39 protein-coding genes, 1 tRNA gene and 1 pseudogene are annotated in these 43,567 nt (G+C 53.1%); 22 read left to right on the forward strand and 19 right to left on the reverse strand.

The genetic code is table 11. The features are described from left to right. The 6 genes and pseudogenes from V9K95_RS23170 to V9K95_RS23195 all read right to left on the reverse strand — a co-directional run. Window positions 1–107: pseudogene (locus V9K95_RS23170) on the reverse strand (electron transfer flavoprotein subunit beta/FixA family protein); the annotation flags it as partial. Between the two features lie 194 nt (window positions 108–301). Then, window positions 302–1,063 (reverse strand): rhomboid family intramembrane serine protease, encoded by a 762-nt coding sequence (locus V9K95_RS23175; protein ID WP_336442348.1) that lies wholly within the window; start codon window positions 1,061–1,063, stop codon window positions 302–304. Between the two features lie 167 nt (window positions 1,064–1,230). Next, window positions 1,231–1,962 carry a rhomboid family intramembrane serine protease gene (locus V9K95_RS23180; RefSeq protein ID WP_307280327.1) on the reverse strand — a complete coding sequence of 244 codons (732 nt, stop codon included), beginning with the start codon at window positions 1,960–1,962 and terminating at the stop codon, window positions 1,231–1,233. A gap of 27 nt (window positions 1,963–1,989) precedes the next feature. Continuing rightward, window positions 1,990–2,571, reverse strand: a complete 582-nt coding sequence (locus V9K95_RS23185; RefSeq protein ID WP_336442349.1) for a cob(I)yrinic acid a,c-diamide adenosyltransferase — start codon at window positions 2,569–2,571, stop codon at window positions 1,990–1,992. A 10-nt stretch (window positions 2,572–2,581) separates the two neighbouring features. Beyond that, entirely contained in the window at window positions 2,582–2,779 is a 198-nt protein-coding gene (locus V9K95_RS23190; protein WP_307280322.1) for a twin transmembrane helix small protein, read from the reverse strand. Between the two features lie 40 nt (window positions 2,780–2,819). Continuing rightward, window positions 2,820–3,650 (reverse strand): SDR family oxidoreductase, encoded by an 831-nt coding sequence (locus V9K95_RS23195; protein ID WP_336442350.1) that lies wholly within the window; start codon window positions 3,648–3,650, stop codon window positions 2,820–2,822. Window positions 3,651–3,745: 95 nt separating this feature from the next. Between V9K95_RS23195 and V9K95_RS23200 the strand changes: the two genes are divergently transcribed. After that, window positions 3,746–4,600, forward strand: a complete 855-nt coding sequence (locus V9K95_RS23200; protein ID WP_115055466.1) for a YihY/virulence factor BrkB family protein — start codon at window positions 3,746–3,748, stop codon at window positions 4,598–4,600. Here the strand turns inward: V9K95_RS23200 and V9K95_RS23205 are convergent. Both V9K95_RS23205 and gluQRS read right to left on the reverse strand, forming a co-directional pair. After that, window positions 4,567–5,454, reverse strand: a complete 888-nt coding sequence (locus tag V9K95_RS23205) for a DMT family transporter (protein ID WP_115055575.1) — start codon at window positions 5,452–5,454, stop codon at window positions 4,567–4,569. The genes V9K95_RS23200 and V9K95_RS23205 overlap by 34 nt on opposite strands. Before the next feature lie 65 nt (window positions 5,455–5,519). Next, window positions 5,520–6,377, reverse strand: a complete 858-nt coding sequence (gene gluQRS / locus V9K95_RS23210; RefSeq protein ID WP_336442351.1) for a tRNA glutamyl-Q(34) synthetase GluQRS — start codon at window positions 6,375–6,377, stop codon at window positions 5,520–5,522. A gap of 74 nt (window positions 6,378–6,451) precedes the next feature. Here gluQRS and V9K95_RS23215 point away from each other — a divergent pair, with 74 nt between their 5' ends. Beyond that, on the forward strand, window positions 6,452–7,096 hold the full coding sequence (locus tag V9K95_RS23215) for a DNA-3-methyladenine glycosylase family protein (RefSeq protein ID WP_336442352.1): 645 nt from the start codon (window positions 6,452–6,454) through the stop codon (window positions 7,094–7,096). Between the two features lie 108 nt (window positions 7,097–7,204). Then, window positions 7,205–7,762: an HNH endonuclease gene (locus V9K95_RS23220; protein ID WP_008127884.1), complete on the forward strand. Its 558-nt coding sequence runs from the start codon at window positions 7,205–7,207 to the stop codon at window positions 7,760–7,762. Window positions 7,763–7,920: 158 nt separating this feature from the next. Here the strand turns inward: V9K95_RS23220 and V9K95_RS23225 are convergent, their stop codons facing one another. Together V9K95_RS23225 and V9K95_RS23230 are read right to left on the reverse strand one after the other, a co-directional pair. Next, window positions 7,921–8,418 carry a disulfide bond formation protein B gene (locus V9K95_RS23225; protein ID WP_336442353.1) on the reverse strand — a complete coding sequence of 166 codons (498 nt, stop codon included), beginning with the start codon at window positions 8,416–8,418 and terminating at the stop codon, window positions 7,921–7,923. Window positions 8,419–8,448: 30 nt separating this feature from the next. Further along, window positions 8,449–9,039, reverse strand: coding sequence for a YqaA family protein (locus tag V9K95_RS23230; RefSeq protein WP_115055459.1), 591 nt, complete (start codon window positions 9,037–9,039; stop codon window positions 8,449–8,451). 252 nt (window positions 9,040–9,291) lie between these two features. On the opposite strand from V9K95_RS23230, the gene V9K95_RS23235 reads away from it, so the two are divergent. Next, window positions 9,292–9,376: transfer RNA gene (locus tag V9K95_RS23235), tRNA-Leu, on the forward strand. Between the two features lie 135 nt (window positions 9,377–9,511). Here V9K95_RS23235 and V9K95_RS23240 read toward each other — a convergent pair. The 3 genes from V9K95_RS23240 to pepT all read right to left on the reverse strand — a co-directional run bounded on the left by V9K95_RS23240 (window position 9,512) and on the right by pepT (window position 13,581). Then, window positions 9,512–11,401 (reverse strand): caspase family protein, encoded by a 1,890-nt coding sequence (locus V9K95_RS23240; protein ID WP_336442354.1) that lies wholly within the window; start codon window positions 11,399–11,401, stop codon window positions 9,512–9,514. Beyond that, on the reverse strand, window positions 11,401–12,033 hold the full coding sequence (locus tag V9K95_RS23245) for a hypothetical protein (protein WP_336442355.1): 633 nt from the start codon (window positions 12,031–12,033) through the stop codon (window positions 11,401–11,403). The genes V9K95_RS23240 and V9K95_RS23245 overlap by 1 nt, the downstream gene beginning before the upstream one ends. Window positions 12,034–12,348: 315 nt before the next feature. Continuing rightward, the gene (gene pepT / locus V9K95_RS23250; RefSeq protein ID WP_336442356.1) at window positions 12,349–13,581 is read right to left on the reverse strand and encodes a peptidase T; all 1,233 of its coding nucleotides are present in this window, start codon (window positions 13,579–13,581) and stop codon (window positions 12,349–12,351) included. A gap of 242 nt (window positions 13,582–13,823) precedes the next feature. Between pepT and V9K95_RS23255 the strand changes: the two genes are divergently transcribed. Further along, window positions 13,824–14,612: a sulfotransferase family protein gene (locus V9K95_RS23255; RefSeq protein WP_336442357.1), complete on the forward strand. Its 789-nt coding sequence runs from the start codon at window positions 13,824–13,826 to the stop codon at window positions 14,610–14,612. On the opposite strand, the gene bspF is transcribed toward V9K95_RS23255, so the two are convergent. The 3 genes from bspF to secA form a co-directional block, all read right to left on the reverse strand. Further along, entirely contained in the window at window positions 14,609–15,895 is a 1,287-nt protein-coding gene (gene bspF / locus V9K95_RS23260; RefSeq protein WP_336442358.1) for a type IV secretion system effector crotonyl transferase BspF, read from the reverse strand. The genes V9K95_RS23255 and bspF overlap by 4 nt on opposite strands. Then, a complete protein-coding gene (locus V9K95_RS23265; RefSeq protein ID WP_115055446.1) occupies window positions 15,895–17,316 on the reverse strand; it encodes a lipopolysaccharide biosynthesis protein in 1,422 nt (473 codons plus the stop codon). The genes bspF and V9K95_RS23265 overlap by 1 nt, the downstream gene beginning before the upstream one ends. A 121-nt stretch (window positions 17,317–17,437) precedes the next feature. Continuing rightward, window positions 17,438–20,164 carry a preprotein translocase subunit SecA gene (gene secA, locus V9K95_RS23270; protein ID WP_336442359.1) on the reverse strand — a complete coding sequence of 909 codons (2,727 nt, stop codon included), beginning with the start codon at window positions 20,162–20,164 and terminating at the stop codon, window positions 17,438–17,440. Between the two features lie 259 nt (window positions 20,165–20,423). Between secA and V9K95_RS23275 the strand changes: the two genes are divergently transcribed. From V9K95_RS23275 to V9K95_RS23295, 5 genes are all read left to right on the forward strand, one after another. Next, window positions 20,424–21,338 carry a peptidylprolyl isomerase gene (locus tag V9K95_RS23275; RefSeq protein WP_307280070.1) on the forward strand — a complete coding sequence of 305 codons (915 nt, stop codon included), beginning with the start codon at window positions 20,424–20,426 and terminating at the stop codon, window positions 21,336–21,338. Between the two features lie 73 nt (window positions 21,339–21,411). Beyond that, entirely contained in the window at window positions 21,412–22,653 is a 1,242-nt protein-coding gene (gene argJ / locus V9K95_RS23280) for a bifunctional glutamate N-acetyltransferase/amino-acid acetyltransferase ArgJ (protein WP_115055440.1), read from the forward strand. Then, on the forward strand, window positions 22,653–23,411 hold the full coding sequence (locus tag V9K95_RS23285; RefSeq protein ID WP_336442360.1) for a GNAT family N-acetyltransferase: 759 nt from the start codon (window positions 22,653–22,655) through the stop codon (window positions 23,409–23,411). The genes argJ and V9K95_RS23285 overlap by 1 nt, the downstream gene beginning before the upstream one ends. Continuing rightward, window positions 23,404–23,817 carry a (deoxy)nucleoside triphosphate pyrophosphohydrolase gene (locus V9K95_RS23290; RefSeq protein WP_336442361.1) on the forward strand — a complete coding sequence of 138 codons (414 nt, stop codon included), beginning with the start codon at window positions 23,404–23,406 and terminating at the stop codon, window positions 23,815–23,817. Before V9K95_RS23285 ends, V9K95_RS23290 begins: the two co-directional genes overlap by 8 nt. A 111-nt stretch (window positions 23,818–23,928) precedes the next feature. Continuing rightward, window positions 23,929–24,252, forward strand: a complete 324-nt coding sequence (locus tag V9K95_RS23295) for a hypothetical protein (protein ID WP_336442362.1) — start codon at window positions 23,929–23,931, stop codon at window positions 24,250–24,252. Here the strand turns inward: V9K95_RS23295 and V9K95_RS23300 are convergent. Then, window positions 24,249–25,130: a methyltransferase domain-containing protein gene (locus tag V9K95_RS23300; RefSeq protein WP_336442363.1), complete on the reverse strand. Its 882-nt coding sequence runs from the start codon at window positions 25,128–25,130 to the stop codon at window positions 24,249–24,251. The genes V9K95_RS23295 and V9K95_RS23300 overlap by 4 nt on opposite strands. A gap of 62 nt (window positions 25,131–25,192) precedes the next feature. On the opposite strand from V9K95_RS23300, the gene V9K95_RS23305 reads away from it, so the two are divergent. From V9K95_RS23305 to V9K95_RS23325, 5 genes are all read left to right on the forward strand, one after another. Further along, window positions 25,193–25,972 (forward strand): ComF family protein, encoded by a 780-nt coding sequence (locus V9K95_RS23305; protein WP_336442364.1) that lies wholly within the window; start codon window positions 25,193–25,195, stop codon window positions 25,970–25,972. 77 nt (window positions 25,973–26,049) lie between these two features. Beyond that, a complete protein-coding gene (gene grxC / locus V9K95_RS23310) occupies window positions 26,050–26,319 on the forward strand; it encodes a glutaredoxin 3 (protein ID WP_115055572.1) in 270 nt (89 codons plus the stop codon). 10 nt (window positions 26,320–26,329) lie between these two features. Continuing rightward, window positions 26,330–27,196: a carbon-nitrogen hydrolase family protein gene (locus V9K95_RS23315; RefSeq protein ID WP_336442365.1), complete on the forward strand. Its 867-nt coding sequence runs from the start codon at window positions 26,330–26,332 to the stop codon at window positions 27,194–27,196. After that, on the forward strand, window positions 27,193–27,606 hold the full coding sequence (locus tag V9K95_RS23320; RefSeq protein ID WP_336442366.1) for a DUF1178 family protein: 414 nt from the start codon (window positions 27,193–27,195) through the stop codon (window positions 27,604–27,606). Before V9K95_RS23315 ends, V9K95_RS23320 begins: the two co-directional genes overlap by 4 nt. A gap of 59 nt (window positions 27,607–27,665) precedes the next feature. Further along, the gene (locus V9K95_RS23325) at window positions 27,666–28,562 is read left to right on the forward strand and encodes a DMT family transporter (protein WP_336442367.1); all 897 of its coding nucleotides are present in this window, start codon (window positions 27,666–27,668) and stop codon (window positions 28,560–28,562) included. Between the two features lie 24 nt (window positions 28,563–28,586). Here V9K95_RS23325 and ubiG read toward each other — a convergent pair whose 3' ends face one another. Then, window positions 28,587–29,330, reverse strand: a complete 744-nt coding sequence (gene ubiG, locus V9K95_RS23330; protein ID WP_336442368.1) for a bifunctional 2-polyprenyl-6-hydroxyphenol methylase/3-demethylubiquinol 3-O-methyltransferase UbiG — start codon at window positions 29,328–29,330, stop codon at window positions 28,587–28,589. Window positions 29,331–29,520: 190 nt separating this feature from the next. Between ubiG and V9K95_RS23335 the strand changes: the two genes are divergently transcribed. The 7 genes from V9K95_RS23335 to V9K95_RS23365 all read left to right on the forward strand — a co-directional run bounded on the left by V9K95_RS23335 (window position 29,521) and on the right by V9K95_RS23365 (window position 41,220). Beyond that, on the forward strand, window positions 29,521–30,774 hold the full coding sequence (locus tag V9K95_RS23335) for an aspartate kinase (protein WP_115055423.1): 1,254 nt from the start codon (window positions 29,521–29,523) through the stop codon (window positions 30,772–30,774). A 100-nt stretch (window positions 30,775–30,874) separates the two neighbouring features. After that, window positions 30,875–33,154 carry a phosphoenolpyruvate--protein phosphotransferase gene (gene ptsP / locus V9K95_RS23340; protein WP_115055421.1) on the forward strand — a complete coding sequence of 760 codons (2,280 nt, stop codon included), beginning with the start codon at window positions 30,875–30,877 and terminating at the stop codon, window positions 33,152–33,154. Between the two features lie 7 nt (window positions 33,155–33,161). Then, window positions 33,162–34,241 (forward strand): peptide chain release factor 1, encoded by a 1,080-nt coding sequence (prfA, locus tag V9K95_RS23345; RefSeq protein WP_115055570.1) that lies wholly within the window; start codon window positions 33,162–33,164, stop codon window positions 34,239–34,241. Continuing rightward, window positions 34,228–35,109 (forward strand): peptide chain release factor N(5)-glutamine methyltransferase, encoded by an 882-nt coding sequence (gene prmC / locus V9K95_RS23350; RefSeq protein WP_336442369.1) that lies wholly within the window; start codon window positions 34,228–34,230, stop codon window positions 35,107–35,109. Before prfA ends, prmC begins: the two co-directional genes overlap by 14 nt. Before the next feature lie 289 nt (window positions 35,110–35,398). Beyond that, complete coding sequence (locus V9K95_RS23355) at window positions 35,399–36,244, forward strand: DUF4167 domain-containing protein (RefSeq protein WP_336442370.1); 846 nt, start codon at window positions 35,399–35,401, stop codon at window positions 36,242–36,244. An 810-nt stretch (window positions 36,245–37,054) separates the two neighbouring features. Next, window positions 37,055–39,667 carry an ATP-dependent chaperone ClpB gene (gene clpB, locus V9K95_RS23360; RefSeq protein ID WP_336442371.1) on the forward strand — a complete coding sequence of 871 codons (2,613 nt, stop codon included), beginning with the start codon at window positions 37,055–37,057 and terminating at the stop codon, window positions 39,665–39,667. A 161-nt stretch (window positions 39,668–39,828) separates the two neighbouring features. After that, window positions 39,829–41,220: a L,D-transpeptidase gene (locus V9K95_RS23365; RefSeq protein WP_370878731.1), complete on the forward strand. Its 1,392-nt coding sequence runs from the start codon at window positions 39,829–39,831 to the stop codon at window positions 41,218–41,220. A gap of 2 nt (window positions 41,221–41,222) precedes the next feature. Here V9K95_RS23365 and V9K95_RS23370 read toward each other — a convergent pair whose 3' ends face one another. Continuing rightward, window positions 41,223–43,199 (reverse strand): M23 family metallopeptidase, encoded by a 1,977-nt coding sequence (locus V9K95_RS23370; protein ID WP_336442372.1) that lies wholly within the window; start codon window positions 43,197–43,199, stop codon window positions 41,223–41,225. Between the last annotated feature and the right edge of the window lie 368 nt (window positions 43,200–43,567).

A 43,567-nucleotide genomic window follows, 5' to 3' on the forward strand; every position in this document is an offset into this window, starting at 1 on the left:
TTCATCGACATTTTCACATTTGCAAGCTCAACGCCTGAACCGTCACCTTTGACGCGGATCTTGACGTTGTAATCGACTACCCGCTTTACCGGTACGAGGACTTTCATGGGGACTCCCTCTTCAACATTCAAATGACAGCTTTAACTGTCCTATCACAGTACCTGCTTGCCGGATGCCGACATTGAGGTGAAAAAAGCGACACGTTTGTGTCTGAACAGCGCGGGACCGTAAATATGAGTGACGTAAAGGTCAATGCGCGCTATGCGACAATCTGTACTTCAACCGATTGAATGATGTGGGTCTATCTGCCCCATTTCGCAGGTTCGGTTTGCGTAGCGGCGATAGCTGGCTCTTTTTCGACCACGACGGCACGCGGAGAGACTATGGCACGGTCAAAAAGCGGAACATTGCGGCGCTTCAAAATGAGAATGAGCAATGCACCTGCTATAATCCCGCCCACATGCGCCGGCCATGATATTTGCTCATCGCCACCCCACAAAAGCATACCGAATTGCAGGGCAACCCAAAGGACGAGTGGATAGATCGCCGGGATGCGCAGCGGAATTCGTCCAAAGGCCAGAACCCAAACTTTCACGCGAGGATGGAGTATAAGATAGGCGGCAACGATACCTGCTATCGCACCAGAAGCGCCTATCAATGGTGCTTCTGAATCCGGCAGAATGACGCCATGGAGAAGAGCTCCCGCCGCCGCGCATAAAAGATAGAAGATCAAAAATTTTACGTGGCCGAGAGCGTCTTCAATATTGTCTCCAAATACCCAGAGAAACAGCATATTGCCGCCGAGGTGGAAAATGTCGGCATGGAGAAATGCGTAGGTGATGTAAGTGGCATTTGGCGGCACAATATCATAGGCTGCAGGCAGAGCTGCAAGGTCATGGACAATGGCGGGTATATAGCCAAGTCCAATAATTGTGGCTTCCGCATGATCTCCGGCAATGCTGGTCAGCGCAAAAATGATGACATTCAGCGCTATCAGCGAAAGTGTCACATATTGCAGCTTGATGTATTTTAAGCTGTTGGCGTCATGCAGTGGAATAAACATTGGTGTCTTTCTACCGGATATCGAGAGACGTGACGTGGACACTGGAAGCGCACCGAAACCAATGTGTGTGGTGAATTTGAGCCAAAGCTTTGGTATTGTCTACAAACAACCTCCAGCAGATTTCCAATTTAGACAGGTAAGTTCTGCGCTACCTTGAAGCCGCGGCTTCAGGCCTCATTGTTTTGCTTGTCTTCGGTCACGACGGCGCGAGGTGTGACAATGGTGCGATCAAACAGCGGAATGCTCCAGCGTTTGAGAATACCGACCAGCAATGCGCCCGAAATAATTCCGCCGACATGGGCTGACCAGGAGATGCGTTCATCGCCATGTACGAAGAGCATCAAGAACTGTTCGGCGATCCAAAGTGCAAGCAGATAGATTGCCGGAAGCGGCAAAGGAATGCGTCCGAAGGCGAAGACCCAAACCCAGACCCGCGGGTGAAGCATGAGATAAGCGGCGACAACCCCGAATATCGCTCCCGATGCGCCAATTAATGGGCCATGAGAGTCGGAAAAAACAAACCCGTGCATTAAGGCACCGGCGGCACCGCAAAGAAAATAAAAGATCAGAAATTTTATATGCCCCATGGCATCTTCGACATTGTCGCCGAAGACCCAGAGAAACAGCATATTTCCGCCGAGATGGTAGATGTCGGCATGCATGAACGTATAGGTGATGTAGGTCCATCCACTAGCTATAAAGTCATATTCCGGCGGACGAACAACCAGACCCTGCGCTACGGCGGGGATGTAGCCAAATATCATTGAGGCTTTTTGGGTGTCCGGATCGAAAAGGGCCACAAGCCCAAAAATCAGAACATTCAAAACAATGAGTGAAAGCGTAACATATTGTAGTTTTATGTATTTGAGGCGATTGGCGTCATATAGTGGAATGAACATTAATTCCGGGTTCCTGCCTCAGGCCTGTCAGCGATTTTTACCCGGCACCCATAACACGTCTTTCGCGCCATTGTCATTGACAACCCGAGCCGCAACAAACAGGAAATCGGAAACGCGGTTGATGTATTTCAATGCGGCGGGCGTGACGATCTCATCGGGCCTTTGAGAAAGCTCGACCATTTGACGTTCTGCACGGCGCGAAATCGTGCGCGCCAGATGCAAAGCGGCTGATGCAGGGGAGCCTCCCGGCAGCACGAAGGAGCGCAAAGGCTCAAGCTTTTCGTTCAGTTGGTCAATATCAGCTTCAACTCTTGAAACCTGGGTATCGATGATACGCAAAGGCTCGTAGGCGAGAGTTTCACCCGTATCCGGGGTGGCAAGATCAGCCCCGAGATCGAAAAGATCATTCTGGATGCGAAAAAGCATGGCATCGAGTTCGGGATAATCCCGTTCCGTATGCAATCGGGCGAGGCCAACAAAGGAATTTGCCTCGTCCACAGTGCCGTAAGCCTCTACGCGCAAGTCATGCTTTAAACGGCGCGCTCCAGTGCTGAGGCCGGTGGTGCCATCATCGCCGGTGCGCGTATAAATCTTGTTGAGCTTGACCATTATATCCGCCCTAGCCTGCAGCGCGATGGAAGTAGATGGCGCCAACAATCAGGATGATGGCAACGAGCTGCAGCAGAATACGCAGTTGCATCATCTTGTTGGAGAAGTTGGCATCGCCGCCCTTCATCATGTTGCGCAGACCGACGAGAAGCACGATAGCGACGGCGGCAATGGCGACAATTGCCAGAAACTTGAAGATGATGTCCATGATGTTATTCCTTATCAGGCTGACTTGCAGTCTGCTCCTGTCATGATTGGCTCGCAAGCATGCGATATAGCGCACGTGCCGATAGCATTCTTTTGGCAAAACTTGCCAGCTTAGCTGGAACCGTCACCACATAATGGGGTCTGGGACGCTCATTTTCCAATGCGTGTTTCAGAACCTTGTAAATGGCATCTGGCCCAAGTGCGAATCGTGGTGGCTTTGCCTGTGAGAATTTGGCGATTTCTCTCTCGTATTGCTCGCGATGCACTGATTTTTCAATATCGATATATTTGCTTATTTGGGCCGCCGCATTGGTCCTGAAATGGGACTCGATCGACCCCGGCTCGAGCAGCGATACATGAATGCCGGAGCCAGCCAGTTCCATCCGCTGTGTTGTCATCAACCCTTCGAGTGCAAATTTCGAAGCGACGTAAGCTCCGCGCAGTTTCATGGGTACCAAGCCGAGAATTGATGAACAGTGGACAATTCGCCCATGACCCTGCCGCCGCATCACCGGAACAATAAGTTGCGTCAACTCATGCCAACCAAAAAATGCTGCTTCAAATTGCTCGCGTAACGCCGTTGTCGGCAAATCCTCCACAGCGCCGGGCACCGCGTAAGCGCCATTATTATAGAGTGCGTCGAGCGTGCCGCCGGTCTGTTCAAGAACAGCCCTGACCGTATCCCTGATGGATTGCGCCTCGCTATAGTCAAGGTAATGAGCCGAAAAGCCTTCCGCTTTAAGATCATCTATGTCAGATAATTTGCGGGCAGTAGCAAAAACGGTCCAGCCATCAGCCTTCAGGGCGCGTGCACAATAAGCGCCCATGCCGCTGGAACATCCTGTAATCAAAATCGTTCTGGAACGGGGCATGGTTTCGATTCAATAGGTTGCGCAAAAAAACACTTCACATATTCGCTTGTGCCTTGCAATCTCGCGTACATGACCATGGGGGCAAACCTGCATTGATGCGTAAACTATATGGTTTTCTTCGGCGTATTCTTGGTGACGCTCTGGGGCATTTCAGCACGGATGATGGATGGGCACTGGCGAGCCATGTTGCGCTGTCAGGAATCATGGCGCTTTTTCCGTTTCTGATTTTTGCCACGGCATTGGCGAGTTTTCTCGGAGCAAGTGCTTTTACCGAGACGGCAGTGCATGTCGTATTCGACACCTGGCCGGAGGTGATCGCCAACCCAATCAAGCAGGAAGTGAGCAATGTTCTCAATGTGCAGCGCGGCGGGTTGTTGACAATCAGCGTGATTGCCGCTGCCTACTTTGCATCCAATGGTATTGAAGCTTTGCGGGTCGCGCTCAACCGGGCTTATCGTGTGGTGGATACGCGCTCGATCATTTATTGCCGTCTGCAAAGTCTTGGCTATGTGATTATCGCGACCATCGGCATCATGGCGATCAGCTTTCTGCTGGTGCTTGCCCCGCTGGCGATGCGGATTGCTTCGAAATGGTATCCTGAAATTTATCTTCTATCGGGAACGATCAGTTTCTGGCGCTATTGCATTGCATCGGCCGTGCTCATCATCGGCCTTCTTGTGGTTCATCTCTGGCTGCCAGCAGGGCACAGGCGTTTTGTTGATATTCTGCCCGGCATTCTGCTTACACTGATTGCCTGGACTATTGGGGCCACGATCTTTGCCAGCTATCTGGAGACATTTGCGTCTTATATCTCGACCTATGCGGGACTTGCTTCGATTATGGCCGCTATTGTTTTCCTTTATATAATCGCAGCCATCTTCATTATCGGAGCTGAAATAAACGCTGCGATTATTATCTATCGCGAGGGAAGGGTGGCGCGGCGGCTTTGACCTGCGGTCGAAAGCGCAACGCCCAACGTGGCAATGGCCATGCCAACCAGCTGAAATAACGTCAATGTCTCCCCGAAAAGGACATAGGCCATCAGGGCCGTGACGCCGGGCACGAGATAAAACAGCGACGCGACTTTCGAGACTGCGCCTTGGTTGATCAGGATCATCAGCAGCAGGACCGCGCCGATGGAAAGAACGACGACCAGCCAGAACATGGCGAATACTAGTGAGCCTGACCAGATGATTTCATGAGTCTCGAACAACAATGTCATGATTGCCATGACCACCATCGCACCCAGATATTGCAAGGTTGTTCCTGCCTTTAAATCAATCTGGCCAACAAAGCGTTTCTGCCAGACGGTGCCGACGCTGATGGCAATAACCGAAAAGATCGAAGCGCCGACAGTTGCCGGGGTAATACCATCGGCAGAAATCGAAAGCTTGGGCCAAAGCACCATGGCAACGCCAATGAAGCCGACACCCAGTCCCGCCCAATGCCGCGGCTGTATTTTTTCGCCAAGCGTTACACCCGCAATCAGCGCAGTGATCAGGGGTTGCAGGCCGACGACCAATGCAGACATGCCAGCGGGCAAGCCCTTGTGAATGGCCCAGAACACAGCTCCGAGATAAGCGCCATGGATCAGGCAGCCGGCGATGATTGCGTGCATCGCTCCGCGCCTATCGGGCCAATTATTGCCCGCCAGAATAACCCATACGCCTAATATTGCGCCTGCAATGGCAAAGCGTGCCATGAGAAACAGAAACGGTTCCATATAGGGCATCGCGTAGCGCGCGCCGATAAAGCCGGTAGCCCACAGAAGAACGAACAGGGCTGGAAGGAAGCGTACGGACATTGGGGGTACAGCCGGATCATTGAAGGAGACAACTGACTTATACCCGCAAAGTGAGATGCGATAGATCATAAACCGATCAAATCACATATCTCCTGACGTGTTATCCCTCGCTCACGCAAAGATCGCAGGGACGTATCCCTGCGGCTTTTCGATAATTTGTTGCCGTCATTATCCAGAACGAGCCTATGATGGTGGTAGAGCGGCGGTTCAATGCCGAAGAGGTGTTGAAGCAGGCGGTGAACGCTGGTGGCGTGATAGAGATCCTTGCCACGAACCACATGCGTAATGCCTTGCAAAGCTTCATCAATAACGACGGAGAGATGATAACTGGTGGGTATATCGCGTCGGGCGATGACGATGTCGCCCCAGTCCTGAGGCCGGGCATTGACCTTGTGTTCACGCGAACCAAATTCATGCCAGATCAGTTGCGTTCCTGCCACCTCAAGAGCGCGGTCCATGTTCAAGCGCCAGGCATAAGGGTCTCCCCTTGCCATGCGTGTTTGCTGTTCGCGCTTTGAAAGCAGGCGTTCAATCGGAGGGTAGAATGGAGCGCCGTCCGGATCGCGCGGCCAATCATCCATGTTGGAACGCTCGATCTCCCGCTTGATACCACTGCGGCTAAGAAATGCCGGATAGACAAGTTCCATTTTGACGAGGCGATCCAGAGCTTCCTGATAGATTGGAAAATGTTCCGACTGGCGGCGAACAGGCTGTTCCCAATTCAGGCCAATCCATTCCAAGTCATCCAGCATTGAATGCTCAAGTTCGGGTGTACAGCGTTCGCGATCTATATCCTCCATGCGGAGCAGCATCCGACCACCCATATTCTGTGCCATCCGTTGATTCAGAAGAGCGGAATAGGCATGGCCGAGATGAAGGGAGCCATTGGGACTGGGTGCGAATCTGAAAACCGGAACTGTCATGCGCGCTGGACATTCTTGGCGTTGTTCACACTCATTGATACGGTGTTTGCCGGATCATGCAAGGATGAAGACATATGCGCAGAATTGATACACTCGACGATATTGCCGAAGGCCTTGCGGACCTGTTGCGCGCTCATCCCGAACTGGCGGTGATTGCAGAGAAGGCTGGACCGTTGCCTTTGCGTCGCTCCGCGCCGGGTTTTGAAAGCCTGGCATCGGTCATCGTTTCCCAGCAGGTGTCCAAGGCGAGCGCCGATTCTATATGGAGACGCCTCATTGGCGTTATCGACCCGCTGACGCCGGAAAACTATCTGGCAGGAGGCGAGGAAGCGTGGCGAATCGCGGGTCTTTCCCGCGCCAAGCAGGCGACGCTCGCCCGGATAAGCCAATCGATCGTCGCCAGCGAACTCGACCTGTTCGACCTTTGTGAGCGGCCCATCGAAGAGGCGATGCAGGTGATGACGAACGTCAAGGGGATTGGCCCATGGACCGCCGAGGTCTATCTGCTTTTTTCAGCCGGTCATGCGGATGTCTTTCCCGCAGGGGATGTCGCGCTTCAACATGCCTATGCGCATGCATATGGCGAATCAGTGCGGCCGGATTCGAAAACATTGAAGATTTTTGCCGAGCGCTGGTCGCCTTGGCGGGGTGTGGCTGCCAGACTTTTCTGGGCTTACTACGCCGCAACCCGTGGCCGTGATGCTACACCCGTCGCATGAAGTTGAAATAACGGTGCTTTTTCTGCTGCCGCGCAGCAATTCGCTTCACATTCCTGTCACGTCAAGCTTACAATATGAAGGCCTGATGGTTGGATTGGAGTTGATTCCTTGACAATAGCCGTCTCGCCGGACGGACTGCCGGCTCTGGTACTTAATGCGGACTATCGTCCGCTCAGTTATTATCCCTTGTCGCTTTGGTCCTGGCAGGACGCGATCAAGGCGGTTTTTCTTGACCGTGTGAATATCGTGGCCGAATACGAGCATGAAGTCTCGTCGCCTTCATTCGCGATGCGTTTGCCAAGTGTCGTTTCGCTGAAAAGCTATATCAAGCCGTCGCGCAACCCGGCTTTTACGCGGTTTAATGTTTTCCTGCGCGATCGCTTCGAATGCCAATATTGCGGTTCGGAAGAAGATCTGACATTCGACCATGTCATCCCCCGTTGCGCCGGTGGCGAAACAGTTTGGGAAAATGTTGTCGCTGCCTGTTCGCCCTGCAATCTACGCAAGGGAGGCCTTATGCCGGATCGCGCCAAGATGTGGCCGAGGCAAAAGCCTTACCCGCCGACAGTTCACGATCTGCATAATAATGGCCGCATGTTCCCGCCAAACCATCTGCATGAAAGCTGGATGGATTATCTTTATTGGGATGTCGAGCTCGAGCCGTAGAAACCTCCTGCCAATCCACCCCGATGGCCATCTGTTGCAATTTTCTGCGCTTCCGTTGCTCACGAACCCGAAAGTTCGCTGCGCTACGGTTCTCAAAAATCACATCACATGCCTCATCGGGATGAATTCTCAGAAGGTTTCTGCATTGTGGATTAGATTTAGGATTTCGCTGCGCCGCGAAATGCTACGATCATCAGAACTAAGCTTGCAATGGCATTCCAGCCAGCAAAGGACAGGCCGAGAACGCGCAGAGCTGCGGTATCGCATGCAGGCGGGCGAACAGAATTCATATCGCTTAGAAGGCTGCCTGCGTCCGTCGTGATCGACATTGCCACCGCCGTGCAATCAGTTGGGCCTGCCCAGAATTTCCACTCCACGCCCGCATGAAATATTGCAAGACCAAGGCCAATGAGCATGAGCAGGCCGCCCAGAGCCAGAAGCAACCGCGTCAGACCCGCAGGCCATTTCAGGGATGATGAAGCGACCGCCAGCACCATCAGGGGGATACCGGCATAATAGGGATAGCGCTGCTCAAGGCATAGCTTGCAGGGGAGATAGCCGCCAATATGTTGAAAACCCAATGCCGAGCCGACTGTGACAATCATGGCCAGCAGCAGAAAAAGTGCGGTCTTCAAATGGGGTTTGGTATTGGTCATGACGGCGCTGGTCCTCTTGAATTGACGCAACTACAGATGAAGATAATGGAACACGGCGTAGAGCAGAATCAGGATGAGCGCCGCTGCACCGGCAATGAGTCCGAGGCGTTTTTCGATAAAATCGCGGATCGGTTCGCCGTAACGGCGCAAAAGCCATGCGAGAAAGAAGAAGCGCGCACCGCGTGCGATAATTGCCGAGACGATGAACAGCCAGATGTTGATACCCGCCGCGCCTGAAAGAATGGTGACTATCTTGATGGGAGGCAGGTGAGCAAGTCCCGATGTTACAAGCAGGAGCAGGATCGCGTCAGCGCTGGTGGAGCCGCGCATGGCCTCAAAGGCATCAAGCTTGCCATACATTTCAAGTATCGGCTTGGCGAGGGTTTCATAAGCATAAAAGCCCAGCATCCAGCCGGCTATTCCGCCAAGCACAGAGGCAATAGTGGCAACCAGCGCATAGCGATAGGCCCGTTCGGGACGGGCAAGGGCCATCGGCAGATAAAGCACGTCTGCGGGAACGAGGAAAACCGAGCTCTCGACAAAGGCAATGACCGCAAGCCATGCTTCAGCCGACTTGCGCGCGGCCAGTGACATTGTCCAATCATACAGTCTGCGCAGCATTATCGGTTCCCGCCTGGAGTAAATATGCAAGGTCTCTTAGAGCAAACATTCGCCAAATGGAATCGGGACGATCAATTTTCGCAACCTCGCTGGCAGGTATCTTGCACCCGCCTCTAGCTTTGACTGCGGGCAGGGGCAACACACGAGTGCGTTATCCGCGAAAAAGCTTTTATTGCTGTTGACCGAAGGTGCCCTCTGCATGTATTTGGCTTTCACGGAGTTGAGTTCGCTCATCTCCGACGCTTTTTGGCGGCCCCTTTGGCGGAATTGGTAGACGCGCCTGACTCAAAATCAGGTTCCGCAAGGAGTGCTGGTTCGATTCCGGCAAGGGGCACCATTTTTCTCTAAAATCAATTGTAATTTCAAGGCAATACGCCTAGCGCCTCATTTTCCATCCACCCCAGCATCCCCCTTTGAATAAATTCTCCAATATTTCTCTAATAGGAGTATTTGGAAGCTTCTGGGCGATATTTCAGGTCAAAAGATACCAAGGTTCGCGATTCGGTCGTAGCAGCGAACTAAATAAAGCACCCGAGCGAACAGATGAGGACGAAAGATTGGGATCCAATAATATCCGTTGCTCAATAGGCCGCCATTGCTCAACAAAGTCAGCTACCGACCAAATGTCGTGGCCAATTGCGAACGAATAGTTCAAGCCACCATCCATACGCTCTTCAGCGAATGTCTTGATGTTGTCAGGAATATAAAGATTCATATTCACATGATCGAATTGTTTCAACGAGCCATCGATCACATCAGGCATTCCCAAAGAATTATAAACGAGTAAGAGTGCAGGCAACAACGTTGTCGGCCTTGCGATTATTTCACCGACTTCAGAGAAATCACCCCGAATCCGAGCCTCCAGAAATGAAAAAGCCTCGCTTCCGGAAAGACCGCTAGCTGCAACAATACCGCGGTTCTCATAAAGAGTTGAGAAAAGATAGCCTGACACAACTTCTACTTCGTCCGTGCAATTGAGTAATTCTCTGGAAGTTGCAAACGCAATAAATGATGACGTTTGTTCGTCCGAAATAGCGACAATTGACTGCGAGTATTTCTCAACAATTTCTTTTAGCAGTAACAAAGCATTTGATTTCGATAGTAGCTCTGGTCGCCCGATCAACTCAGACGCGTGAGCTGATGCGCCAATCCACCCCAATATTGACAGTAGCCTCAGCGGCAGAAAATAAAGATCAGCGAAACCTGCTTTGGCTGACAGCAAAGCATACTCGCTTCCTTGGAGTTCGATTAAGAGAGAGCGAATTGCTTCGTCTACGCAATTTATTACACGGGCGGTAAGATCATTTGTCAGAACCGTGATGGCAGAGTTTTCTTGAGAGTATGCCAACATTGCAGCGAGGCAAGAAGCGTGAAGCTGTGCTTCGTCAAACAGGTCGCAGGAGCCGCGTAACCTTGGACCAAAAGTATTCGCAATACCTTCGAGAAATGACGCAATCAAATCAGGATTATTTGCAAAGTTGTCGCAAAATGGTTCGACCAAATCGATAAATCGCGGAGCATCAAATCCGCGCGACATCGTTAGATAAAATTCCCAAAGTCTGTCCGCGTTATCACGAATATAATTGTTAGCTGCAGTATTGGTTGTAAAGTTGGAGATAACCTCCGTGATGTGTGGCTGGCCGCCCGAATAAAGCGGGTTTTTGGCAAATTGAGCTCTACCATAAAGGTTAATGCCCCAGTAAACGGGCGTTTGAAATTGGCCTCCAAGACTTTCAGAGACCATTTTGCCAATCTCCACAAGGTCCAGTACTGGGCGGCTTGTTTGAACAACGACGTCGCCTTTTAAGCAGCGCATCACCTCATCCGTACAGCGACCTCGTCCGTCGACCTCTTCAGCACTTTCGTTGGAGCCAGAAGCCGCGAGTATGCTAACAGCAGGCGATCCGGTTTTACCAATTACACTGGGGTTGAGCAAAGTTGATACATCACGAGTTATGCCACCGGATTGGCACGCATCGATAATTATGTTTGTTTGGCGAACCTTTGCTTCATTCAGCCAGCCGAATAGTTGGCTCATGGACAAGGCAGTAATTGACAACCTGTCGAGCTGGGAATCTTTCAGACATAAGAAGTATGCATCATCTTTAGTCCCACCGTGTCCTGCAAAGAAAAAAGTGAATTCATCTATTGGACCGCTGTTGAATAATAGCTCCTCGATTATCTCTCTTACTTCGGTGAGTGAGGGGGATAAAACTAGTCGAGAATGAGAACTGTCATATTCGCCCCAGCCATCAACGACTAAGTGATCATAAATGGCTTTTGCGTCGTTAAAGGCGCCAGAAAGCTTCGAAAGCCGCGGATGAATATATTCATCGCATCCAATTGCTAAGAGGATGCGCATCACTTTTCCTCATTCATTTTTGGAAATTTCGCGAGCCGTTCCCGTTCTCTATCTAACGCCGCAGCGCTTTTATATGCTTTTATACGCTCTACTTCTTCGTGAAACTCAACACCTTGTTCAGATAAGGAAGCCATCATTTTAACGTGTGCCTCATGACCAAGATGAAGCTCAGGCAGGCTAATCTCCCCATCTTGATTTACACCAAACTCGATTTTTCGCAGTATCTCTAGAAATGCATCCGCCATGGAATGGTGTTCGTTAGCCCGCACAACGTTGCCGGTTTTCTCAGTGGAACGACCTAACGTTTCATATAATGATCCCATGAACTGCCGCTCTAGGTCTGCTACAAGTGCTGACTGAAGTGCTGGAAGTGATGACAAATTGTGCGATACGATATCTTCAAACTTTAATTGTAGCTCTGTGGAATGCATAGACAACTCGCCTTCCTCGTCCCCACCATTTGATGGCGCAGTCCTCCATGTTCTGCCATGGCTAAATCGTTGCGTATTTCGCTCAGGGACGACTTTGTCTCTGACGCGCTTCATCTGGTTTTGCAGTTGACGTGTCCACGCTTCGTCAAACTCATTTATACGAGTTGCAAATTCGAATGCGCCTAGCTTTTTACTTTTCATACTTACCAGCCTGCCTTGGAGTGGAATTGTGATAGCATGGTCATATCAGTGGCGGATAGAGCTCACAGTCCGTCAGATACTCAAGTTATCTAGTCACAAGAAACCATCGCCGGCATGATCTTTGAAGCGATCCGCGCGCCGAACATAGGTTTCAACAGTGCGTGGATCTCGGTGACGTGTCACCTCCATGATGCGGGAAATGCTTGCTCTATTTTCGGCCGCAGAAGTCACAAAGCCAGCGCGTAGCGAGTGGCCACAAGCCGTTCGCTTGCCTTGTACTCGGGCAATGTTTCCAAGAGGCAGCGCGGAGCATCCTCACGCGCGCTCTTCCCATATCCTGGCAAGTTCCACGATTGTCTTTACAGCTCTTTCCATGTCCTGCCTGCTGACCCATTCTAGCGGCGAGTGAAAGGCATGGCCGCCGGCAAAGAGGTTTGCGCAAGGAAGGCCCATATAGGATAGTCGTGAGCCATCCGTGCCACCTCTTATGCTGCCGCGCACGGGTTTCATGCCCGCGCGCCGAATCGCTTCGATTGCGTTTTCCACGATCTCGGGGTTCCGGTCGAGAATCGCTTTCATATTGCGATACTGCTGTTTCACAGTGAATTTGTAAGAAGAGCCGGGGAAATCGGAGATCACTTTCTTGACCAGATCTTCCAGCATGGCTTCCTTTACCACCAGACCCTCATCGTTAAAGTCACGGATGATAAGGGCGAGCGTGGCCTTTTCCATGGAACCCGTAATATTGACCGGATGAATAAAACCTTCGCGGCCTTCAGTCGTTTCGGGGGCGATATTCTTGGGTAAAGCGGCAATAATCGCGCTGGCGATCTTGATGGCGTTTTCCATCTTGTCCTTGGCAAAACCCGGATGGATTGCGACACCCTGAATGGTGATCTCAACGCCATCTGCCGAGAATGTCTCATCTTCAATATGTCCGGCGGTTTCACCGTCGACAGTATAGGCAAATTGCGCACCGAGCTTTTCAAGGTCAACCTTGTCAGCGCCGCGCCCTACTTCCTCATCCGGCGTAAACAGGATGCGAATGGTGCCATGTTTGATGTCGGGATTATCCATGAGGATTTGCGCAGCCGTCATGATCTCGGCGAGACCCGCTTTGTCGTCGGCTCCAAGCAAAGTGGTGCCGTCGGTTGTGATGATGTCGTTGCCAATCTGATCAAGCAGGACAGGATGATCTTTCACGCGAATGATCTGCTGCGTATCTCCGGTCAGCTGAATGTCCCCGCCTTGATAATTCAGCACATGTTGGGGCTTCACATTTGTCCCTGTGAAATCGGGCGCCGTATCCATGTGCGAACAGAAACAAATGACCGGCACGTCCTTGTCGACATTGGAGGGGATGGTTGCATAGACATAACCATGTTCGTCCAGATGGGCGTCGGTCAGGCCAATTTCGAGCAGTTCAGCGACAAGTATGCGGCCAAGATCAAGCTGCTTCTGGGTCGTGGGCTGTGTTGAAGAACTGGCATCCGACTGGGTGTCGATCACGACATAGCGAAGAAAGCGGTCGGTAACTGTATCGGTCATAGGCTTCATTCCAATTGATCAGCGGTAGTCGTCTGTTTAGCGCGTGATGGGCCGTGTGTGAAACGGATTTCAGCTGAGATGTTTTCTCAGGGCGGCGCCATCGCGCTGTCTTTTGCTCGATCAAATTTCTCAAGGGCGAGAAGATACAATATTAAATCAATGTGTTGGGGGCTATTTTGTCGTGATCTGTATTGTGAGTTCTTCCGATCCTGTAGAAAATAAATCTAAATTGGGGAAGATTAATGAATGAACATGCTGAAGGCAGCCCGATAATAGTTTGCGGGTGTCAAAGAAGTGGTACGACCGCCATTGTTCGGATTTTGAACGATAATGGAATGATGATTTCCAATGAATGGGCATTGTTTGCGTGGCCCGCTTGGCAAGAGCAGTTTTCATTGGCTGAGTGGCTTGAGAACAAACGTGCTCAAGTGGAGAAAAACCTTTGGCTGCAGTTCTGGCACTATAAAATCGAGCTGACAGGTTTGGAGGCGGAGCAAGGTTATTCGGCAGCCTTGCACTCGGTCTATGGCAGGCGTGATGCTTGGCGTTGGGGAGACAAGTGGTCGGATTATGTTTTCCACGTTGACGCTGTCAAAGCCCATTTTCCTAATGCCAAAATTATCTACATTTATCGTGATGGGCGCGACGTTGTCGCCAGCATGTTGCGCAAGACCATAGAGAAAGATCCCGGCCCAGGTTTCAAACGGTGGGTGAATTCCATTGAAGCCTGGCTTTCATGGAAAGATCGGGTTGATCACCTTGCAATAAGACAGGAAGACTTGCTGCAGTATCCCGAGAAGATCGCCGCAGACATTGCCGACTATTGCGGGTTTACACTGCAGAGCGCCGGGCATGCTGCTTATGTGCTGTTGGGGTCGGATGCCGAAAACAATGGGGACCACGTATCTGAAAACCCCTTCGAGCATACGGGAGCATATCATGACCAGTTTTCAGATGCTGATGTTCCGGCCGATGTCATGCGCCATCTGATAAATCTGGGCTATGCCAAGCATAAGCAAGAAAGGGTCTAGTTTCGTCCGGTCAAATTGCGCAAGCGCTCGCGCATGAGGCGGGCAATATTCTGGGTGCGCCGGTAAAGGTGGATCTGCGAAGCCGCCTGCCGGGTGGCGCGATCTGCTTGCGGGGTAAGGCCGATGACCAGAGTTCCGATTTTCTCCCGCTCCTGGAAAAGACGAGACGCAACGGGGTGATCCGGCACGGCGCAAGAATCAGTCCGGTCAATATTGGGATCTTCCAAATGATTCTTCAGCACTTCAATCATCAAAAGAACACCCGGCGAGAAACTCGCCAAACGCTCATCATAGGCGGTTTTCCAAGTCCACGCGTCGCCCGCTTCGATGAACACGATCAGCACCGCGATTACTTTGCCATCCAATTCCAGCGTATGGATGCGAGCCAGATCACGTGCAGCAAGATTGTTGACGGCCTCACGTGCAAAGGCCGCACGGAACCGGTCTACGGCCATCGCCGAGCCGCGCTGTCCCTTCCAGCCACTGGCTTCCAGTGCCAGGAAATCCTCGAGTTTGTGTCTTATATCCTCTTCGCTACGGCTGACGACGTAAGTGAGGGCGCCTTTTTCTGAGAGACGCCGCCAGAGCCGGCGGTACTCCTTGGTATGTTTTGCGCCAATGGCTTCGCGTAAATATTCGGCCCCCTCTTTGGTACTTTCAATTGCGGGACGTTCCATCTGGTGCGTCGTGACCAGTGGCAGGTTCCGTTCCATGGCTATTGAACGGATAAGCTGCGCCACCGGGCGGTCGAGCAGCATATCCGGGAAAACCAGGATTTCCGGTAGTTTCAGATGTTTGCGGCCCAGCATGTCGAAGAGATCATTCAGAACGCCAACGGGGTCGTCGCGATCGATCAAGGGCGTTCCCTGTGGTCCAAACGGCGTCGCCCAAGCGCGCAAGATCGAACCTGAAAAAGCAAAGCCCGGGCGCTCTATCGTGTAGGGCATCAGGAAGCGCAGGCGGCTTTTGATGTCGTTCTCGTCGCGCATAACCATGAACCGGACCTGCCTGTCATCGAGGCGTGGCATGGCGGGCGCCAGAAACCGGGGATTGAAAAAGATGTTTGGCTCGATCGTCCGGTAGGTGAGATATTCCAGTTCATCAAGGAGTTCAAAACCGGCGGAAGCTGAGTAGATGGAAAGCTTGCGAGGAATGGCGTGCGTGCTAAGAGTTTCCTCGAACTGCTTTGTCGCATCGCGCGAAGAATCCATGCCCGACAACTGCGCAATGATATGCGCAGAAGGACCACCGGCGAGTTCTTCAAGGAGCGGGATCGCGGCCATCAGACTTCTTCCTTGGCAGGTTTCTCGATTACCCTGCCGGCAAAAACGAACATCGTAATGTTCAGACGTTTGTAAACAGTCAGCGTTAAGGTCACGGCTTCAAATACCATTGAAAAAGCGGTGGCGCATGCGGCTCCGGTCAAACCATAGGCCGGGATGAGCACAATGCTGAGACAGATATTAACAATCAGTGTGAGAGCATAAACCGCAGCACAGATTTTTTGCTTTCCGGCCATGTTCAGCAGGCTTTCAGCCGGCCCAACCGACGCGCGGGCAACCACACCGATAACCATGATGAAAAGGAGGGGATAGCCCTCCGTGAATTCGTCACCGAACAGGTAGAGCAGTGGTTTGCCCAGCAAAAGCAGCACCAGCGCCATTGCAAGAGAGGGCCAAAATGTCCAGCGCGCCGTGTCTCTTGCAAATGCGGCCAGTTGGGCGTGGTCGGTTGTATGGATCAGTTCGGAATATCGCTGCGCGGCACCGGCTTTTACCGAGAAATAGACAAAGTGCACGAGAGCCAGAAGTTTCACAGTGGCAAAATAGGTGGCGACCTTGTCAGGCTCCATGAACCGCCCGACCATCAGCACGTCCGCATTGGTGAGAAGAAAGAAAAAGCCCTCAACAAGGAAGATAGGTAGCGAGACTGTGAACCATTCGCCGAAACGAATGGACCTGTTTCCAGGAGGGATAACAGACTTGAACCGGTTATTGACCACGAGCAATTGAACCAGCGTTGTAAGGTAGGTTGCGATAATTGAGCAGATCACGGCGATAATAGCTGTGGGTGTAAAGCCGGCCGCATGGGCAATGCTCATGATGATGAGGGTCAGGACCGGCCTGACGATATAGGTTGGGGTGAGGGCAACCAGAACCCATGAGCGTGAGCGTGCTGTGCCGTCAAGCGTATCGCCGAGGGCGATCATCGGAAGACAAACAAATCCAAGCAGGAAGGGCGTGACGTAGTAAGCTTCCAGCGCATCGCGGAAGTGATAAATGCCTGCCGCGGCGGCAAGCGCCAGAAAGGTCGTCATCGATATGGCAAATATCTTGCTGGTAAACAGGATGCCGCGCAGGCGATTTAGCTGGTTGCTCTCAAGATATTCCGGGACATAGCGGATAATACTGGTCTGGAAGCCGAGACAGGAAAGATTGCCAAGGATGACGACTGTCACCCATACGAGAACAAAAATTCCATATTCAAATTGCCCCATCCAGCGGGCGAATATGACCTGCGATAGAAGAGCTATGGCTGCACTGATAATACGAATGCCGAAAGCAATCAACGAAACGCGCTGCGCTACGGCATGCTGATTGGTCCCGTCGAGCAAAGCATCCAGGCGAAGGAGCCATGGATGGAGCTGGCGGGTCAGTTTCTCCGGCAGAAACCGGTCTGCAGTCTGTACCGCAGAAAATCGCAAGGGGCAGCTCCAATTATGGCCAATGAGGGAGCTTTACTCAGTAAACCTTTAGAAACGGTTCGAAAAGTAGACACGAATGCTCGGTAATGAAAAGGCCGCATTAAAGCGGCCTTTTTTGTAATCAGGCAAAAGAGCCGTGGCAGTGTTTGTACTTCTTGCCCGAGCCGCAAGGACAGGCTTCGTTGCGGCCAATCTTGCCCCAGCTTTGTGGATTATTGGGGTCGCGATCCGCCGGATCCACGATGCGCAAATCTTCTTGCACGGCAAGCATGCTACCTTCGCCGAAATCATCTTCGCCGGTCGTGCCATCAATATGATGGCCTTCCATCGGAGGCAATTCCGGCTCTTGAGTAGCTGCCGCATCCCGAACCAGTTCAACGCGCATCAATTGCGATGTCACGTTCTGGCGCAGGTTGACCAGCATTGTCTGGAACAGCTCGAATCCTTCGGTCTTATACTCGTTGAGCGGGTCACGCTGGGCATATCCGCGGAAACCGACAACAGACCGCAAGTGATCAAGATTGACCAGATGCTCGCGCCAAAGCGCATCAAGGCTCTGAAGTATGATCGATTTTTCGACATAGGCCATGATTTCGGGCCCAAAGCGCTCAGCACGATCCGCCGCCGCCTTTTCGACCGCGTCGAACAGGCGTTCACGAACATCATCTGACGTTATACCGTCTTCAAGCGCCCAATCTGTTACCGGAAGGTCGAGATTGAGAATATTGCGGACGTCTTCATCCAGCTGCTTGATGTTCCACTGTTCCGCATAAGCGCCTTCCGGCGTATGCCGGTTGGTCAGGTCCTCAACCACGTCCTCGCGCATTTCCTTGGTCGTCTGGCTGAGGTCCGTGCCATCCATGATTTCGAGACGCTGCTCGAAGATCACTTTACGCTGATCATTCATCACATCGTCATATTTCAGAAGGTTCTTGCGGATATCAAAGTTGCGCGCTTCGACCTTCTTCTGCGCTTTTTCAAGTGCCTTGTTGATCCAAGGGTGGACAATGGCTTCGTCCTCCTTGAGACCCAGTCTCTGCAGCATTCCATCCATGCGCTCCGAACCGAAAATGCGCATCAGATCGTCCTGCAGGGACAGGAAGAATTTCGAACGGCCCGGATCACCCTGACGGCCTGAACGACCGCGCAGCTGATTGTCGATGCGGCGGCTTTCATGCCGCTCCGTCGCCAAAACATAAAGGCCACCGGCAGCCAGTGCCTTTTCCTTCAGGACAGCGATGTCGGCACGAATAGCGTCTTCCTTGGCCTTGCGCTCTTCGCCAGCAGGCATGTCGTCGAGTTCACGCGCAATGCGCATTTCGAGATTGCCGCCGAGCTGAATGTCGGTGCCGCGACCAGCCATGTTCGTAGCGATTGTAATAGCACCCGGCACGCCCGCCTGTGCCACAATATAGGCTTCCTGCTCATGATACCGGGCGTTCAGAACCTGAAAGTCCTTGAAACCTTCTTTGCGCAGGCGATCGGCCAGTTGCTCGGACTTCTCGATGGAGGTCGTACCGACGAGGACAGGCTGGCCCTTTGCCGCTGCTTCGCGGATATCGCGAACAATGGCTTTATATTTTTCTTCGACAGTCCGGTAAACTTCGTCATCTTCATCCAGACGCTTGACCGGATTGTTCGTCGGAATTTCCGTAACCTCAAGACCGTAAATATTGCCGAACTCTTCCGCTTCGGTGGAGGCCGTACCGGTCATACCGGCCAGCTTCTTGTACATGCGGAAATAATTCTGGAAAGTGATTGAAGCCAGTGTCTGGTTTTCCGGCTGGATTGTCACATGTTCCTTGGCTTCAAGCGCCTGATGCAGACCTTCCGAGAAACGGCGGCCCGGCATCATGCGGCCGGTGAACTCATCAATGATGACGATTTCATCGTTGCGAACGATGTAATCCTTGTCCTTCTGGAAAAGCTTGTGGGCGCGAAGTGCATTATTGACGTGATGGACGACGGCAACGTTCTCAATATCGTAAAGACCATCACCCTTCAGATGTCCGGCATCGCGAAGCAGGTTTTCCAGCTTTTCCGTGCCGTCTTCCGTGAAGATAGCGGTTTTCTGCTTTTCATCGATTTCATAATCTTCCGGCTGCAGGGGCAGGATGAATGTATCGATGAGATTATAGAAATCAGAGCGGTCATCCAGCGGGCCTGAAATGATCAGCGGCGTACGCGCCTCATCGACAAGGATCGAATCCACTTCGTCGACGATGGCATAATTGTGCGGGCGCTGAACCATCTGCGCGCGCTCATACTTCATGTTATCGCGCAGATAATCGAAGCCCAGCTCATTATTGGTCGCGTAGGTAATATCGGCATTATAGGCTTTGGCGCGTTCTTCATCATCGAGTCCGTGGACGATGATGCCGTAGCTTAGGCCGAGGAAATTATAGATTTGGCCCATCCAATGCGCATCGCGGCTGGCCAGATAGTCGTTGACGGTAACGACGTGAACACCCTTGCCCTCTAGCGCATTCAGATAAACCGGCAAGGTCGCGACGAGTGTCTTGCCTTCACCGGTCCGCATTTCCGAAATGCCGCCCTCATGCAGGACCATGCCGCCGATAAGCTGGACGTCGAAGGGACGCATGCCGAGAACGCGCTTGGCGGCCTCGCGTGCCACAGCAAATGCGGGCACCAGCAGGTCATCCAGCTTTGTGCCATTTGCCAACTGCGCTCGGAACTCCGCAGTCTTGCCCTTGAGTTGTTCGTCCGTTAAGGCCGAAATTTCCGGTTCAAGCGCATTGATTGCATCAACGCGAGGCTTGAATCCTTTTACGCGACGCTCGTTTGAAGAGCCAAAAAGCTTGCGAGCTAAGCCGCCGAAACTGACCATCCCTGGTCCTCTCTTTAAATACGTTCTGCCGGTGAGTCCCGGCATTTGAAGCGTCTGATGTCCGGAACTACAAAGCTGCCATATATCTGAGCTAACAAGTCAAAGGTATAAAGCAACTTCTGCCAAGCTATCTGGACGCAAAGCCGTTGGACAGATAAGAGGGGCCTTGAATGATGTCAATGTTGAAGCGTTGCTTCACTACGGCCAAATTCTGCCATATTCATAGCTCGTACCGATCCTCCCAAGGAGAAAATTGAAAATGAAACTATTGCGTAAGACGATTTCATTGATGACTGTAGCCACGTTTTTGGCGGGCGTTTCCACAGTGGCCATGGTCCAAAACAGCGCGTTGGCCCAGGATGCGACCCCCGCACCGGCTGCAAAAGCTGCCCCGCTGGACCCGACAACGGTTATTGCCACTGTGAATGGCAACAAGATTACGCAGAAGGATCTGGATCAGGCATCCGCAGATCTCGACCCGCAGATTTCCCAATTGCCTGAAGAGCAGCGTCGCGTTGCCGCCCTTGCAGCAATTATTGATATCAAGGCGTTTGCTGTGAAGGCCGAAGCAGATAAGCTCGATCAGACGGCGGATTTCAAGTCGCGCATGGCCTTCCTCAAAGAACGCGCCCTGCACAATGAATATTTCAAGCAGCAGGTTATCGACAAGATCACGGATGCGGATGTCCGCGCGCGCTACGACAAGGAAATCGCTGCAATGCCAGCGACGAATGAAGTTCGCGCCCGTCATATATTGGTGAAGACCAAGGAAGAAGCGGAAGCAATCATCAAGCAGCTGGATGGTGGAGCCTCGTTCGAGGACATTGCCAAGGAAAAATCGACAGACGGTTCCGCAGCTCAGGGCGGTGACCTTGGATATTTCGGACAGGGGCAAATGGTTCCAGAGTTCGAAAAGGCAGCAAACGAGCTCGAGATTGGAAAATACTCGAAGACTCCGGTGCAGACTCAATTCGGTTTCCATGTGATCAAGCTTGAAGACAAGCGTGCCAAGCAGCCGCCGGCATTTGATCAGGTGAAGGATCAGGTCAAATCCATGTTGATCCGCGATCGGTATACGGATTTGATCAAGCAGGAGCGGACATCGCTGAAGATTGTCTATGCCGACCCCGAAGTTGAAAAAGCTTTCAAGGCAGCCACCGAAGGCCAGCAGTAAAAATCAAAGGCCCGCTGGTAAAGAGCGGGCCTTTACTCCTTTAGATCCTTCATTTCCATCTTCGAGGTTGTAGATGTCCACAGCGGTTTCGCCCCTTGCTCCCAAACATTATCCAGCAATGCCCGAGATTCAGGGGGTCAGGATTGCTACGGCTGAGGCAGGCATAAAATATAAAGGCCGAACCGATGTTGTCATGATGGTTTTCGATAAGCCAGCAGCTGTGGCGGGCGTTTTCACCCGTTCGAAATGCCCCTCTGCTGCAGTGGATTTCTGCCGATCCAGCTTGAAAGGTGGTTATGCGCGCGCCGTTATTGTCAATTCCGGCAATGCCAACGCATTCACGGGCAAAAAGGGTAGGGAATCAACCAAGGTCACTGCTGCTGCTGCTGCCAAAGCTGTCGGGTGCAAGCCAGGTGAGATATTCCTTGCCTCCACTGGCGTAATCGGTGAGCCGCTTGATGCCGGAAAGTTCAGCCATCTGCTTGGCGACATGGCAAAGCAGGCAGTCTCCGGACGTTGGCAGGATGCGGCCAGTGCGATCATGACGACCGACACATTCCCGAAAGTTGCCACGGAAACCGTATTGCTAGGCGGTGTTCCCGTTACCATCAACGGAATCGCCAAGGGCGCGGGGATGATCGCGCCGGATATGGCAACGATGCTTTCATTCGTTGCAACAGATGCTCCGATCGCTTCCGATGTTTTGCAGGAACTTCTTTCCAAGTCGGTGGGCAAGAGCTTCAATTCAGTAACTGTCGACAGTGACACGTCCACGTCCGACACTTTGCTGCTTTTTGCGACCGGTTCGGCTGCCGAACGCGGTGCGGCGCCTGTCACCAAGCTGAAAGACAAGCGTCTCAAGCCCTTTGAAAAGGCTTTGGAACGCATTCTCAAGAATCTGGCTTTGCAGGTCGTGCGCGATGGTGAGGGTGCCCGCAAGATGCTGGAGATCACGGTCACCGGCGCAAAATCGGACAAATCAGCCAAAAAGATTGCCTTGTCCATTGCCAATTCTCCCTTGGTCAAGACAGCAGCCGCTGGTGAGGACGCCAATTGGGGCCGGGTTGTCATGGCTGTGGGTAAGGCTGGCGAACCAGCAGACCGCGATCTTCTGGCAATCTGGTTCGGCGACATCCGCGTTGCCCGCGAAGGAGAACGCGATCCGGATTATTCGGAAGCTGCGACCTCGGCCTATATGAAGAACGAAGATATCCAAATTCGCGCCGATATCGGTCTTGGCAAAGGCAAAGCCACAGTCTGGACTTGCGATCTAACCAAGGAATATGTGGCGATCAATGGTGATTACCGCAGCTGATGCCGTTCGCTTTAACGCAAGTCAGGCAGATAGAGGCGCTGGGCTTCCGGGCGTGGCCAGCTTCATCCGTCCATTATGACGGAAGCTGGAGTATCCGAATCACTCCAAATCATCCGGCAAAACGGCTGAACTCGGTTAATCCGCTTGATCCGGGTGATACGGAGAATATTGAAAAGCGGGTGGCCGCGGCCGCGGAGCGGTTTCGGGCCGCAGGTCGTGCGCTTATATTCAGACTTTCTCCATTGGCACCGCAAAAGCTTGAATCATATCTGGAAAAATCCGGATGGACACGATTCGACGAATCGCTGGTGATGATTGCAGATTTGGCGGATGTCGATCTATCCGATGCGAGAAAGCAGGAACCGGAGAGGGATACTGATCGGTTCGCCGCTGCCTCGTTGCGTGTTCAGGCAGAATCACCTGAAAAGAAATCCAGCCTGGTCGACGTGATCAACGCCATAAGACCGGCAAAAGGCCTGTTTGTCCGCGAAGACGCAGATGTACCTGTCTCAGCGGCTATTTGCATATGTGACGGCGCGATGGCTGGGCTGCTTGGAATCGAAACGGCAGAACTTGAGCGCCGTCGCGGGCATGGGCGCGCCATTGTGAAAACGGCACTGAAGTGGGCAGTCATGCAAGGTGCCCGCAAGGCGTGGCTTCAAGTTGAAGCGGGTAATGCAGGCGCTATCGCCCTTTATCAATCCATGGGATTCAAAGAAGCATACCGATACGCTTACTGGCGGGCAGAACATGACTGACAAAACACTCCCGATTCTGCTGGTCACGGCCTGTGCCTTGGTCGATAGCGACGGAAGGGTGCTGTTGACGCAGCGTCCGGAGGGAAAATCACTTGCCGGGCTGTGGGAGTTTCCCGGAGGTAAGGTTGAACCGAACGAGACTCCGGAAGCCAGCCTTATCAGAGAACTGCAAGAAGAACTTGGCATTACGGTCAAGCCCGCCTGTCTTGCACCCCTGACATTTGCCAGCCACACCTATGAGAAATTCCATCTTCTCATGCCGCTGTTCATTTGCCGGCGTTATGAAGGCATGCCCCGTTCGATGGAGGGGCAGGCGCTGAAATGGGTGCGTCCTAAAGATATGCGTGACTATCCAATGCCCGCAGCCGATATTCCGCTCATACCGTTTTTGATCGATCTTCTATAATTTTATACAATGTTAAGTTGTATTCTCGCCCGTTAACTCTAACGGTTAATTCATCCTTCACCTGATTGAGCGACTTTTAAACATTCTTGAGGCGCATTTTTCAGGTGGTTTATGGCGCGCAAAAACGATTACATCGATGATGATCTGATGATGCGAACCGGCGGTTTGTCCGGGGCAGCTGGAGGAATCCTGCGGATTACATTGCTGTTTGGCTCTGCTGCCGTCGCATTGGCGCTGATCATAGCCCCGCTTGCCAATCGGAGCAGTCAAGCTGTCGTGGATTATTCGGCAGGACGCTCGCTGGACGAAATCCAGACAGGATCAATCAAGAAAGCTGATCCATCGACCTATACGATCCGCCGCAGCGTGCTGCAAAGCACGCCAAATTCGGTTTGCATTCTCAAAAGTGATGGTACGAAAACAGGCGATTGCTAATCTTTTTCAGCCTCTTTGAGAAAGTCCGCCAGTGAAGCCTTCGCAGAACCGGGTTTGAGCGGCTTTTGTTGCGATTCATGCGCCGCCCAGCCAGACATCCATATGAATGAAAATGTCGCGCGAATGCGGCCATCAGGATCGCTAAAGCGTTCGGCATAGATTTCTGCTGCCCGCATGAAGAATTGCCGGGTCAGCGGCTTACGGGAACGCCCGAAAAGGCTGTTCTGGACACCCATCGCCCGCAAGTCGCGCATCAGCGCGAAAAGATTATCATATCGCACCGTATAGGTTTCAATATCCGTGACGGGCAATGTGAAACCCGCCCGTTGCAGCAGACCGCCGACATCGCGCACATCGGCAAACGGCGCGACACGCGGTGATACGCCCCCGCTGATTTCACTCTCAGTGGCAATCAGGCATTCGCGTAGTTCGGTCAGAGTGTTCTCACCGGCCATGGCGCCGAGAAACAGCCCATCCGGCTTCAATGCCCGCCTTATCTGGAGCAAGGTCCCCGGTGTGTCATTTGTCAAATGCAGGGACAGCAAGGAAACCGCAAGGTCAATGCTTGCAGCTCCAAGTGGCAATATTTCCTGATCGGCGACAATTGCGGGAAAGCGGGTTGTCAGGAACGGCGCAGCTTCTTCAATGCGAATGATGATTGAAGCCTTGCCCGAGCGCTGCATCGCTTCGGCTGCAAGGTCTGTGTGGCTGGCGAGGTCAATCGCAACTTCGAACTGGCGCTCGACAGCCGATAGTCGCTCTTCAAGATCGTCGGCTGCGCGTGCGAGCAGAAAGTCGGCAGAAGTTCCGTGCTGTTTGAGCGCGCGTAATCTTCTTTGTAGGACTAAAGTTCGATCGAATAGCTGATGCCGATCCATTCCGAATTTCTCTGATGAATGTATAATTGCCCGGTAGATGCGTCGCTTGGACATGAATTGCAATGAAAACTATCGGGAAAACTGTCCGCACAAGCATCGGCATAGGCGCGCGCAGTGCCGTGCGGGAGGTGTTTAATGTGCTTTTCCCGCCTGTTTGTGCCGGATGTGACAAGCATGTGGCTGAACCCGGTTCCTTGTGCGGAACATGCTGGACCAAGGTCAGATTTATCGAAAAGCCCTATTGCCCGGTGCTTGGAACGCCCTTCAGCCATGATCTGGGTTCTGAAATTCTATCGGCCGAGGCAATCGCGGATATACCGCCCTTTGCCCGTGCCCGCGCCGTTGCAATTCATGAAGGCGTCATTCGCGATATGATTCACCGGCTCAAATATAATGATCGCACCGATCTAAGCCGCTGGATGGCAGGGTGGATGGCGCGGGCAGGGCGCGAACTGATCGATGATTGTGACGTGATCGTGCCAGTGCCGCTGCATGCGAGGCGTTTCTGGTTGCGCCGTTTCAACCAATCGGCAGAGCTTGCCCGTTATCTGGCGAATGTCAGCAGCAAAGCCTTTGAACCTGACGCCCTCAAACGCATAAAAAAAACGCGGCAACAGGTGGGGCTTGGTCCGAGCCAGCGCCTTACAAATGTTCGCGGTGCCTTTAAAGTGCCTGAGGCGCAGGAGATAAAGGTTCGAGGGCGCAATGTCCTTCTGATCGATGATGTCTATACGACTGGCGCGACGGTCAAGGCAGCAACCCGCGCACTCCTGCGGGCTGGAGCAAAAAGTGTCGATGTATTGACCTTCGCCAGGGTTATGGGAGACGAATTGTCTGTCTAAGCTGGCTTTTGCGCAACGAACGGGCCTTTTCCCGTCAGGTTTTCACGCCTATATAAGGGAAAAATTGGAGTGCCATGATGGTCGATGTGACAATCTATACGCGTAACGGCTGTGGCTTTTGCACGGCAGCTGTAGGCTTGCTTGAGAAAAAGGGCGTAGCCTTTGTCGAGCACAATGCAACTGTGGAACCAAATGCACGGCAGGAAATGCTGGCTCGTGCTAATGGGCGCACAACATTTCCTCAGGTTTTCATAGGCAAGACCCATGTTGGTGGTTGTGATGATCTCTACGCGCTTGAAAGCCAGGGCCGACTTGACGGACTGTTGAAGACTGGCGAACTCGTTTAAGGACAGTGGAATGAGTGTATTTCGTGCTGCTGCTATCCAGATGCGCTCGGGCGTCGATCCGCAGCGCAATGCTGCTGATCTCGTTAACTATGTTGACGATGCTGTTGGCAAAGGGGCGGTCTATGTGCAAACCCCGGAAATGACCGGGGCGCTGCAGCGGGATCGCAAGGCCCTTGCCAGCGTCTTAAGGGGCGAGAGCGAGGACATAATCGTTCGCACAGCTTCCGAATTGGCGGCGCGTCACAAAATTCACCTTCATATCGGCTCGACGGCCATTGCGGTTGAGGATAGCAAAATTGCCAATCGTGCCTTCTTTTTCGGTCCGGACGGAAATATCCTGACACGCTACGATAAGATCCACATGTTCGATGTTGATCTGGATAATGGCGAGAGCTGGCGCGAATCTGCTGTCTATTCGCCTGGCAACGATACGGTGGTTCTTGATTTGCCATTTGCCAAGCTGGGTCTGGCCATTTGTTATGATGTCAGGTTCCCGCAATTGTTCCGGGCGCAGGCACTGGCTGGTGCATCGGTCATCACTGCGCCTGCGGCCTTTACCCGCCAGACGGGCGAAGCCCACTGGAATGTGCTGCAACGTGCACGCGCAATTGAAAATGGTGCATTCATGATTTCTGCTGCGCAAGGCGGCGTGCATGAAGATGGCCGCGAGACATTTGGCCATTCCATCATTGTCGCGCCCTGGGGTGAAGTTCTGGCTGAAGCGGCACATGCCGATCCTGCGATCATCATTGCGGATATTGATCCGGCATTGAGTGCGGCTGCCCGTGCCAAAGTGCCTAATTTGAAAAATGCCCGCCCGTTCGGCGTGCTTGTCGAGAATGATGGCCGGAGCGAAAGACTGGCAGACGCGTCATGATCCGTTTTTCTCTTCATTGCGACAAGGACCATGAATTTGAAGGCTGGTTCCGCAGCAATGACGACTTCGATTCTCAGGCTGAAAAAGGTCTCGTAAGCTGCCCATCATGCGGCTCGAACAAGGTCGGCAAAGCTCTAATGGCACCTTCTGTTTCGACAGGCAGGCAAAAAGAGAAGATTGCCCTTGCCATGAGCGAAATGGCCAAGGAAATGAAGGAAATGGTCAAGAAGGTCCGCGAGAATGCGGATTATGTTGGCGCGGAATTTGCGGAACAGGCACGCAAAATTCATTTCGGCGAGGCCGAGGCGCGGGGCATTTATGGCGAAGCCACTCCCGAAGATGTGGAAGCCCTGCTGGAAGATGGCGTGGATGTCATGCCGCTTCCTGTCTTTCCCGAAGATCACAATTGATCTCATAGCACTAAGGTCTATGGTGCGGTGGTCGATTCTGACCGCCCGGGTGATTTTCCATGCAATTTTTGAATTCCGCGCCCCTGCTGCTGCTTTTAACAGGGGCGTTTTTGGGGCTGACTTTGCCATTCGGCAAATTGGCTTTTTCTGCCGGGATTGCGCCTTCGCTCTGGGCTTTCGTTATTTCAACCGGTGCGGGAACCGTTTTGCTGATTGCCTTCCTGCTTATGGGCAAACGCCCGCGGCTGGACGCGCATATGGTGCGCTATTACCTTATCGCCGCATTTATTTCCTATGCCGTGCCTAATGTCATGACGCTTTCGGCCATCCCGCATCTTGGGTCTGGCTATACGGGCATCATGTATACGCTTTCGCCAGTATTCACCTTGATGCTGTCGATCCTGTTCAAACTCAAACGCCCCAGCCTGCTTGGACTTTTGGGCATATTGGTTGGTTTTATCGGCGCAGTGATCGTTGGATTTACCCGCGGTCAGGTGGGCCAGCCCGCCGAACCGCTCTGGGTTATAATCGGCCTGTTGATTCCGGTTCTTCTTGCCTTGGGCAATGTTTATCGCACCATTGATTGGCCTAAAGGTGCTGACCCGACTGAATTGGCGGCTGGGAGCCATATTGTGACGGCGGTCATGCTTGTTCCCGCTATTCTGCTCATGACCGGTGGCTTTCCAGTTGCGCCGTTGGCTAATGTGCCGTGGCTGGTGCTAGCGCAAATTCTGGCCTCCACCTGCATGTTTGCACTCTATTTCCGGCTGCAAGCGGTTGGTGGCCCGGTTTATCTCAGCCAGATAGGATATGTTGGAGCGGCGGTAGCCTTGCTGGCAGGAACCCTGTTTTTAGGAGAAACCTATGGGCTGACGACGTGGCTGGGGGCGGCAATTATTACAGTTGGTGTGGGCATGACCACGAAGGCGCAACTGATGGCGACAAAAGCAGGATAGACGATTGCTTAGGTCTGGCGTGGTTTAGTTTCGAACAGCCAGCACCATATAATTCACATCGGTATCGTTTGAGCGGTTCCAGCTATCGGCAAAGGGATTATAGGTCACGCCGACTTTCTCGGTTACACTCAGACCGGCTGCGACGAGTGCCGTTTCCAGCTCTTCAGGGCGCACGAGTTTTTCATATTGATGCGTGCCGCGTGGTAACCAGCGCAACACATATTCCGCGCCAAAAATTGCAAGGCCAAGGGCTTTCAATGTCCGGTTTATCGTAGCGACGAAGGTCATGCCGCCCGGTTTGACCATTTGCGAACAGGCGGACATGTACAGATCGACATCAGCCACGTGCTCGACGACCTCCATGTTGAGAACAACGTCGAATTTTTCGCCGGCTTCGGCCAGGGCTTCTGCTGTCGTCGCGCGATAGTCTATGTCCAATCCGCTTTGGGCGGCGTGAATTTTGGCAACTTCAATATTGGTTTCGCCAGCATCGGCACCGACTACCGTCGCGCCAAGCCGTGCCATCGGCTCGCACAGCAACCCGCCACCGCAACCAATATCGAGGAATCGCAGACCCTTGAATGGCTGGGGGCTGTTCGGGTCGAGATTATAGTGAGCGCAGACCTTTTCCTTGATATAGGCAAGACGGGTCGGATTGAACTTGTGCAACGGGCGGAACTTGCCTTGTGGGTTCCACCACTCCGCAGCCATGCGTGAAAAACGCTCCACTTCTACGGCATCAATTGTACTGCGTTCTGCCTGGGCCATTGCCTTATCCTTTGCTCTTCCTATCGAGTGGCCCATTCACGTAAAAAATGTCAAGGCGCAAATCGTCCCGCGTTCTTGCAGTTATGTCATAATTTGGTTATGGGAAGCCGCATTCAACTGGCGCGGAACCTGTTCATTCGACTGGTTCTCTTCCAATATAATTTCAGGCCTTTCCAGAACGGTAATTCCCATGGCTCGCATTGTGATGAAATTCGGTGGCACTTCGGTGGCCGATATCGACCGCATCCGTAATGTGGCCCGGCATGTCAAACGTGAAGTCGATGCCGGTCATGAAGTCGCAGTGGTTGTCTCGGCCATGGCGGGCAAAACCAACGAACTCGTTGCCTGGACGCGCCAAGCATCGCCGATGCACGATGCGCGCGAGTATGATGCCATCGTTGCTTCCGGTGAGCAGGTAACGGCCGGTCTTCTCGCGGTCACTTTGCAGGCGATGGGCGTCCATGCACGCTCTTGGCAAGGCTGGCAGATACCCATCAAGACAGACAATGCGCATGGTGCTGCGCGTATTACCGATATTGACGGCTCCTTCCTGATTGAGCGCTTCGAAGAAGGTCAGGTGGCTGTTATTGCCGGATTCCAGGGTATCGGCCCGGACAATCGTATTTCTACGCTCGGACGCGGCGGCTCGGACACAAGTGCTGTCGCCATTGCAGCAGCGGTCAAGGCGGATCGGTGCGATATCTATACGGACGTCGACGGTGTTTACACCACTGACCCCCGTGTCGAACCCAAGGCGCGCCGCCTTTCGCGCATTTCATTTGAAGAAATGCTGGAAATGGCTTCGCTTGGCGCGAAAGTCTTGCAGGTCAGGTCCGTCGAGCTTGCCATGGTGCATAAAGTGCGCACATTTGTCAGGTCCAGTTTCGAAGACCCCGATGCACCGGGCATGGGTGATCTGATCAATCCGCCCGGTACTCTTATTTGCGACGAGGAAGAAATCGTGGAACAGCAGGTTGTCACAGGAATTGCCTATGCCAAGGACGAAGCACAGATATCGCTTCGCCGCGTTGCGGATCGTCCGGGTATTTCGGCAGGTATTTTTGGCCCGCTTGCTGAGGCCCATATCAATGTCGACATGATCGTACAGAATGTGTCTGAAGACGGCACCAAGACCGATATGACATTCACCGTTCCATCCGGTGATCTTGATAAGGCGCTTGCGGTGCTGGAAAAGGTCAAAGCCGAAATCGGCTGCGATATTATCCAGTCGGAAGCTGGCATGGTCAAAGTATCGGTAATCGGCATCGGCATGCGCAGCCATGCGGGTGTTGCAGCAACGGCCTTCCGGGCGCTTGCTGACAAGGGCATCAATATCCGAGCTATCACCACATCGGAAATCAAGATTTCCATTCTAATTGACGGCCCATACGCAGAACTTGCAGTACGCACTTTGCATTCTGTCTACGGTCTGGATAAGCATTGACAGAAGAGATTCTGTTTGCCGGTATTTCTGCCGACTAAGATGATCTAAAGTTCACATTGGCAAGGTCATTCCGGCTTTGCCAATAAATGCTATGGAGCAAATGGTGCCCACGCGCGAGCAGACAACCGGCCCTCGTGTCATGCTGAAGCGGCTCCGCGAATTGATGGCGGAGGCGCTTGAGCCACAGGAGAGGCTTGACCGCATTGTTCGCGACATTGCTCAGAACATGGTCGCGGAGGTGTGCTCATTTTATGTGCTGCGTTCCGATGGCGTGCTTGAGCTTTATGCCACCGAAGGTTTGAACCCCTCGGCCGTTCATCTGGCGCAACTGCGCCTTGGTCAAGGTCTTGTTGGTACGATTGCTGCTAGTGCGCGTCCACTCAATCTTACAGATGCGCAAACCCATCCGGCATTCGCCTACCTGCCGGAAACAGGGGAAGAAATTTACAATTCATTCCTTGGTGTACCTATCCTGCGGGCAGGGCGAACCCTCGGCGTTCTCGTTGTCCAGAACAGGACTAAGCGGGTCTACCGCGAAGATGAGATTGAGGCGTTGGAAACCACGGCCATGGTGTTGGCCGAGATGGTTGCAGCGGGCAGTCTTACGCGGCTGGCGCGTCCGGGCGTAGAACTCGATATGGGCAAGCCGATGAGCTTTGCCGGCAGTGCTTTCAATGATGGTGTTGGTCTTGGGCATGTTGTGCTGCACGAGCCGCGCATTGTTGTGACCAACCTGTTCAATGAAGATATTGATGCCGAGATCGACCGGCTCGAAAGCTCGCTTGGATCATTGCGTGTTTCTATTGATGACATGCTGTCGCGCCGTGACGTGGCCTTTGAGGGCGAGCACCGCGAGGTGCTGGAAGCCTATCGCATGTTTGCCCATGATAATGGCTGGGTTCGCCGTCTTGAAGAAGCGATCCGCAACGGCTTGACCGCGGAAGCGGCAGTGGAAAAAGTGCAGAGCGACACACGTGCGCGCATGATGCATCTGACCGATCCTTATATGCGTGAGCGGTTGAGCGATTTCGATGATCTCGCCAATCGGTTGTTGCGTCAGTTGATGGGCCGTGACGTGAAGACCATGGCTGGATCGCTGGCCAAGGATGCGATCATTGTGGCGCGTTCCATGGGTGCTGCCGAGCTGCTGGATTATCCGCGCGAACGCCTGCGAGGCCTGGTGCTGGAAGATGGCGCTGCGACGAGTCACGTGGTGATCGTTGCCCGCGCTATGGGTATTCCCGTTGCAGGTCAGGTCAAGGGCGTCGTGTCCATGGCTGAAAACAATGATGCGATCATTGTCGACGGCGATGATGGCAAGGTGCATTTACGTCCGCAATCGGACGTTGAAGCGGCCTATTCCGAGAAGGTCAAGTTCCGAGCCAAGCGTCAGGCACTTTATCGGGAATTGCGCGACCGTCCTTCGGTGACCAGGGACGGTGTGCCGATCACCTTGCTGATGAATGCGGGTTTGCTGGTCGATCTGCCGCAACTCGTTGAGGCAGGCGCGGCCGGTATCGGACTTTTCCGGACGGAATTGCAATTCATGGTTGCATCAACGTTCCCGCGGGCGGAGCAGCAGGAGCGGCTTTATCGTTCCGTGCTTGAAGCTGCAGGCGACAAGCCGGTGACTTTCCGGACGCTCGATATTGGCGGCGACAAGGTACTGCCCTATTTCCGCAGCGAGACCCATGAAGAAAATCCGGCATTGGGCTGGCGGGCGATCCGCCTGACGCTTGATCGCCCGGGGCTATTGCGCACACAGGTTCGCGCCTTGTTGAAGGCTGCTGGCGGGCGCGAGCTGCGCCTCATGCTGCCAATGGTCACTGAAATCGCCGAAGTTCGCAAAGCGAGCGAATTGATCAACCGCGAGGTGCAGCACCTTTCGCGCTTTGCTCACAATCTGCCAACCCGGGTCAAGATCGGCGCCATGGTAGAAGTGCCTTCCTTGTTGTGGCAACTTGACGAACTGATGTCGGTGGTTGATTTCGTCTCGGTTGGTTCCAACGATCTGTTCCAATTCGTCATGGCGGTTGATCGAGGCAATTCGATCATTAGCAACCGCTTCGATAATCTTTCCGTGCCATTCCTGCGCGTGCTTCGCCAGATCGTCGAAGCAGGCATCCGCAATAATACGGATGTAACGCTTTGCGGCGAAATGGCCGGAAAGCCAATTTCGGCGCTCGCACTGCTTGGCCTTGGGTTTCGCTCGATCTCAATGTCGCCTGCTTCCATCGGGCCGATCAAGGCAATGCTTGGTTCGCTTGACGTGAACGAGCTTGGGGCGCAACTCGCTGATGCCATGGATAATCATGGCGATACCGGCTCGCTGCGCCACATCCTGACCAAATTTGCAGAGCGGGCAGGCATATCACTGTGAGGCTAATCTGATGTCTATTCCGCAGGATCGCATGGATCAGCTGCTGAAGCGTTTTTCGATGATGGAAACGCAGATGGCGAGCAATCCCGATTCCGAAACATATGTGAAGCTTGCTTCGGAATATTCCGAACTGGAGCCGGTTGTATTCAAGATCCGCGATTTTCTTGCCGCCCGCAGCGAAGCGGCTGATTTGCAGGCAATGCTGGATGATGGCTCAACCGATCGCGACATGCGCGAGCTTGCCGAAGCTGAATTGCCGGAAATCGAAGAGCGCATTGAAGAGCTTGAAAAGGATATTCAGGTTCTGCTTTTGCCCAAGGATGTTGCCGATGAGCGCAACGCCATTCTCGAGATTCGCGCAGGTACTGGCGGGTCGGAAGCGGCACTTTTTGGCGGCGATCTTTTCCGCATGTATGAACGCTACGCGTCGGCCAATGGCTGGCGGGTTGAGCTGATCTCGGCCAGTGACGGCGAAGCGGGCGGATACAAAGAAGTTATCGCCATGGTTTCCGGCAAGGGCGTATTCGCCAAACTGAAGTTTGAATCGGGTGTCCATCGCGTTCAGCGGGTCCCCGATACCGAAGCCAGCGGACGCATCCACACATCGGCAGCAACTGTCGCGGTGCTGCCGGAGGCCGAAGAGATCGACATCGACATTCGCCCCGATGACATCCGTATCGATACGATGCGTGCATCGGGTTCGGGCGGACAGCACGTCAATACAACCGACTCGGCCGTTCGCATTACCCATATTCCATCTGGAATTGTCGTTGTGCAGGCCGAAAAGTCGCAGCATCAAAACCGCGCCCGCGCCATGCAGGTGCTGCGCTCGCGCCTGTTCGATATGCAGCGCCAAAAAGCAGATAGCGAACGTTCCGAAGCCCGCCGCAGCCAGGTCGGTTCAGGGGATCGTTCCGAACGCATCCGCACCTATAATTTTCCGCAGGGACGGGTCACGGACCATCGGATCAATCTGACCCTTTATAAGCTAGACCGCATCATGGAAGGCGATCTGGATGAGTTGATTGGTGCGCTCATTTCCGATTACCAGACCGCTTTGCTGGCACAGATGAATGACGGCTTCTGACCACAGACACCAATTGATGAATGTTCTGCGGAGCGCGCGTGCTTCTCTCGCCGAAGCGGGAATAGAATCTGCGGAGCTTGATGCCCGTCTTTTGCTTGAATGGATTGCAGGCTGCGACAGGCTGGAAATAATCCGTAACCCGAATCGCGAGCTTGGCCAGCATGAATATGAGGCGCTTGAGGCCATGCTTGCTCGCCGAATCAAGGGTGAATCGGTGCATCGCATTATCGGCAAGCGGGCATTTTTCGGCATTGAATTGAGCCTTTCCACAGAAACGCTCGAGCCGCGTCCCGACACGGAAGCGCTTGTGGAACTGGCTTTGCCCTTTCTCCAAAACCGCATTTCCAACCATGGTGTCGCCGACATTGTTGACCTTGGAACAGGAACAGGAGCGATCGCCCTTTCGCTGCTCGATCAGTTGCCGCAATTGCGCGCCGTGGGCGTGGATATATCAGCCGGTGCCCTTGCTACCGCGCGTGAAAATGCGGTGCTTTCGAATGTTTCTTCGCGTTTTGCGGCATTGTCATCCAACTGGTTTTCGGAGCTAACTGGTTCATATGACATGATTATTTCCAATCCGCCCTATATCCGCACTAGCGATATTGCGCAGTTGCAAAGAGAAGTTGTTCTTCATGATCCGGTTCGGGCGCTGGATGGAGGTCCAGACGGGCTGGAGCCCTATCGGATCATTGCTGATCATGCCGCTGGTTACTTGCGTCCTGGTGGCGTGGTCGCACTGGAGATCGGGGCAGGGCAGCGGCAGGATATTGAGGCGATTTTTAGCGCCAGGAATTTCGTGATGAGCGGTGTGAGGCAGGATTTCGGAGGGCACGACCGCGCCCTTCTGTTCACAACAATCGAAAAATAATGAAAAAAGGCTTGGAATTTGCGGAGAAGCCCGCTAGTTTCCAGTTACCGCTCGAAACCGAACAACTCTGGTTCTGCCTATCAAGATAATTGATACGCAAATTTCCGGGGTTTGATTTCTCCCTACATTTGTTTTGGAGAAATGGTTCTTGGGGTAGCACAAAAGTTTTATGAACTTTGGATGCGATTGAAGCGCGGGGCGCGCTTCAGATCGGCACTTGAGAAGCGAAGCTTTTTGACTCGAAATGTTGAGCAAATGAGCGCCCCTGATTTTCTGAAAAGAGATAAGTATGAGGCCAGTACAGCAGAATAGGCGCATGCGCGGACGCGGTAACAACAATAACCGCAGCAAAGGTCCTAACCCACTTTCCCGTAACTATGAGAGCAACGGTCCTGACGTTAAAATTCGGGGAAATGCTCAGCACGTAGCAGAGAAATATACGACCCTTGCACGTGATGCACAAAGTGCGGGCGATCGCGTTATGGCTGAAAACTATCTTCAGCATGCAGAACACTACAATCGAATCATCATGGCTGCACAGGCCGCAGCACCCGTTCAATATCAGCGCGATGATCGCGATGATCAGGAACAGGATGACGACAATAATTACGAAGACGACGGCAACAATGTCGGCAATAACGAGCAGGAGTTCCAGGAACGTCCTGAACGTCAGGATCGTGCCGAGCGTCAGGAACGCCCTGAACGTCAAGACCGGCAGGAGCGCCAGCCGCGCCACGAACGCCAGGATCGTCCGGAACGTTCAGAACGCCGTGACCGACCCGAGCGCGTTGTGCACCAGCCGATCAATGGCAGCGGTCCTCAGCCCGTCATCGAAGGCACGCCCGCCGAGGTTGCTTATGATGATGACACTGTCAGCCAGCGTCAGCCGCAGGCCCAACCTGCTCAAAATCAGGAAGTTGAAGCTGTCGCTGCTGGTTCGGAAGAAGCTGCGGAGGCAAAGCCCGCTGTTCGCCGTTCACCGCGTGGTCGCAGACCTGCCCGTCCGCGTGAGCCACGGGTAACTGAAGGCACTGCGGAAGCGGCAAACGCTCCGGAAGCTGCGTCGGATCTTTCTCCGGCCAGTATTGTGGCTGAAGTCAAAAAGCGCCGCGCTGCGGCTGAATCTGACGTTTGATCCGATCGAGTTGAATAATGCGCCACCCGCAGGGAAACCTGCGGGTGGCGTTTTTATTTGACTGCATTTGAAGTTGGTGCGTGGTTCGACAAGCTCACCATGAGGAAGATTGGCGAACTGCACAGGTAATCTTCGGCGTTCCAGAATATAGCTCCCTGCAATCAACCCACCTTCCTCATCCTGAGCTTGTCGAAGGACGCACTTGGCTTGTGCAAATCAGGCCTTCCTAAAATAATCTCGACAAACTTATCCAACAGTTCCCGCTCTGAATTATTCTGTTCCTGTCCTTCCCGCGGGGAACAGCTTCCGGAGCCGTTCGAAGTTTGGGGAAGGATGGGCGCCTCCGATGGCGGGTTACGGACCCGCTATCCGGGGACGTTCTGTCCAAGGGTTCCCCTGCCGTTACTAGGAACGGCGCGTGCTGGACGAGCACTTTAAGGGGCGCAAGGCTAACGCATGGCGTGCCGCAAATGGCATGCCTTGGGTAGCCGAGGCCTCCCAAGCGGAACGGGCAGAATGCAAAATCGCCGGACGGGCGGTCTTCGGATCGCTTAACCTACTACAAAGACGCGCTTCGATGACCGCCCGTCTTTCCCACCAAGCAATAGCCAGACGCAAAAGCGGGCGTGGCAAGGAGGGGGCATACATGCTAGATTTAAAGCGTCATAAAAGCAGAATATCCGGTCTTGTACCCCGGGGATAATATTCCCATATCAGCATCGAGCGAATGGATCTGCCTCGTTGCAGGGGATCCGTCACCAACACGCCAGGCAATGCCGAAATCGGGTTGCCGGGTAAAAGGAGACAAGAATGAACATTGAAAAATATACCGAACGGGTTCGCGGTTTCATACAGTCCGCGCAGACTTTTGCCCTCTCATCCAATAATCAGCAATTTACCCCAGAGCATCTTCTGAAAGTCTTGGTTGACGATGAAGAAGGTCTTGCTGCGTCCTTGATCGAAAGGGCCGGCGGGCGAATTGCCGATGTGCGGCTTGGACTGCAGGCGGCACTGGACGCTTTGCCTAAAGTAACAGGCGGCAATGGTCAGCTCTATCTTGCCCAGCCGCTGGCAAAAGTTTTTGCTACAGCCGAGGAAGTGGCGCAGAAAGCTGGTGACAGCTTTGTCACGGTAGAACGGCTGCTTACGGCCATGGCTATCGAAAAATCGTCCAAGACATCCGAAATATTAAGCCGCGCCGGCGTTACGGCTGCGGGTCTCAATGCAGTTATCAACGATATCCGCAAAGGCCGGACGGCTGATTCTGCTTCGGCGGAAAACAGCTATGATGCCTTGAAGAAATATGCACGAGATCTGACTGCCGATGCGCGGGCGGGGAAACTTGACCCTGTCATTGGCCGCGATGATGAAATTCGCCGGACAATTCAGGTCTTGTCGCGCCGCACCAAGAATAATCCGGTGCTTATCGGTGAACCTGGCGTTGGTAAAACAGCTATCGCCGAGGGACTGGCGCTGCGTATTATCAATGGTGATGTGCCTGAATCACTCAAGGACAAGCAATTGATGGCCCTCGATATGGGTTCATTGATTGCAGGTGCAAAATATCGCGGTGAATTCGAGGAGCGCTTGAAAGGTGTGCTTTCCGAAGTCACGTCTGCAAATGGCGATATCATTCTGTTTATCGATGAGATGCACACGCTTGTTGGCGCGGGCAAAAGCGAAGGTGCGATGGATGCATCGAACCTGCTGAAGCCAGCGCTTGCCCGGGGCGAACTTCATTGCGTTGGCGCCACCACGCTTGATGAATATCGCAAACATGTCGAGAAAGATGCTGCCCTTGCGCGGCGTTTCCAGCCAGTGTTTGTCGATGAGCCAACTGTTGAAGATACAATCTCGATTCTTCGCGGTTTGAAGGAAAAATACGAGCAGCATCATAAGGTACGCATTTCCGATTCGGCGCTTGTCGCTGCTGCCACTCTTTCGAACCGTTACATCACGGACAGGTTTTTGCCGGACAAAGCCATTGACCTGATCGATGAGAGTGCTGCGCGACTCCGCATGCAGGTGGATTCCAAGCCTGAAGAGCTGGATGAAATCGACAGGCGTATCATGCAGCTGAAGATCGAACGCGAGGCTTTGAAGGTTGAGACAGACAATGCTTCCCGCGACCGTCTCGAGAGACTGGAAAAAGAACTTGTCGACCTGGAAGAGCAGTCGACCATAATTACCAATACGTGGCAGGCGGAAAAGCAGAAGCTTGGTCTGGCAGCTGATCTCAAACGTCAGCTTGATGACGCACGCAATGCATTGGCATCAGCACAGCGTAATGGTGAATTTCAAAAGGCGGGTGAGTTGGCCTATGGCACGATCCCGCAATTGGAAAAACAACTGGCTGAGTCGGAGAAGAATGATGGTTCGACCTCAATGGTTGAGGAGAACGTAACGCCGGATCATATTGCACAGGTCGTTTCCCGCTGGACCGGCATTCCGGTTGACCGGATGCTGGAAGGTGAACGCGACAAGTTGCTTCGCATGGAAGATGAACTTGCCAAACGGGTGGTTGGACAGGGCGAGGCCGTGCAAGCTGTATCCAGAGCAGTGCGCCGTGCCCGTGCCGGTTTGCAGGATCCGAACAGGCCTATCGGTTCGTTCATCTTCCTCGGACCGACAGGTGTGGGTAAAACCGAGCTGACAAAATCGCTGGCTTCGTTCCTGTTTTCCGATGAAACGGCAATGGTTCGCCTCGACATGTCGGAATATATGGAAAAGCACTCGGTGGCCCGTTTGATCGGTGCGCCTCCCGGCTATGTTGGCTATGAAGAAGGTGGAGCTCTGACTGAAGCGGTTCGTCGTCGTCCCTATCAGGTTGTTCTCTTCGATGAGATCGAAAAGGCGCATCCTGATGTGTTCAATGTGCTGCTTCAGGTTCTTGATGATGGTCGCCTGACCGATGGACAGGGTCGCACTGTCGATTTTCGCAACACGCTGATCATCATGACATCCAATCTTGGCGCGGAATATCTTGTTTCGCTGGGTGAGGACCAGGATGTTGAGGATGTGCGCGAGAATGTGATGAACGTGGTCAAAGCCTCGTTCAGGCCGGAGTTCCTCAACCGGGTGGATGAGGTGATTCTGTTCCACCGTTTGAAGCGCAAGGAAATGGGCACCATTGTTGCGATCCAGCTCCAGCGTTTGCAGGCTCTTCTCGCCGATCGAAAGATCGTTCTGAAAATCGACGACGATGCTACAAATTGGCTTGCTGATAAGGGCTATGATCCGGCTTATGGCGCACGCCCTCTCAAGCGCGTTATCCAAAAGCAGGTGCAGGATCCGCTAGCGGAGAAGATTCTTCTCGGCGAAATACTGGACGGCTCGACTGTCAAGATTACGTCTGGATCGGACCGGCTCAATTTCAAGGCTTCGAAAGCGAGTCCGGTCATTGAGGACAATGAAGCTGCGTAGGCGGCTTTCTCAAGATACAAAATGGCCGCCACATAGCGGCCATTTTCATGTCTCGTTCATCCGATAAATGCGACGATCATTCTGTTCATTAACCATAAAAACATGAAAACGCGTCATTTTATGATTAATGACAAGTTATTAGAGAAATCGGAAGCTTAGGCATGACGTTCTACCGCGGTTCGTTGATGAAGATTCTGCTCGCTGCTTCAGCGGGCACCATAGGCATGGGAATGGCGGCTGCCGAACCTGGCGTGAATGCGAACAACCAGAAATCCTTTGAGGTTGCACAATTATTCGAGCCGCAAGAACGTCGTCCGCGCCGTGAAGCATTCCGATCCTACTTTGATGAATATGGCCGCCGGGTTACGGTAGATCGCCGCGGCAGGATTGTATCTGTCGAAGAGCCGCAAAACGATCAATATGGCGAAAGCCCGGATTACTTTCCCGAAGCGCCGCAAGATCCTTACGGTACAGGCGCAATTCCCAACGATCCCTATGGCGGGCAACCATCTGGCCCCTCCGAGCAGGACTATGGAAGTGTGTCCCGTGAGCCTTTGCCGCCTGCAAATGGCGAACCCGGTTTGCAGCCGTCTGATCCCAATCTCATTGATCCTGATTTTCCAGCTGACGGGTTGAGCGATGCGCCTCAAGAGCAAATTCCAGCTCATCCAAATCCAGCTCCAACTGTCGAACTGCCGAAAGGGCAGGGCGCCAAGGCGAAGATTACGGCTATTCAGGTCTTGCTCGACAGAATTGGCGTCTCACCTGGCGTTATCGACGGCCATAAGGGCGGTAACGTTGATAAAGCCGTCGCCGCATTTGAAGAAATGACAGGACAGCAGTTTGATCCGCTGAATGAAGAGGGGATCAATGCTTCGCTGGAGCAAACCGGCGGTCCCGCTTTCACGTCTTATACGATCTCATCGGAGGATGCCGCATACCCCTATGTCGCTTCCATTCCCGAGGACTATGCTCACAAGGCTCAGCTTGAGCGCATGGCATTTACTTCAGTGACCGAATTGCTGGCGGAACGGTTCCATATGGATGAGAATTATCTAAAAGAGATTAATCCGGGCGTTGATTTCAATACGCCCGGGGTAACGATTCAGGTTGTTAATACGGGACAGAATGCCGGTGGCGCGGTGACCAAGATCATTGCGGACAAGGGGCGCAAACAGGTGCGTGGATATAATGCCGAGGGCAAGCTGATTGTGGCTTATCCGGCGACAATCGGATCAACAGACACGCCTTCGCCTTCCGGAACAGTTCAGGTCGAGCGCATCGCACTCAATCCCAATTATACCTATAATCCAAAGCTGAACTTCAAGCAGGGCGAAAATGACAAGGTGCTGACAATTCCGCCCGGCCCCAATGGTCCGGTCGGGACGGTTTGGATCGCACTGTCGAAACCAACTTATGGCATTCATGGAACGCCGGAACCTTCCAAGATCGGCAAGACCAACAGCCATGGTTGCGTGCGTCTTACCAATTGGGACGCGACGGAACTGTCAAAGCTCGTGCAAAAAGGCGTGACGGTAGAGTTCCACGAATAGGATCAGCCGCTGGCTGCCACTTTGGTCGGCGGTGTTCCATCATCCTGAATGAGCTGGTCGATTCGTTCGCGTTCACGCTTGAACGCTACGAGCTCATCTCCGCGAAGTTCGCCGCCGCTTGGAAGGCGTATGCGCATCGGATCGACTTTCGACCCATTCACCATCACTTCATAATGCAGGTGTGGACCGGTCGAAAGACCCGTTGAACCGACATAGCCGATGACTTGCCCCTGCCGGACCTTTGAACCGGGGGTTACACCGCTCGCAATAGCGTTTTGGTGGGAATAGCTGCTTTCATAACCATTGGAATGGCGAATCAAAGTCTGATTGCCGTAACCGTTGGTCCATCCGGCCCGCTCCACCACGCCATTGCCCGACGCGATGATTGCAGTGCCGCGAGGCGCTGACCAGTCAACACCGGTATGCATGCGCGAATAGCCGAGAATTGGATGCCGACGCATTCCAAAGGGTGACCGGAAGACGCCATTTGGAACAGGCTTGCGCAGCAGGAACTGTTTAGAGCTCTTGCCATTCTCGTCGTAATAATCCGTGGTGCCATCATCACTATGGAACCGGTAGAATTTTTTCAGATCACCGCCGAAATTGGCAGCTACATAAAGAATTTCAGACTGTTCATCGGCTTTCTCGGAGCCTGTTGGCAAAGAGAACAATGCTTCCAGCTGGTCGGTTGGCGATAGTTGAGCCTGGAAATCGACATCGGAAGCCAGCATCTTTATCAGCTGCTGGATCATCGTGTCGGTCATGCCATATGCCAGTCCTGCTCTATAGATACCATCATAGACGGTCGGCAGGTCTTCAGCGCGGCGCATGACGGGGGGGCTATCGTCGAATGCGACCTGAAGTCCCGGTGTCATCTCCGGCTCATCAGCGGGAACATATTGCTCACTATCATTGAGAGCGATTGTGAGAATATGGGTCGAACGATTATAAACGCTGGCACGAATGATCCGGTCGGCATTGTTTTCCGACTCAACACCAAGCCGCAACACACTGCCAGCTTTCAGTCGCGTGGAATTTAGCAGCTTTGAGATTGCCCCTGCCATGCCTTCGGCGTCGCTTCCTTCATAGCCGGCATCGCTAAGCGCAGCGAGTACGTCATTGTCGCGCCGGAATGGAATCAGCTCCTCCGAATAGCCGGCGCTCACAGCGTCCTCAGCCATTCTGGGCGATACGCTCACATTTTCTTGAATAATCTTGACCGCAAGGGGGCTGCGCAAATTGTAAGGGTCCTCATCGGAACCAAAGCGCAATGGATCCACATAATGAAGTGAGGCGACTTGAATGGCACCATCGGAAAGCAATGCGCCGGTATTTCGGACGACTTCTTCAACCTCATCAACGCTCAGATCGTCAGAAGGATCGTATTGGGCTGTTGCCAAGGGAAAGTCCAATGTTCGCAGACTGACCTCACTCTCAACCTTGGCACCATAGATCAAGCCGGTTCGGGGGGCAGGATCGGTGTTGGCATTTGCTTCGGCAAACACATTCAGCGGGTTAAATGAAGGATATCTGCGATTGGTGTTGTGAACATCTGCGAGCGCTATATGAACGAGTTCAAAAGGCATTGTACGAATAACATCGCGTTCGCCCTCTTTAAACATCGTTGATACATCAAGGCGTCGGCGGTCGCGGTTTTTCTGAATAGGGGTGGTCGCCGCAACACGGGCACCTTTAACAACATCGCTATTATTGGCGCTTGGCATTGCATTGCGCGCCATAAGCTCAGGCGGCGTAGCCAGCTGTTCGCGCCCATCAAGAGCAGCAAAGAGCGCAACACCAATAAGCATACTCGACGTGATGCCGGTTAAAAACGTGCCCGCAAGCCAACGCGCAGAAACCTCACGGCGATCCGGAGGGCCTCGGCGCCCGTCTGTAATCAGCGGAGGCTCATTGCCTGGATCGATCAGAGAATGCCCCTCATACTCATTCATACGATTACGTGTCGAACCTATCGCCATTTATCAGATTAAGGCTTTGCGAGATGATCAGCATACCAGCCTTGCGGCCTCGCCTTGCTATTTCATGCGGTCGCAGTTTTGCCCCCGTAAGATCGCTGTGTCAACGCGACGTGTCTTTAACTCTCATTATGTGGATAGCCACCACGCAGTGAAGGAGCGCTATTTCGCAAATCGGGCATGTTTGTGACCCCGCTGTTTATCCACAGGGCCACGCGGAGTTTGGGACACATAATTATATGCGAAAGCGAAATTCACAGGCTCTGTCATATTTTTCATAATAAGTTCAAAAACGTTGTTGACAGTTTTGTGGAGTGGGGTCTATATACCGACACAACGAGGGCGGGGCGCCGCTGGCGGTTGCCGAATGC

Origin of the sequence: Phyllobacterium sp. CCNWLW183, from assembly GCF_037203775.1 — a bacterium.
In the GTDB taxonomy this organism is placed as follows: domain Bacteria; phylum Pseudomonadota; class Alphaproteobacteria; order Rhizobiales; family Rhizobiaceae; genus Phyllobacterium; species Phyllobacterium ifriqiyense.

Bases quoted from the DNA above. Each gene is read 5' to 3' on its own strand.
- V9K95_RS23175 (WP_336442348.1), bottom strand. From the start codon at position 1,063: ATGTTTATTCCACTGCATGACGCCAACAGCTTAAAATACATCAAGCTG.
- V9K95_RS23180 (WP_307280327.1), bottom strand. From the start codon at position 1,962: ATGTTCATTCCACTATATGACGCCAATCGCCTCAAATACATAAAACTA.
- V9K95_RS23185 (WP_336442349.1), bottom strand. From the start codon at position 2,571: ATGGTCAAGCTCAACAAGATTTATACGCGCACCGGCGATGATGGCACC.
- V9K95_RS23190 (WP_307280322.1), bottom strand. From the start codon at position 2,779: ATGGACATCATCTTCAAGTTTCTGGCAATTGTCGCCATTGCCGCCGTC.
- V9K95_RS23195 (WP_336442350.1), bottom strand. From the start codon at position 3,650: ATGCCCCGTTCCAGAACGATTTTGATTACAGGATGTTCCAGCGGCATG.
- V9K95_RS23200 (WP_115055466.1), top strand. From the start codon at position 3,746: ATGCGTAAACTATATGGTTTTCTTCGGCGTATTCTTGGTGACGCTCTG.
- V9K95_RS23205 (WP_115055575.1), bottom strand. From the start codon at position 5,454: ATGTCCGTACGCTTCCTTCCAGCCCTGTTCGTTCTTCTGTGGGCTACC.
- gluQRS (WP_336442351.1), bottom strand. From the start codon at position 6,377: ATGACAGTTCCGGTTTTCAGATTCGCACCCAGTCCCAATGGCTCCCTT.
- V9K95_RS23215 (WP_336442352.1), top strand. From the start codon at position 6,452: ATGCGCAGAATTGATACACTCGACGATATTGCCGAAGGCCTTGCGGAC.
- V9K95_RS23225 (WP_336442353.1), bottom strand. From the start codon at position 8,418: ATGACCAATACCAAACCCCATTTGAAGACCGCACTTTTTCTGCTGCTG.
- V9K95_RS23230 (WP_115055459.1), bottom strand. From the start codon at position 9,039: ATGCTGCGCAGACTGTATGATTGGACAATGTCACTGGCCGCGCGCAAG.
- V9K95_RS23240 (WP_336442354.1), bottom strand. From the start codon at position 11,401: ATGCGCATCCTCTTAGCAATTGGATGCGATGAATATATTCATCCGCGG.
- V9K95_RS23245 (WP_336442355.1), bottom strand. From the start codon at position 12,033: ATGAAAAGTAAAAAGCTAGGCGCATTCGAATTTGCAACTCGTATAAAT.
- pepT (WP_336442356.1), bottom strand. From the start codon at position 13,581: ATGACCGATACAGTTACCGACCGCTTTCTTCGCTATGTCGTGATCGAC.
- V9K95_RS23255 (WP_336442357.1), top strand. From the start codon at position 13,824: ATGAATGAACATGCTGAAGGCAGCCCGATAATAGTTTGCGGGTGTCAA.
- bspF (WP_336442358.1), bottom strand. From the start codon at position 15,895: ATGGCCGCGATCCCGCTCCTTGAAGAACTCGCCGGTGGTCCTTCTGCG.
- secA (WP_336442359.1), bottom strand. From the start codon at position 20,164: ATGGTCAGTTTCGGCGGCTTAGCTCGCAAGCTTTTTGGCTCTTCAAAC.
- V9K95_RS23275 (WP_307280070.1), top strand. From the start codon at position 20,424: ATGAAACTATTGCGTAAGACGATTTCATTGATGACTGTAGCCACGTTT.
- argJ (WP_115055440.1), top strand. From the start codon at position 21,412: ATGTCCACAGCGGTTTCGCCCCTTGCTCCCAAACATTATCCAGCAATG.
- V9K95_RS23285 (WP_336442360.1), top strand. From the start codon at position 22,653: ATGCCGTTCGCTTTAACGCAAGTCAGGCAGATAGAGGCGCTGGGCTTC.
- V9K95_RS23290 (WP_336442361.1), top strand. From the start codon at position 23,404: ATGACTGACAAAACACTCCCGATTCTGCTGGTCACGGCCTGTGCCTTG.
- V9K95_RS23295 (WP_336442362.1), top strand. From the start codon at position 23,929: ATGGCGCGCAAAAACGATTACATCGATGATGATCTGATGATGCGAACC.
- V9K95_RS23300 (WP_336442363.1), bottom strand. From the start codon at position 25,130: ATGGATCGGCATCAGCTATTCGATCGAACTTTAGTCCTACAAAGAAGA.
- V9K95_RS23305 (WP_336442364.1), top strand. From the start codon at position 25,193: ATGAAAACTATCGGGAAAACTGTCCGCACAAGCATCGGCATAGGCGCG.
- grxC (WP_115055572.1), top strand. From the start codon at position 26,050: ATGGTCGATGTGACAATCTATACGCGTAACGGCTGTGGCTTTTGCACG.
- V9K95_RS23315 (WP_336442365.1), top strand. From the start codon at position 26,330: ATGAGTGTATTTCGTGCTGCTGCTATCCAGATGCGCTCGGGCGTCGAT.
- V9K95_RS23320 (WP_336442366.1), top strand. From the start codon at position 27,193: ATGATCCGTTTTTCTCTTCATTGCGACAAGGACCATGAATTTGAAGGC.
- V9K95_RS23325 (WP_336442367.1), top strand. From the start codon at position 27,666: ATGCAATTTTTGAATTCCGCGCCCCTGCTGCTGCTTTTAACAGGGGCG.
- ubiG (WP_336442368.1), bottom strand. From the start codon at position 29,330: ATGGCCCAGGCAGAACGCAGTACAATTGATGCCGTAGAAGTGGAGCGT.
- V9K95_RS23335 (WP_115055423.1), top strand. From the start codon at position 29,521: ATGGCTCGCATTGTGATGAAATTCGGTGGCACTTCGGTGGCCGATATC.
- ptsP (WP_115055421.1), top strand. From the start codon at position 30,875: ATGGTGCCCACGCGCGAGCAGACAACCGGCCCTCGTGTCATGCTGAAG.
- prmC (WP_336442369.1), top strand. From the start codon at position 34,228: ATGACGGCTTCTGACCACAGACACCAATTGATGAATGTTCTGCGGAGC.
- V9K95_RS23355 (WP_336442370.1), top strand. From the start codon at position 35,399: ATGAGGCCAGTACAGCAGAATAGGCGCATGCGCGGACGCGGTAACAAC.
- clpB (WP_336442371.1), top strand. From the start codon at position 37,055: ATGAACATTGAAAAATATACCGAACGGGTTCGCGGTTTCATACAGTCC.
- V9K95_RS23365 (WP_370878731.1), top strand. From the start codon at position 39,829: ATGACGTTCTACCGCGGTTCGTTGATGAAGATTCTGCTCGCTGCTTCA.
- V9K95_RS23370 (WP_336442372.1), bottom strand. From the start codon at position 43,199: ATGGCGATAGGTTCGACACGTAATCGTATGAATGAGTATGAGGGGCAT.